Genomic DNA, 54,450 nt, shown 5'->3' with positions numbered 1-54,450 from the left:
CCTGCTGGACGCATCGACTCCGGCCGCTCGCCCGGCATCGATCGAACCCGAGGGCATCCCTCGCGTCGGTATCGGCACGGACGTCCATGCCTTCGGTGGCGACGGGAACCTCTGGCTCGCCGGCCTCGAGTGGCCGGGGGAGCAGCCGCTCTCCGGGCACTCCGACGGCGATGCGGTCGCCCATGCGATCGTGGACGCACTCCTGGGGGCGGCCGGCCTCGGCGACATCGGTGAGCATTTCGGCACGTCCCACCCCGAGTACTCCGGCGCGCATGCCGATGTGTTCCTCGCTCGCACGCGTGAACTGCTCGCCGAATCCGGGTTCGCGATCGGGAACGTCTCCGTGCAGTTGCAGGGGAACCGGCCGCGCTTCAGCCCTCGGCGTCAGGAGGCGGAGGCGGTCCTGTCGGAGATTCTGGGCGCTCCGGTGTCGGTCACGGCCACGACGACCGACGGCCTCGGATTCCCGGGACGCGGTGAAGGCATCGCCGTCACGGCCATCGCGGTGGTGATGTCCGACGTTCCGCGGAGCATGTGACGATCGCCGGAGGAATACCCCCGATACGTCGGCGGAACGTCACAACCTCGGTGAATCGTCTCCGGGGGGCGGGCGCTCAGCAGTCCCCGAGTAGGCTTGTGCGGTGACCCTCCGCCTCTACGACACCCGCGCACAGCTGCTGCGCGACTTCGTGCCTCTCGATCCCGAGAACATCACGATGTACGTCTGCGGACCCACGGTGCAGTCCGGGCCCCATATCGGCCACGTCAGGGCGGCCCTGAGCTTCGATCTCCTGCGTCGCTGGCTCGAGCATCGGTACGGTCGGGTCACGTTCGTGCGCAACGTCACCGACATCGACGACAAGGTGCTCGCCAACGCGACGGAAGCCGAGCCGTGGTGGGCGCTCGCCTACCGGATGGAGAGGGAGTTCACCGCGGCGTATGCCGGCGTCGGCATCCTCCCTCCGACCTACGAGCCGCGCGCTACGGCGTCCGTGCCGCAGATGCAGGAACTGATCGCGCTGCTGATCGAGCGCGGGCACGCCTACCCGGCTCCGGACGGCTCGGGAGATGTGTACTTCGATGTGCGTTCGTGGTCCGACTACGGATCGCTGACGCATCAGTCGCTCGACGCCATGGAGGCGGCCGAGGATGCTGATCCCCGCGGTAAGCGGAATCCGCAGGACTTCGCGCTCTGGAAGGGCACGAAGCCGGAGGAGCCGGCGGATGCGACGTGGGCCTCCCCGTGGGGCGCGGGCCGACCGGGCTGGCACATCGAATGCTCGGCGATGTCGAAGCGCTATCTCGGCGCCGAGTTCGACATCCACGGCGGCGGGCTGGACCTCCGCTTCCCGCACCATGAGAACGAGCTCGCGCAGTCGACCGCCGCGGGCGACGGCTTTGCCCGCTACTGGGTGCACAACGGGCTCGTGACCGTCGACGGACAGAAGATGTCCAAGTCGCTCGGCAACTTCACGCTGGCGGCCGACGTTCTCGGCGCGCATGACCCGCTGGTGGTGCGCTACGCCCTCGCTGCGGCGCACTACCGTTCGAGCCTCGACCTCGGCGAGTCGTCGTGGACCGAGGCCGAAGCGGCGCTGGGCCGTATCGAGTCGTTCCTCCAGCGCGCGTTCCGTGCTGCCGGTGGGGGACTGGGATGGTTCGCGTCGCACAGCCTTCCCAAGGCGTTCGCGGCCGCGATGGACGACGACCTCGGCGTGCCGCAGGCCCTCGCCGTCGTGCATGAGACGGTGCGCGCAGGGAACTCCGCACTCGATGCGGGCGAGACCGACGTGGCGCTGGACTCGGCTCGTGCCGTCCTGGCGATGACGTCCGTCCTCGGCCTGACCCCGACGTCATCGACGAAGGGCGGCGCATCGGCATCCGCTCTGGACGCACTCGTCCAGACGATGATCACCCAGCGCGCGCAGGCGCGCGCTGACAAGGACTGGGCGGCGGCGGATCGCATCCGAGATGCGATCGCCGCCGCAGGAATCACGCTGGAGGACACTCCGGCCGGAACTCATTGGAGTATCGATGGCTAAGCCAGGGCGCCCCGGCGCGAGCAAGGGAAACAAGAAGGGCCCGACCAAGGGCACCGGCGGACTCGGGCGCAAGGCGCTCGAGGGGCGGGGACCGACGCCGAAGGCGGAGGACCGCGCCTGGCACCCGGCGGGCAAGCGCAAGGCCGCGGCCGAGCGCTACGCCGCAGCGACCGGCGGCAAGGGTCGCCCCGGCGGCAGCCGCCAGGGCTCCGGTGGCGGTTCGAACCGCGCGCCGAAGGCGAAGGCAGGAGACGACACCGAGAACGTCACGGGTCGCAACTCCGTCCTCGAGGCATTGCGGGCGAAGATTCCGGCGACGGCCTTCTACATCGCGCAGCGCGTCGAGATGGACGACCGTGTGAAGGAGATGCTGGCGATCGCCACGAATCGCGGGATCCCCGTGATGGAGGTCACCCGTCCGGAACTCGATCGCATGGCCGGCTTCGACGGCGTGCACCAGGGCGTCGCGATCAAGGTCCCGCCGTACGAGTACGCGCACCCGCAGGATCTTCTCGAGCAGGTCATCGACAAGGGCGAGGTGCCACTCTTCGTGGCGCTCGACGGCATCACCGACCCGCGCAACCTGGGCGCGATCATCCGCTCCACTGCGGCGTTCGGCGGTCATGGCATCATCCTTCCCCAGCGCCGCTCGGCCGGTGTCAACTCCGCTGCCTGGAAGACCAGCGCCGGAGCCGTCGCCCGCACGCCCGTGGCGCTGGCGACCAACCTCACCACGCAGCTCAAGGAGTTCAAGAAGCAGGGTGTGTTCGTGCTCGGCCTCGACGGAGACGGCGATGTGTCGCTCCCCGAGCTGCAGCTGGCCGATCGTCCCGTCGTTATCGTGGTCGGCTCCGAGGGCAAGGGCCTGTCGCGCCTGGTCTCCGAGACCTGCGATCAGATCGTCTCGATCCCGATCTCGGCAGCCACCGAGTCGCTCAACGCAGGCATCGCGACCTCGGTCGCGCTCTACCAGGTCGCGTCTCTCCGCGCCGCGAAGAACTAGACCGTCCGAGGGAAGGCAGATCATGGCTCGCATCGTCGTGCTCGGAGGGACCGGTTACGCCGGTCGTCACATCGTCAGCGAGGCGGTGAGTCGCGGCCATGCGGTGATCGCGATCTCCCGCTCCGTGCCCACCGACCCGGTGGCGGGGGCCGCGTATCTGCAGGGCTCCGCCCTCGACCTCGGTCCTCTCGCCGAGGCGTTCGTCGGAGCGGACGCCGTCGTGTCGGCGCTCTCGCCGCGCGGCGACATGGAGGACCGGGCGCTCGAGGCGCTGTCGAACGTCGTCGACCGCCTCGCGGGCACGGAGACGCGTCTCGGCGTCGTCGGAGGCGCGGGTGGCAGCCTCGTGGCGCCTGGAGGACCGCGTCTGTTCGATCAGGACTTTCCCGAGGAGTACAAGCACGAGGCGCAGGTCGGCATCGACTCCCTCGCGCTCCTCGAGGCGACGGGTGCCGACCTCGACTGGTTCTTCATCCATCCCGCTGAGGTGTTCGGCCCGTGGGCCGAAGGCGAGCGCACCGGACGCTACCGCGACGGCGGTGATGTGATCGTCCGCGATGCGGATGGGAAGTCGTTCATCTCCGGTGCGGACTTCGCCGTCGCCGTGGTGGACGAGATCGAGCAGGGCAACCACCACCGCGAGCGGTTCACTGTCGGTTACTGACGCCACGCTCCTCGGCGACTGCACGAAGTCGTCGCCGAATGTACGGCACGTCGACGCCGGCATGCGGTGCGCTCGGTAGCACCCCGTGCACTCGGCGCACGTCCGCGCGTCAGACCAGGTCGCGCCAGTCGATGTCCTCGTCCTCGTCGGCCACCGGCGTCACACCGGTGACGACGGGCAGGCTCATCGTCTCGGTGGGCGGCCCCATGATGGTCGCCTCGTCGCGCCGGTGTCGCAGCACCTCGTTGATGTAGCTGGTCAGCACCTCAGCGAGGGGAACCGAGCGCCCCTGCGCCTGCGAGAGGTACCAGCGGTGCTCGAGCACCTGGTGGAAGACCTCGGCGGGCTCGAGCTTGGCGCGCAGCTCGTACGGGATCGCCCGCACCACCGGTTCGAAGACACGGGTGAGCCACTCGTGCGCGTACATCTCCTCGTCAGCCCACTGCTTCGTCGAGCGGGCGCGGAACTCGTCGAGGTCGTTCAGCAGGCGCCGTGCCTGGTTCTCCTCGACATCGAGGCCGGTCAGGCGGATCAGCCGGCGCTGATGGTGGCCGGCATCCACCACCTTGGGTTGGATCTCGACGACGGTGCCGTCGGCGGTCGTCGACATGGACATCTCGTCGATGTCGAAGCCCAGGGCGTTCAGGCGCTCGACCCGCTCCGTGATGCGCCAGGTCTCCGCCGCCGAGAACGACTCCTGTGCGGTGAGTTCGGCCCACAGCGACCGGTACGAGGAGACGATCCCGTCGGCGATCGCCACCGCGTCCACCCCGTGTTCGAGGCGACCGCCCGCGGCGAGGTCCATGATTTCGCCGGCGATGTTCGTGCGGGCTAGGTCGAGATCGTAGGCGCGCTGCCCGTCGGTCAGCCCCTCCTCATGCAGCTCACCCGTCTCCGCATCGACCAGATATGCGGCGAACGCGCCTGCATCGCGACGGAACAGCGTGTTCGACAGGGAGACGTCGCCCCAGTAGAAGCCGACGTTGTGCAGGCGCACCAGCAGCAGGGCGAGGGCATCCACGAGGCGGGTCGCGGTGTCGGGGCGCAGCACCCGGGTGAACAGGGCGCGGTACGGCATCGAGAAGCGCAGGTGGGAGGTGACCAAGGCGGCCGGAAGAGCCTCGCCGTCGGCATCCGTACGTCCGGCGATCACCGCGACCCGGTCGACGCAGGGCACGTCGAGGCGGGCGAGGTTGCCGAGCATGTCGTACTCGCGCTGGGCCATCTCCGCCGTGGTCTCCTTCACCGCGATCACCCGGCCCGAGAGATCGGCGAAGCGCACGAGGTGGCGGGACAGCCCCTTCGGGAGCGACACGATGTGTTCCGAGGGCCACTTCGCCAGCGTCGTGGACCAGGGGAGGGACAGCAGTCCCGGATCGATCTTGCTGGCGGTGATCCGCAGCGAATCCTGCATGATGCTCCCTGGTCGAGATGAGACGGAAAAGAGACGCGGCGCAGGTGACCGAAGTCAGCCTGCGCCGCGTCTGTGGATCCGATCAGGCGGAGACGACCGGCTTGTCGTTCAGACGCTCGCCGGACTCGATGTCGAACGCGTGCACGTGGCCCGGGTTCGCAGCGAGCGTGACCGTCTCGCCGGCGTTCGGGTGGCTGCGACCGTCGACGCGGGCGACGATGTCGCTGCGCTTGCCGTTGATCTCGGTGTGGCCGTAGAGGTAGCCGTCGGCGCCGAGCTCTTCGACGAGGTCGACGACGACCGGGAGGCCCTTGCCGTCGGCCGGTCCGACCGTGATGTCCTCGGGACGCACGCCGACCGTGACCTGGCTGCCGTTCGCGCGGCCGACGGTGTCGCGGTCGAGCGGGACGACCTCGGAGCCGAAGCGGATGCCGCCGTCGGCGAGGTCAGCGGCGAACAGGTTCATCGCGGGCGAACCGATGAAGCCGGCCACGAAGACGTTGTTCGGCTTCTCGTACAGGTCGCGCGGGGAGCCGACCTGCTGCAGCAGACCGTCCTTGAGGACCGCGATGCGGTCGCCCATGGTCAGAGCCTCGGTCTGGTCGTGCGTGACGTAGACCGTGGTGACGCCGAGGCGACGCTGCAGCGAAGCGATCTGCGTACGGGTCTGCACGCGGAGCTTGGCATCGAGGTTCGACAGCGGCTCGTCCATGAGGAACACCTGCGGCTGACGCACGATGGCGCGACCCATGGCGACACGCTGACGCTGACCACCCGAGAGGGCCTTCGGCTTGCGGGTCAGGTAGGGCTCGAGGTCGAGGAGCTTGGCAGCCTCGAGCACGCGGGATGCACGCTCTTCCTTGCCGACGCCGGCGATCTTGAGCGCGAAGCCCATGTTCTCGGCGACGGTCATGTGCGGGTACAGCGCGTAGTTCTGGAAGACCATCGCGATGTCGCGGTCCTTCGGCGGGACGTCGGTCACGTCGCGGTCGCCGATGAGGATGCGGCCGGCGTTGACCTCTTCGAGGCCGGCCAGCATGCGGAGGGACGTGGACTTGCCGCAACCGGAAGGACCGACGAGGACGAGGAATTCGCCGTCACCGACCTCGAGGTTCAGCTTGTCGACGGCCGGACGGGTTCCGCCGGGGTACAGGCGGGTGGCCTCGTCGAAAGTCACAGATGCCATTGTCTTTTCTCCTTCACCGGCAGGTACGTGCCGGACGATCCGTAGTGATGAAGCGGCGGGTGACCCCGCCGTGACCCGTCATTGGGTCGGGATCAGTATGACATGAACGGCGGTACCTGGGTATTTCTCAGCCTCACTGACTACCATCGAACTCGGCCGCGCGCAGCGGCGATCGTCGCCGAGCGGCGGTCGGGGCCAACCCGGACCCCCGTTGAGACTCACAGAGGAACGATGTCGAGCGACGAAACGCCGAACGTCCCGACGCCTCGCAATTCCCGCGAGGTCGTACGGGAGAAGGCTCAGAGAGTGCACGCCCAGCAGTCCAGGGCGCGCCTCATGCGACGGATCATCATCGGCGCGGTAGCGCTCGTCGCGGTGGGCGCGATCGGCACGGCGGTGACCCTCGCGGTGTCCTCCCAGGTCTCCAAGCCGAGGCTCACACCGACCGGCATGGAGTCGGACGGCGTCGTCGTCACCGATCTCGAGTCGTTCGCCGGAACGGGCGCCGTACCGGAGACTCCGAGTCCCGAAGCGTCCGACGCCGGCGAATCGGCCAGCCCGACGCCTGACCCGACAGCGTCCGAGAAGGTCGACATCCACGTGTACGTCGACTACCTGTCGCCCGACGCCGGGGAGTTCGAGCGTGCCAATGCTCGACAGCTCGCCGGTTGGATCAGCGAGGACGCGGTCACGGTCAGCTACCACCCGGTCGCGTTGCTCACCGCCAGCTCCAACGGCACCAAGTACTCCCTCCGTTCGGCCGCGGCTGCGGCGTGCGTCGCCACGCACTCGCCTGCACAGTTCTACGCGTTCAATCACGACCTGCTCGACGACCAGCCCGAGGTCGGCAGCGACGGCCTCTCCGATGAGGACCTCGCGAACCTCGCCGGCGCGGTCGGCGTCGACAACGCCAAGGCCGTGCGCTCGTGCATCGAGGACGGCGACTTCGTCGGCTGGGCGAAGGAGGCGACGACCAGGGCTCTGGACGGACCGCTCGCCGGCTCCGATGACCTGGTGCTCACCGCCGCGCCGATGATCGTCGCGAACGGCGAGGCCTACGTCGGGGCGCTGGACGACCCGGCCGAGTTCTCGCAGTTCGTGCTGAGCGTGGCGAGCGATGCCTCCCGCGCGACGGCGACCCCCTCGCCCACGACGACTCCGTAGGTCGAAGCCGGGTCGATGCCATCGCTAAGCTGGTGGCATCCGCCGACTTGGCGCAATTGGTAGCGCACCGTACTTGTAATACGGGGGTTACGGGTTCGAGTCCCGTAGTCGGCTCTTCAATCCCTCACGAGAGTGGGGTTCGCGGATTCACTTCTCGGCGGAGGCCTCGGGTGCGTCGATCACCTCTTCGATGAGGCTGATGCCGCCCGTGGAACTCGCAGACTGCATCAGATCCTGAATCCACTTCGGGTTCAGTTGCGGCGCCTCCGGCTCCTCGAACGTGAAGCGCAACGGTATCGACGGATGCAGCCAGATCGTCGAACGTCCCACCTGCTGGCCTTCGGGGTGCCGCCAGGAGAGGGTGAAGCTCTCGTTGCGGCGGAGCTTCGTGGCGATGACCACCTTCAGGTGCGCGAGGGCGCGGTCCTCGATGTGGATGTCATCCCCGTTGCCGTACTGGATCGTTCCCATGCCAGAACGATAGCGGCCTGGTGGTGACCACGCATTCCGATGTATCGCCTCAGTCAATGATATGTTACACATCAGGCAGGTTTCCTGGCGGGCCGACGGATCGTGCCAGGTAGAAGACGCGCAGGTGGCCGCCTCCCCGCTCCGGCCACCTGCGCTTGCCTGCTCGAATTCGGGGATCCAGAGCACCTGAGAGGGCGAGATCTTGAGCAGCGCACCCGAGACAGCGACGGTCACCCCGGAGTGGCAGCACGACTACCCCTACACGAAGAAGATCTCCACGGCCGAGTACGAACGGGAGAAGCGGCTGCTGCAGATCGAGCTCCTGAAGCTCCAGTCGCACATCAAGCATTCCTCCGAGCGGCTGCTCATCCTGTTCGAAGGCCGGGACGCGGCGGGGAAGGGTGGGGCGATCAAACGCTTCATGGAGCACCTGAATCCTCGCGGCGCTCGGGTCGTCGCTCTCGACAAGCCGACGGATGCGGAGCGGACGCAGTGGTATTTCCAGCGCTACATCGCGCATCTGCCCTCCGGCGGCGAGATCGTGATGATGGACCGCTCCTGGTACAACCGCGCCGGCGTCGAACGGGTCATGGGCTACTGCTCGTCCACCGAGTACGAAGAGTTCATGCAGACCGCTCCGCAGTTCGAGCGGATGATCGTGAGCTCGGGCATCCGCCTCATCAAGCTGTGGTTCTCGGTGGGAGAGGCCGAGCAGCGTCGTCGGTTCAGACGGCGCAGCGACGACCCCGTGAAACAGTGGAAGCTGAGCCCCACGGACCTCGCCAGCATCGACCGGTGGGCGGATTACACGGCGGCGAAGGAAGCCATGTTCTTCCACACGGACACGCCATCCGAGCCGTGGATCGTCATCAAGTCGAACGACAAGAAGCGGGCTCGACTCGAAGCGATGAGGTGCGTCCTCGCCCGTTTCGACTACCCGGGCAAAGATCCGCTGGTCGCCCACGCTCCGGACTCACGGCTCGTCGGGCGACCCTCGCAGATCTACGACGAGGGCGAGACGCCGAAGGCGAACTCTTCCCGCGCCGATGCGGAAACATGACGTCATCCGGGAATGCGTGGATCCCGATCCGCGGTTGTCTTGGTCATGACTCGTATCGGCACCAGTGATCTTGACGTCCTCCCGCTCGCGCTCGGCGGCAACGTGTTCGGCTGGACGGCCGATCGCGATACCTCGTTCGCCGTGCTCGATGCATTTGTGGACGGCGGTGGCGACTTCATCGACACGGCCGATTCGTACAGCTCCTGGGTGCCGGGGAACGAGGGGGGCGAGAGCGAGACGATCATCGGGGAGTGGCTCGCATCCCGTAAGCCGTCCGGTGTCGTCGTGGCCACGAAGGTGAGCCAACACCCGAAGTTCCGCGGCCTCTCCGGAACGAACGTGCGAAAGGCCGCCGAGGCCTCACTGCGGCGTCTCGGCGCCGACGAGATCGATCTGTACTACGCGCACTTCGACGACGAGACCGTTCCGCTGGAGGAGACAGTCGCCGCGTTCGGACGACTCGTCGAAGACGGTCTGGTTCGTCACGTGGCGGTGTCGAACTATTCGGCGGAGCGCATCAGGGAATGGATCGAGATCGCGCGGCGCACGGGCGTTGCCGTGCCGGTAGCCGTTCAGCCGCACTACAACCTCGTTCATCGCAATGAGGTCGAGGACACCATCATCCCGGTCGCCGAGGAGTTCGACCTCGGGCTGGTTCCCTATTACGCCCTGGCGAGCGGATTCCTGACGGGCAAGTATCGCTCGACCGACAGCTCGGCGCAGGATTCCCCGCGCGCGCAGGGCGCCGCGAAGTACGCGACTGAGGCCGGGTTGCGGATCATCGGTGCGCTCGAGCAGGTCGCCGATGCTCACGGGACGTCGGTCGCCGCGACGTCTCTCGCCTGGTTGCGGGCGCAGCCGACCGTCGTCGCGCCGATTGCGAGTGCTCGCACGATCGCACAGGTGCCGGACCTGCTGGCGGGTGCTCGACTCGAGCTCTCCGCTGAGGAGGTGCGGCTGCTCGACCGCGTGTCGGAATGGACCCCCGCCGGCGCCTGATGCGTCAGGTCTCGTTTCCGACGAGGCCGAGTCTGTGCGCCAGGATCACTGCGTGGATGCGGTCGCGCGCGTGGAGTTTCGCCAGCACCCGGCCGACGTGGGTCTTCACGGTCGATTCGCCGACGTAGAGGGAGCGGGCGATCTCGGCATTGGTCAGTCCGCGCCCGATCGCGAGGAACACGTCTCTCTCACGATCGGTGAGGGATTCCAACGCCGCGCTCTCCGCAGCATCCGGTGTCCGGGTGGACGAGGAGCCGAGCTGCGGGGTGACGTGCTCGAGCAGCATCCGCGTGATCCGAGGGGAGAGCGCCGCGTCTCCGCGGTGCACGGCGTGCACTGCGGAGATCATCTCGTGACGCTGTGCGTCCTTCAGGAGGAACCCGCTCGCACCTGCGCGGATGGCGCCGAAGGCGTATTCGTCGAGATCGAACGTGGTCAGCACGAGCACCTTGGTCTGAGGGTGGTCTCGCACGATGGCCTCCGTGGCGGCGATGCCGTCCAGCTCCGGCATCCGGATATCCATGAGCACCAGGTCCGGCGCGAGTGCGGCGCTCTGGGCGATCGCCGCCCGCCCGTCGCCGGCCTCGCCCACCACGACGATGTCGCCCTCTGCTTCGAGGACCATCCGGAACCCGACGCGGATCAATTCCTGGTCATCCACCAGAAGCACCCTGATCGCATCCGTCATCGGTCGTCCTCCATCGATTCGCTCGGCACGGCCGGGCCGGTCGCCTTCGTCGGCAGCACGGCGTGCAGAACCCATCGTCCTGCACCGGATGGCGCGGACTCGACGCTTCCCTGGACATGGGCGGCGCGCTCGGCGAGTCCGCGCAGACCGAAGCCCTCGGTCCCGATGCCGCCGGACACGCCGTCGTTGACGATGTCGATCGTCACGGAATCCGGTGCGTAGTCCAGTCGCACACTGATGGTCGAGGCGGTGGGGGCATGACGCATCGCGTTCGTCACGCCCTCCTGCACGATGCGTCCGATCGCATGCGCGACGGCGGGGGAGACCTCGGCGTGCCCCACGACCGTGAGCGTCGCGGGGTATCCGGCGCGCTGGGCCGCCTCGACCGTGTCGCGCGGCCGGGCCGGATTCATGGGGGCCAGGGGCAGCGGAGAAGCGTCATCATCACGCAGCACACCGAGCATGGATCGCATCTCGGTCAGGGCGGCACGAGCGGTGTCCGCCGTGTGGGTCGCCGCCTTGCGCGCCTGTTCGCGGTCGGGCGTCGCCGCGGCGCCTTCGGACAGTGCCACGATCACCGTCAGCGAGTGGGAGACGATGTCGTGCATCTCCCGAGCGATGCGCGCTCGCTCGGACGCGGCGGCGAGCTGCGCCTGCTGGTCACGCTCGACGAGCAGTTGCCGCGAGCGATCGATGACGGCCGACAGATAGCGCTTGCGGCCGCCGACGTTGACGCCGATGAGCGTGCCGATCAGGCCGAGAACGATGTAGCTGAGCGCGGTGTCGAGTCCGTTCTGCATCACGATCACGCCGGTGAGCATCAGGAGTCCGCTGAGCAGGAGGAACCACGCCGCGCCGATTCCGTAGCAGGTCCAGGCCGCGCGCGACGACCGATAGACCGCGAGACCGTAACAGGCGACGAGCAGCAGGATGATGCCGCTGGACAACCCGGTGAACAAGCCGACCGTTCCCAGGATCACCGCCGCGACGAAAGGACCGAGCGGCGCCCGTCGTCGCCATAGGAGTGTGCTGCACGCCACCACGATCATCGCCAGCGTGGCGATGTTGATCGCGATGTAGGTGGATTCCGGAACCGACTCCTCGGCGAACCGACCCGCCGGGGCGAGGGAGAGGAGCAGGCAGAGCAGCGTCAGCAGGATGTCGGCGAACAGCGGATGCCGCGCCCAGAATCGCCGGAAGAGCCCCGGCGCACGCGGAAGCCGCAGCTCCTCGTCCTCTCGGATCGAGTCGCTGCGGCTTCGCGTTCTGCTCACAGGCCGACTTTACGCGTCGCGGGTGCGCAGCACGCCCCAGGCGACGAGTGCTCCGCCGGCGACCCAGCATGCGAGGGTCAGGAACGCGACCGGTGCATCGAGTGCTGCGCCGTCGCCCGGCAGGATCGCGCTCTGCGCTGCGGCCACCGGGAGGTAGGCGGATGCCTCGATGACCCATGCCCATGCCTCACCGGCGAAGGAGAAGAAGTTCGCCACGATCGGCAGCACGAACAGGACACCGACGGTCGCCGCGATCGCTCCGGCCCCGGAACGGAGGATGAACCCGAAGGAGACTCCGATCAGGGCGAAAACCGCCATGGCGAGGGAGGAGACGACGATGGGCAGGAAGGATGCGGCAGGGTCCGACCATTCGATGCTCTGATCGCGCGGCGCCACGATGAGCGAGACCGCGACGGCCGCGAGGCCGAAGATCACCAGAGACGAGACGAACATGAAGACCGCGAGCACGGTCGACTTGGCCGCGAGCACCGAGCCGCGGATCGGGTTGGCCGTGAGCGTCGAACGGATCATGCCGGTCGAGTACTCGCCCGTCACCGAGATCGCACCGATGATGCCGGCCAGCAGCATCGTGAACTGGATCGGCATGACGACGGCCTGAATCGGCTCGAACCCCGGCATGTCGATCGCCTGCGCGATGAGCACGGCGATCCCGATGGTCAGAGCCGCGGCGATCCCGATGGACCACCATGTCGAACGCAGCGTGGCGAGCTTGATCCATTCGCCGCGGAGCGCGCGGACGAATGTCAGCCGGCGACCGGTGTCGACGCGCGGCCGCGCGGGCGCGGGTGCCTGTGTCGTGGTCATGAGATCTCCTTGGTGCGGTACTCGACGGAATCGCCGGTGAGGGCGAGGTAGGCGTCCTCGAGTGAACCGGTGGTGGGGGTGAGTTCGTGCAGCGGGATGCCGCGGTCCGCGGCGAGGTCGCCGATCCGGGCGGCGGGAAGTCCCACGATGTCGAGGAGGTCGGGAGCCGAGCTCACGATCTCCACGTCCGGGCCGCCGACGGCGGCGGCGAGCTCGGTGGGCCGCGGAGTGCGCACGCGCACCGTGTTCTGCGTCCAGGAGCGCACGAGGTCGGCGAGCGGAGCATCCGCCAGCACCCGGCCGCGACCCATCACGATGACGTGGTCGGCGGTCTGCGCCATCTCGCTCATCAGGTGGCTCGACAGGAGCACGGTTCGTCCTTCGGATGCTGCGTGCCGGACGAACTGACGCACCCAGCGGACGCCCTCGGGGTCGAGGCCGTTGACCGGCTCGTCGAGGATCAGCGTGTGCGGATCGCCGAGCAGTGCCGAGGCGATACCGAGGCGCTGTCCCATTCCGAGCGAGAACTTCCCGGCACGCTTGCGGGCGACCGACCCGATGCCCGCGAGTTCGATGACCTCATCGACGCGCGAGGAGGGAATCCCATGGGTCGCCGCCATCGCGCGAAGGTGATTGCGCGCCGTCCGACCGGTGTGCACGGCCTTGGCGTCGAGCAGGACGCCGACCTCGGTGAGGGGTGCGCGAAGCTTGCGATACTCGCGACCCGCGATCTCGGCGCGTCCGGACGTCGGCCGGTCGAGGCCCACGATCATGCGCATCGTGGTCGACTTGCCGGCACCGTTGGGGCCGAGGAAGCCGGTGACGCTGCCCGGCTTGACGGTGAACGACACGTCATCGACGGCCGTCTTGTCTCCGAACCTCTTCGTGAGGCCTTCTGCTGTGATCATGGGTACAACGCTACGGAGGGCCGCTCAGCCGCGCGTCCTCCTCAGGTACCGTCCTTCTGCTCGGGATGTCCTCCCGGTGGTGGACGGGTCGGACTCAGGAGCGGGGGCGGGCCTGGACTCGCGCGGCCATCTCATCCGACGCGAGGATCGCCTCATCGATGATCTCTTTCGACGGCGGCGCCGTCAGCCAGTCGTGGCTCAATGAGGCCGGAACGAGCAGCGGCATGCGGTCGTGCAGCTCGACGAGGTGGTCGGGGGCGGGACGCATCACGATCGAATAGCAGGTGTACCACTCGCCGTCTGCGGTGCGACCCCGTTGGGTGACCGCCGCCATGCCGAAGAGGGTGCCGTCGTCGATGATGAACTCGTTCCAGTGCCGGGAGGGCTTCTGCATCTCGTACCAGCTCGTCGCCGGGACGATCGCCCGCGACTTCGCTCCGCCTGGACGCTCCTGCAGGCGTTCCGACCGGGTGTTGATCGACGGGAACTTCGCGGGTTCCCCGTTCACGAGAAAACCCCACCACGCCGGTTCCAGAGTCGGAGCAGCGTCGGGCTGCACGATCACGGGGTTGAGGTTGCGGAGGTTCTTCCCGGTCGGACGGATGGTCTCACCCGCATTCTCCTCCGCCCAGACACGCAGGCCCTCGAGCACCGCATCGTCGGCGGCGGCGAGGACTTCCGCATCGGTGAACCGGGGATCGAGACCGTAGCTCGCGCACATGCCGCCAGCGTAGCGCCGGCCGCCGACATCCGTCTCGCCATGGCGGATCCGGGCCTCCGGTAGGGTCGACGGGTGCCAGAATCCCGTCGACTCCCCGCGCCCCTGGCGCTCGGAGGTGCTGTCGCGATCGGCGTCATGACGGCGATCCAGGCCCGGATCAACGGCGTCCTCGGGGTTCGCGTCGACGACGGGATCGTCGCGGGCCTCCTCTCGTTCTCGGTGGGCCTGCTGGCGCTGGTCGCCGTGATCTGCTGCATCCCGTCCGCCCGGCGCGGAGTGGGACGCCTCTGGAGCGGCATCCGACGTCACACCATCCCGTTCTGGATGCTGCTGGGCGGCGCCTGCGGCGCCCTCACGGTCTCCACCCAGGGGCTGACGGCCGGGATCCTCGGCGTCTCTCTGTTCAGCGTCGGTGTCGTCGCGGGGCAGACGCTGCACGGGCTCGTGCTGGATCGGATCGGGTTCGGTCCCGCCGGCGTCGTCGCGGTCACCCCCGGCCGGGTCGCCGGCGGAGTTCTCGCGCTCGCCGCTGTCGCCATCTCGCTCTCGGGCGACGTGCTCGCCACCGCTCCGCTGTGGATGCTGCTGCTGCCGTTCGCCGCCGGAGTCGGTATCGCGTGGCAGGCGGCCACGAACGGTCGCCTCTCGCAGCGGGTCCAGTCGCCGCTCGCTGCGACTCTGATGAGCTTCATCACCGGCACCGTCGTCCTGCTGCTCGCGGCCGGGACGAGCATCGCCTTCCGTGGGATGCCCGATGCCCTGCCGGCCGAACCCTGGCTGTACCTGGGCGGGTTCCTCGGAGCGGCCTACATCCTGCTCGGCGCGTTCATCGTCGCGCACACCGGAGTTCTCCTGATGGGGCTGGGCTCCGTGCTCGGACAGCTCGTGACCTCGGTCGTGATCGACCTGATCTGGCCTCCGGCGGCCGGGCCCGCGCTCTGGCAGGTCGTCGCCATGGTCGTCGTCGCGGTGGCGTCCGTGATCGTCGCCGTTCCCCGCAGACGCCGGCGCTGACGCGCTACTTCTTCTTCGCCTTCTTGGCCCCGGTCTTCGGCATCCGGGTGATCAGCTTGCGCGCATCCACGGCCTTGCGGCGGCCCGGCTTCTTGCCCGCGGGCTTGCCGCCCACGTACAGCCAGCCGAGGAGTTCCTCGTTCTTGTCGAGGCCGTGGGCCTTCGCGACGGCCTTCGCACGTGTGTAGTGGCCCGTGCGCCAGATGACGCCCCAGCCGGCTTCGTCGAGGAGCAGGCTCAGGGTGTGCGCGACTCCGGACGCCACGGCCTCCTGCTCCCACCGCGGGACCTTCTCGCTCTTGCGGTAGCTGGCGACGACCGCGATCAGCAGTGGTGCGCGCAGGGGCTTCGACGACGGGGTGGAGTCTCCCTGCGCCTTGGCGATAGCGGCGCCGAGCGCCTCGCGATCGGCGCCGCGCAGTTCGATGAGCCGCCAGGGACGGAGCGAGGAGTGATCAGCGACGCGGCCGGCCGCGGCGACGAGCGTCAGCAGCTCTTCGCGGCCGGGCGCCGAGTCTTCGACCTTCGACCAGGACTGACGCGCGCGGACCGCGTCGAGAGCAGTCACGAGGCGTCGGGGGTGAAGTTCAGTGCGATCGAGTTCATGCAGTAGCGATCTCCGGTCGGCGTGCCGAACCCGTCGGGGAATACGTGGCCGAGGTGCGAGCCGCAGTTCGCGCAGCGCACCTCCGTCCGCACCATGCCCAGGCTGTCGTCCTCGATGAGCTCGACCGCATCGGGGCGGATCGACTCGTAGAAGCTCGGCCAGCCGCATCCGGAGTCGAACTTGGTGCCGCTCTTGAACAGCTCCGCGTTGCACGCCCCACAGGTGTAGAGGCCGGCGCGCTCCTCGTCGAGCAGCTCACCCGTCCAGGCCCGCTCGGTCGCGGCCTGACGCAGCACGGCGTACTGCTCATCGCCGAGCTCGCGGCGCCATTCGTCTTCGGTCTTGTCCACGCTGTACGACATGTGTCCTCCTCAGTCGACTCCATTCTCCCTCCTGTGGCGGTGCCTCGGGTGCGTCGCGTCACAATGGACGGATGACCGATGCTGTGCAGGAGCGCTACGCGCGCTTCGCCCGTGATGAGGCGCCGGGCCGGAGCGCCCTCTACGCCGAGTGGGCCGCCGGGGTCGCCGAGGATGAAGAGGTGCGGCGCGTCCTGCTCCGGATCCCGGAGACGAGACGCCAGCCCCCGCTCGTGTTCGCCGTCACTCGGATGCTCGGCGTTCCGCTCGACGAGTACGCGCGGTGGCGTGGCTTCCTGCTCCGACATGCGGACGAGGTCGTCGCCGAGTGTGCACGGAGGTCGCTGCAGACGAACGAGCCGCTCCGTCTCGCGGCGCTCCTGCCGGTGCTCTCCGAGATCGAGGGGCCGATCGCGCTGCTCGAGATCGGGGCGTCGGCGGGACTGTGTCTCTACCCTGATCGGTACTCGTATCGCTTCACCGCTGAGGGCGGGGAGCTGCGTGCGGCGCTCGACCCGGCCGACGGCGTCTCGACGGTCGTGCTCGAGAGCCGGGTGACCGGTCCGCTTCCCGCGCTTCGGATGCCGGACGTCGTGTGGCGCGCAGGGATCGACCTGGCACCGCTCGATGCCGCCGACGAGCGTGATCGTCGGTGGCTGCGTGGTCTCGTGTGGCCGGAGGAGTCGGGGCGCGATGAGCGCATCGAAGCCGCCCTCGACATCGCCGCCGGCGACCCTCCTCTTCTGGTGGAAGGGGACGCCGGCACCCACCTCGCCGCGCTGGCGGCGGCGGCACCGCCGGGGGCGACGCTCGTCATCACCACTCCCGGGGTGCTGGTGCACATCCCCCGGGCGGAGCGGACCGCGCTGATCGCGAGGATCACGCGCACGGACGCCCGCTGGATCACGATCGATCCGCCCGCGATCACAGACGTGTGGGATCCGCCGGTCGATGCGGATCGGTGGCCGGGGTTCGTGGTCGCGCTCGACGGGCAGGTGCGCGCGGCCGCGGATCCGCTCGGGCGATGGTGGGAGTGGCGACCCGAAGTGGCGGCGGTTGCGTCCTAACCTGGAGCCATGCTCGGAGATCTCACGGAGCGCGATCGCGCGATCCTCGCCCTGGAAGTGGCGTGGCCGCGCCACAGCGGGGCGAAGGAAGAGATCATCCGCGCGCAGCTCGGGATGAGCGCGGCACGCTACTACCAGCTGCTCGGACGACTGATCGAGTCCGAGTCCGCGCTCGAGTACGATCCGATGCTGGTGCGTCGCCTCCGCCGCATCCGCGATTCGCGCGCGGCACGGCGTACCGCGCGGCTGCCCGGCTTCGTCGGCTGAGCCATCTCGAGCCGACGACGCAGCGGCCCGGAGGGTCCGCTCGTGCGGCGAACCGGATTGACAGGAAGGTGCCGCTAGCATCGAGGGGTGTCAAAGCCCCTCCGCGATCGCTTCGATGATGCGCCCCGTACGTCCGGACGAGTGGGAGCGCACCGCGCCGAAGCGCCGGGGATGAACGGCTGGGTCGTGCTGCTCTGGTCGTTCGTCGCCGCTCTCGTCCTCATCATCGCCGGCATCTTCGGATCCCTGGTGGTCATGGGGCGTGTCTCTCTGTTCCCCGAGGCGGCGCCGAGCGCTGCTCCCACCCCGCAGGAGACCGGCATCGTCGATCCCAGCATCTCGGTGATGATCCTGAACGGCACTCCCGACGAGGGCCTCGATACGCAGATGCGCGACACGCTGATCAACAACGGCTGGGCGGCTGACAACGTGTTCGCCGGCGACAGCTCCAGCCAGGACTTCGCCACCACGACGGTGTTCTACGTCGAGGAGGCAGACGAACTCGCAGCGGTCGGGCTCGCTGACGTCCTCGGCGGTGCGGCGGTGCAGCAGAGCGACTACTACTCCGGGCAGACGGAGGACGGGCAGAAGCAGTTCACCGTCGTGATCGGTCTCGATCGGTCGACCTCGGCACCCGAGACGCCCGACGAGGCGCCCGCCTCCTGACCCGGGGATGCGCCCTCCTCCAGCGGCTTGCACTCGAAGGTGTCGAGTGCCAGAATGGCGTTAGCACTCTCATACTCTGAGTGCTAAACCCAACGTCTACGTCCAGGAGGGACGAAAAAACTCATGGCAAAGATCATTGCTTTCGATGAGGAGGCCCGCCGCGGCCTCGAGCGCGGCCTCAACATCCTCGCCGACGCGGTCAAGGTGACCCTCGGCCCGCGCGGTCGCAACGTCGTCCTCGAGAAGAAGTGGGGCGCTCCCACGATCACGAACGACGGTGTCTCCATCGCCAAGGAGATCGAGCTGGACGACCCGTACGAGAAGATCGGCGCGGAGCTCGTCAAGGAGGTCGCGAAGAAGACCGACGACGTCGCGGGTGACGGCACCACCACCGCCACGGTCCTCGCACAGGCTCTGGTCCGCGAGGGTCTGCGCAACGTCGCAGCCGGCGCCGACCCCATCTCGCTCAAGCGCGGCATCGAGAAGGCCGTCGCTGCGATCACCGAGGAGCTCCTGTCGAGCGCCAAGGAGATCGACTCCAAGGAGCAGATCGCCGCCACGGCGTCCATCTCCGCTGCAGACCCGGCCATCGGCGAGCTCATCGCCGAGGCGATCGACAAGGTCGGCAAGGAAGGCGTCGTCACCGTCGAGGAGTCGCAGACGTTCGGCACCGAGCTCGAGCTCACCGAGGGCATGCGCTTCGACAAGGGCTACCTGAACCCGTACTTCGTCACGGACCCGGAGCGCCAGGAGGCGGTCTTCGAGGACCCGTACATCCTCATCGCGAACCAGAAGGTCTCCAACATCAAGGACCTGCTGCCGATCGTCGACAAGGTGATCCAGGACGGCAAGGAGCTCGTCATCATCGCCGAGGACGTCGAGGGCGAGGCTCTCGCGACGCTCGTGCTGAACAAGCTCAAGGGCATCTTCAAGTCGGTCGCCGTCAAGGCTCCCGGCTTCGGCGACCGCCGCAAGGCACAGCTGCAGGACATCGCGATCCTCACCGGTGGTCAGGTCATCACCGAAGAGGTCGGCCTCAAGCTGGAGAACGCCACGCTCGACCTTCTCGGCCGTGCGCGCAAGGTCATCGTCACGAAGGACGAGACCACGATCGTCGAGGGCGCCGGTGAGGCCGACCAGATCGAGGGTCGCGTCACGCAGATCCGTCGTGAGATCGAGAACACCGACAGCGACTACGACCGCGAGAAGCTGCAGGAGCGTCTGGCGAAGCTCGCCGGTGGCGTCGCCGTAATCAAGGCGGGCGCGGCCACCGAGGTCGAGCTCAAGGAGCGCAAGCACCGCATCGAGGACGCCGTCCGCAACGCGAAGGCAGCCGTCGAAGAGGGCATCGTCCCCGGCGGTGGCGTCGCGCTGATCCAGTCCGGCACCAAGGCCCTCGACGGCCTGACGCTGACGGGTGACGAGGCGACCGGTGCGAACATCGTCCGCGTGGCGATCGAGGCTCCGCTCAAGCAGATCGCTCTCAACGCCGGTCTCGAGCCGGGCGTCGTCGCGAACAAGGTCTCCGAGCTCCCCGCGGGCCAGGGCCTCAACGCGGCCACGGGTGAGTACGTCGACATGTTCGGTGCGGGCATCATCGACCCGGCGAAGGTGACCCGCTCGGCGCTGCAGAACGCAGCCTCGATCGCGGCGCTCTTCCTCACCACCGAGGTCGTCGTGGCGGACAAGCCCGAGAAGGCTGCTGCTCCGATGGGTGACCCGTCGGGCGGCATGGACTTCTGATCCAGCCCTCATGACAGAACGCCCCCGGCTCCGGCCGGGGGCGTTCTGCGTTGTGCCAGGCGCGATTCAGCGGAACAGGCTGGCCGAGTACTGGTCGGCGTCCGCATACTGAGAGGCTGCCGAGCCGAGCGAGGTGCCGATCGAGTCGAGCACCTGTTCGACATGGAGCTGCGCACCCTGCCACTGCTCCGCGCAGCCCTGGAACGCAGCAGAAGCACTGCCCACCCAGGAGGACTGCAGCTGGCGCAACTGGGCCATGAGGGTGGCCGACTCGCTCTGCAGCCGCTCGATGGTGGCTCTGGTCGCCCCGTGCGCGGCGTGGACGGCTTCGGTGTCGACGGTGAAGACGGACATGTGAACTCCTTCTGTTGGAGTTCCGACGCTAGGCGGCCGGTCGCGCCCGATCCGTCCCGTCGACGCCCGCTCGCCGTGGGTGTGCAGAACCCCGACCGACAGTCGATCGTGCAGAGCTGTCAGCTCAGATCGAGCCGTTCCAGGGGCTGGGTGTCCTCGAGAAGGTGCTCGGGTGTGGCGCGCGCAGGCGCGAGCGGAAGCGTGACCGTGAAGGTCGCTCCACCGCCGGGCGTCTCCGAGACCGCGACGCCGCCGTGCAGCGCCTTCATGATCGACGCGACGATCGCGAGCCCGAGGCCGGAACCGCCGGTCTCCCGTGCGCGGGAGGTGTCGGCCCGCCAGAAGCGCTCGAAGATCTGCTCCCGGATCTGTGGGGGGATGCCCTCCCCGTGATCCACGATCGAGATGCTGCCGGTGCCGCGCACCCGGTCCGAATCGACGACGATCTCGATCGGACCGTCCTCGGGGGAGAAGCGGCGGGCGTTGCCCAGCAGGTTCGTGACGACCTGGCGCACCTTGTTCTCCTCGCCGAGAACGATCGGCGGGGTGCGCACAGGGATGTCGGGGATCTCGGTGAAGTCGATCGCCGGAGCCGGCTCGGGCTGCCGCGGGCGACGACGCAGGCGCGACAGTGCGGTGCGGGACAGCCCTCGCGCGGGCGGCGCGCTCGTCGGGTCGGGTTGAGGGGAAGACGTCTCTCGCAGCGGGATGGGGGACATCGCCTCGACCGTGCGGTCGATCACGGTCACCGTCCGCCCCGGAGCCGCGGCGCGCAGATCGAGGGCGGCATCCCGTGCGATCGGTCGCAGGTCGAGAGCCACGATCTCGGGCTCGCGCTCTTCGTCCAGACGGGCGAGTGCGAGAAGATCCTCCACCAGGACGCCCATGCGGATGGCCTCCTTCTCGATCCGCTCCATGGCTCGGGCCGTATCCTCTTCGCCCTTGATGGCCCCCATGCGATACAGCTCCGCGTAGCCGCGCACGCTCACCAGCGGCGTGCGCAGCTCATGGCTCGCGTCCCCGATGAAGCGTCGCATGTGCTGGACGCTGCGGTCGCGCTGCGCGAGCGAGCCGTCCACGCGATCGAGCATGGTGTTGATCGCCGTGTTCAGTCGCCCGACCTCGGTGGTCGGCTCGAGGTCGGTCAGCCGCTGCCGGAAGTCGCCTGCCGCGATGGACATGGCCGTCGCCTCGACCTGTCCGAGCCGGCGGAAGGTGAGCGTGACGAGCCCTCGGGTCAGGAGGGCCGCGATGAGGATCGTGATCAGCGCGATGGTGATGTAGATCCCGAAGTACTGGCTGATGATGCGGTCGGCGGGCGCCAGCGGAAGGGCGACCAGCTGGATGCGCAGGGCACCGCCCTCCGATCCCACCACGGCGACCGCGCCGTGGAAGACGGTGCCGTCGGCGCCGGGGATCTCCAGCGGAATCTGATCCGTGTCAGCCGTCGCCTTGGCGAGCGAGTACTCGGAGGGGAAGAGCGGAGCCTGGCCCGACGTGCCGCGAGCAGTGGCACGGAGCACCCCTGTCGCGTCGTAGATCGCGAATGAGAAGTCCCGAGGTTGCTCCTCACGCGGGGTGTAGGTCGTGACCCCGTCTATCGTCGTCGCCTCGAAGTAGCGCTCGACCAGATCGCTGGACACCAGCGCGGGCAGTTGCGCGTCGATGTTGGCGACGAGCGCGTTGCGCAGGATCGGCACGGTTCCGAGCCCCGCGACGAGAAGACCGAGAGCGAGCACGGCCACCGTGACGCCGGTGACCTTCGCGCGCAGGCTGATTCGACGCCACCAGGCGGTGACCGCATCGGGCTTGTGCGCCATGCGGTCCTCCTCGGGCGTTCACCATGCCGCAGGGCGGCGCCGATGGTCGGGGTCGGTCGTCAGACCGACTTGCCGACCTTGAGCATGTAGCCGAACCCGCGCTTGGTCTGGATCAGCGACTCCTCGGTGTACGGGTCGATCTTGCGACGCAGGTACGAGATGTAGCTCTCGACGATCCCGGCGTCGCCGTTGAAGTCGTACTCCCACACGTGGTCGAGGATCTGCGCCTTCGACAGCACGCGATTCGGATTGAGCATCAGGTAGCGCAGCAGCTTGAACTCGGTCGGGCTCAGCTCGATCGGCTCTTTGCCCACATGGACGTCGTGGGTGTCCTGATCCATCGACAGTTCGCCTGCGCGGATGATCGACTCCTCGTCGGCCTGCATCGTGCGTCGCAGGATCGCCTGGGCCCGCGCGACGATCTCGTCGAGGCTGAAGGGCTTGGTGACGTAGTCGTCGCCGCCGGCGTTGAGGCCTTCGATCTTGTCTTCGGTGCCGTCCTTCGCCGTCAGGAAAAGGATCGGAGCGGTGAACCCGGCGCCGCGGAGACGCTTGGTGACGCTGAACCCGTTCATGTCCGGGAGCATGACGTCGAGGATGATCAGGTCCGGCTCCTCTTCGAGGACGGCCGAGATCGTGGCGGCGCCGTTGGCCACCGTCTTCACCTGGAATCCGGCGAAGCTGAGACCCGTCGAGAGCAGGTCACGGATGTTGGGTTCGTCGTCGACGACCAGGATGCGCGGAGCAGTCATGTCCCCATTATGGTGACTTCGGCCATGCAGATGCTGACTATTGTCCGGAACGGCGCGCACTCGCACACCTCTGCATCGTTGAGAGGATGGAAGCATGAGCTCGAACGAGGACGCCTCCGCCGCCCCCGCATCCGCCATCGCTCCGGCCCGGTCCTCGCGCGCCGAACAGATCCCCTACCACCGACTGGCGCACCTGCGGCCGAGGTACCGCTGGTGGCGGATGCTCGTGACCGGAGTCGTCGGAGTGGCGCTCTACGTCGCGATGCTGCTGCTCCTGATCGTGCCGCTCGTCGTCGCCTCGGTGCTGGTGCCGGGGTGGGGAGCGGAGATGCAGGTCCTCCTCACGACCGTCCAGTACTTCGACCTCGATCGCCCGTGGCTCTTCCTCGCGCTGGTGGTGCCGCTGATCCTGATGATCCCGGCGCTGCTGCTCGCCTCGCGCATCGTCGAGGGGCGCGGCGTCGGCCTGCTGTTATCGGTCACCGGACGGCTGCGGATGGGCTGGCTCGGCAGGAGCCTGCTGCTGGCACTCGCGGTGTTCGTGATCTACTTCGCCGTCGTGCTCGGCTGGGCGGCCGCCACGGGGGAGGTGATCGCCGTCGACTTCTCCCACCCCGCCTTGTGGGTCATGGTGCTGCTCGTGCTGCTGCTGATCCCGTTGCAGGCCGCCGCGGAAGAGTATGTGTTCCGGGGCTATCTGATGCAGCTCGTCGGCAGCTGGCTGCGGCATCCGGCGTTCGCCATCCTGCTTCCGGTGCCGCTGTTCGTCCTCGGCCACGGCTACGACATCTGGGGGGCGGCGAGCGTGGGCATGTTCGCGATCGTCGCCGCGTGGCTGAGCTGGCGCACGGGCGGTCTGGAAGCCGCGATCTCCCTGCACATCGTCAACAATGCGCTCATCTTCCTGCTCGGCACAGTCGGCCTGGTCGATGCCAACGCCACCACGGGAACGCCGGTCGATCTGCTCGCGTCGACGATCGCGATGGTCGTCTACGCGCTTCTCGCCGATCGTTGGGCGGGCAGGCTCGGCATCGCGCGGACCGCGAGCCGGGCCGCCGTCGCCGACGTCGGAAGCGGCACCCATCGCCTGGACCGGATGCTGCACGGCTGAGCCGTGCGACAGCCGAAGCGTGGTTCACGCAGCGATGGCGGCAGAATCCATGATCGTGTAGCTGTAGCCCTGCTCGGCCAGGAAGCGCTGACGGTTCTGCGCGTAGTCCTGGTCGATCGTGTCCCGGGCGACGAGCGTGTAGAAGCTCGCCGTGTGCCCGGACTGCTTGGGGCGCAGCAGCCGGCCGAGTCGCTGTGCCTCCTCCTGGCGCGATCCGAACGAGCCGGATACCTGGATGGCGACCGATGCCTCGGGCAGGTCGATGGAGAAGTTCGCGACCTTCGACACGACGAGAAGCGAGATGTCGCCCTCGCGGAACGCGCGATACAGCTCTTCGCGCTCGTCGATCGGAGTCGCGCCCGTGATCTGGGGAGCGTCCAGCGCCGCCGACAGGGACTCGAGCTGATCGAGGTACTGCCCGATCACGAGGATGCGCTCGCCCTCGTGCTTCGCGATCAACTCACGCACCGCCTTGACCTTGGCCGGAGCGGAAGCGGCGAGTCGGTATCGTTCGTCGTCCGTCGCCGCGGCGTACTCGAGCCGGTCGCTCGGCGGGAGGTCCACGCGCACCTCGTAGCAGGCAGCGGGGGAGATGAAGCCCTGGGCCTCGATCTGCTTCCACGGCGCGTCGAAGCGCTTGGGACCGATCAGGCTGAACACGTCGCCCTCGCGACCATCCTCACGCACGAGCGTCGCGGTGAGCCCGATGCGGCGGCGGGCCTGGAGGTCGGCGGTGAGCTTGAACACGGGCGCCGGGAGCAGGTGGACCTCGTCGTACACGATGAGGCCCCAGTCGAGCGCGTCCAGCAGCGCGAGGTGTGCGTATTCGCCTTTCCGCTTGGCGGTCAGGATCTGGTAGGTGGCGATCGTGACGGGCTTGACCTCTTTGGCCTGGCCGGAGTACTCGCCGATCTCTTCCGGCGTGAGACTCGTGCGCTTGAGCAGCTCGTCGCGCCACTGGCGGGCGGAGACGGTGTTGGTGACGAGGATCAGTGTGGTGGTCTTGGTGGCCGCCATCGCGCCGGCTCCGACGATCGTCTTGCCCGCCCCGCAGGGCAGCACCACGACGCCCGACCCGTCTTTCGAGAAGGCGTCGACGGCGTCCTGCTGGTAGGGGCGAATGTGCCAGCCGTCTTCCGCGAGATCGATCTCGTGCGGAGTGCCCGGCGTGTACCCGGCGAGGTCCTCGGCGGGCCATCCGATCTTCAGCAGCTCCTGTTTGATCTGCCCGCGTGCCCAGGCGTCCACCACGAAGGTCTCAGGAGTCGGATGCCCGATCAGGAGGGGCTGGATGCGCTTGTTGTTCGCGACCTGGGCGAGGACCGCGGGATCGGTGGAGCGCAGGATCAGCGTCCCCTCATCGTCGCGCTCGATGACCAGGCGCCCGTAGCGGTTCACCGTCTCGCGCAGATCGACGGAGACCGACGGCGGGACCGGGAAGCGCGACCACCGGTCGAGCGTCTCGAGCATGTCCTCCGCGGTGTGCCCGGCGGCGCGCGCGTTCCACAGCCCGAGGCGGGTGATCCGGTAGGTGTGGATGTGCTCGGGAGCGCGCTCCAGCTCGGCGAAGATCGCCAGTTCATGGCGGGCGCTCTCGGCGTCGGCGTGGGCGACTTCGAGCAGCACGGTGCGATCGCTCTGGACGATCAGGGGGCCATCAGACATAGCTGTCCAGTTTACCGGTCGCGGAAGGCACTCGGCCTACGGCGCGACGATCGTCGCTGCGAGGATGCTCGACACCGGGAGAGTGCGCTCGACGTCGGCCGCGCGGTCACGGCCGCGAAGACGGCCACCGCCCATCCCGGTCGCCTCGAGGAGGAGCTCTCGTTTCGAGCCGTCCGGCATGCCGACCGTGACCTGCAGGACGGATTTCGCGCGCACCGCCGCCTCCAGTTCCCGGTCGAGCCAGGCGGCGTCGGCATCCGGCCCCTGGTGGGAACGCAGACGCGCGATGAGGGGCGTCAGGTCGGCGGCGTCCGGCTCGGGTTGCGTCGCCGGGGCGGCCGGGTGTCGCTCGCGCACGAGGAGGCCGCCGTCGGCTCCGACCAGTGTCGCCGGATACCGTGCGTCGGTGAGCGCCCAGTACACGGTCTCCCGTCCGACGCGCGTGGTGAGCGAACCGACGTGCGCGGCGAGTGCGAGGGGGCGCAGAGACTGGTCGACGGCCATGGCCTGGATGAGATGCGAATCCGTGCTCTCGATCCGTGTGCGCCCGGTCTCCTCATCGGTGAACACGCGGACGAGGCCGTGCCGTTGCGCGGTCTGCGCGATCAGGTATCCGAGCGGCTGCGGGATACCCGTCAGGGAGAGGGAGCCGAGGAAATCGAGGATCGACTGCTCGGTCTCGCCGGCGACGAAGGCGTGTGCCACCGACTCCGCGGTGAAGCGGTACGAGGAGGCCTGGGCCGCCGATTCGCGGGCGGCGATCGTGCGCAGACGCACGTCGAGCGCGGGCTCGAGGGGCCCGGGGGCGATGGCCGTGAGATCGTTCTGCAGGAAGATCCGGTCCACTTCGGCCGGCAGCAGCCGTACGAGTGCGCGCGGGTCGGCCGCACCTCCGCTGCGCAGGCCGACCGCCCATTCCGGTTCGCTGCCGTCTTCGGCGATCAAGCCGAGCAGTCGCGCAGCCTCGCGCAGGACGCGGGCGCGATCGGGCCAGGTCGGATCCCAGGGATGCGCGTCGCTCCATGCCTGAGGCGCGATCCAGCCGCCGCCGGGCGAACGAACACCGCGTGGGAGGGCGTCCCGGAACGACGTCGCCAGCACGCTCCAGCGTGTGACGGCCGAGGATCGCAGCCAGTCCTCCGCGGCGCGGCTCGACCGCAGTCGGCGGTCCGCCGCGACCGCGAGCCCGGACTCGAGCGCGATCGACACGAGCGTGTCCACGATCTCGACGGGGACGCCGGCTTCGCCGAGCTGTCGTTTCTCGCCGGCGTTCACCCCGCCGCCGGTGAGCAGCGAAAAGGGATTCTCTCTCGCGACGAGAAGCAGATCCGCGAGCACGGCGACGGTCGTGAACGCGCGCTCCGCGGCGTGGGCAGATGCCGTCTCGGACGACGGATCGGCAGCCGGCTGAGCTGCGGAGACGTCCGGAACCGGACGCCCGGCGAGCGCCGCCGCCACGGGAGGATACGGTGTGCCATCCGGGCGGAGCAGGGCGAGCGCGGTCAGGTTCTCCTGCAGGATTCCGGCGCCTTCTCCCGATGCGGCATCCATCAGCGCCCTCGCTTCGGCTGCGGTCAGCGACGGGAACACCTTCGACAGGGAGGCGGGGTCGAGCAGCGACTCCGCCGCGTCGAAGAAGTCCTGCCAGTTGACGTCCGGTCGCACCCGCCGCGCCGCGAACAGCCTTCGGAGGTCGTCATCGCTCGCAGCCGACAGCCAATCAGCCAGCGGTCGCGCGTGAGTGCTCATGGCCGATGCCTCACGAACGCGAAGACGCGCGGCCCTTCCGGATGAAGCTCATCGTGAGGAGAGCGATGATCATCACGAAGGCGAGGGGCAGTCCCCAATACGGGATCGCCGCGATGATCGGCCACGCTCCCTCGCCGAAAGCGGCCTGATCCATCCCGACCCAGGTGCCGATGATGATGGCGAAGAAGCACACGACCGACGCTGCTGCGATTCCGAGCGCACCGAAGGCCAGGAAGCGATCGACCCGGCGGATGGGGACATCCGGTTCGGAATTCTGCGTGCTCATCCGTCCCAGCCTACTCGTACCGCGGCCTTCGGTTCCGCGGCCCGGGCGACCGGTAGGCTGGGGGTACGCGCACGAGCGCGCCCATCGTTCTGCATATCGATTCCAGCGAGGTTCTCCCATGCCCACCGGCAAGGTCAGGTTCTACGACGAAGACAAGGGTTTCGGCTTCATCGCCAGCGATGACGGCCAGGACGTCTTCCTGCACGCCTCAGCGATGCCGACCGGCACCGCTGTGAAGGCGGGTGCGCGCGTGGAGTTCGGCGTGGCCGACGGCAAGCGCGGTCTCCAGGCGCTGTCGGTGCGCGTGCTCGAAGCGCCGCCCAGCCTGTCGAAGGCCAAGCGGAAGCCGGCCGATGACATGGCGATCATCGTCGAAGACCTCGTGAAGCTGCTCGACGGTATCGGCGGAGACCTGCGCCGCGGGCGCTACCCCGCTTCCGGACACGGCCGCAAGATCGCTGCCGTCCTGCGCAAGGTCGCTGATGACCTCGAAGCCTGACGCCGACGCGCGTCTCGTCGGCGCCCACGATCTCGCCCTGGCAGCCCTGGGCGAGATCACGCCGGCGTCCACCGTCGGGCCCGCAGCCGGGTACCTCGTCGAGGAGGACGGCTCGGTGTCGTTGCGGTTCGAGAACCGCCTCGCCGGCTACCCCGGCTGGTACTGGACCGTGACCGTCGCGCAGGTGGACGATGAGGACCCCACAGTCCTCGAGATCGAGCTTCTGCCCGGAGACGGCGCGCTTCTGGCGCCGGAATGGGTGCCGTGGGCGGAACGCCTGGCGGAGTATCGTGCGCATCAGGTCGAGCTCGCGGAGGCAGCGGCCGCCGCGGGCGACGAGAACGCCGACACCCTCGACGATGCCGATGGCATCGATGACGACGACGCGCTCGATGACGACATCCTCGACGACGACGAGCTCGACGATGACGACGACGATGACCGTGCCGCGGACATCCTGCACGCGGGCGATCTCGACGGGGTCGACATCGACGAACTCGACGACTCGTCCGACGAAGACGACGACAACGAAGACGACGACGCCGACGCCCTGGATGCGGACGCCGGCGAGGTCGACGAAGAGGAGTGAATCCCGGGCGCTCAGGCGCCCAGGTTCTCCAGCACGAACTCGATCGACCGGGTGAGCTGACGCACGTCGTCCGGGTCGATCGACACGAAGGTCGCGACGCGCAACTGGTTGCGGCCGAGCTTGCGGTACGGCTCGGTGTCGACGATGCCGTTGGCGCGGAGGGCCTTCGCGATCGCCGCGGCGTCGATGCTGTCATCGAAATCGATCGTGGCGACCACAGGAGAGCGATGCGCGGCATCCGCTACGAAGGGTGTCGCGACCGCTGAGGCCTCGGCCCAGTCGTACAGCACCGAAGACGACTCGGATGTGCGGGACGCCGCCCAGGCGAGCCCGCCGTTCTCGAGGATCCAGCGCAGCTGGCTGTCGAGAAGGTGCAGTGTCGTGATCGCGGGGGTGTTGAGAGTCTGGTTGAGCCGGGAGTTGTCCACGGCGTTCTTCAGGCTCAGGAACTCGGGAATGTAGCGACCGGATGCCGCGATGCGCTCGATGCGCTCGATCGCGGCCGGCGAAACCGCCGCGAACCACAGTCCGCCGTCCGAGCCGAGGTTCTTCTGCGGGGCGAAGTAGTAGACGTCGGCCTGGCTTGCGTCGAAGTCGATCCCGCCGGCGGCGCTCGTGGCGTCGATGACGGTCAGTGCGCCGTCGGCCTCGATGCGCCGGACGGGCGCTGCGACACCGGTCGAGGTCTCGTTGTGGGGCCAGGCGTACACGTCGACGCCGGGCACGACCTCGGCGACGGTCAGGGATCCGGGCTCCGCCTTGCGCACGTCCGGCGCCTCGAGCCAGGGGGCTCCGGCGGATGCGGCGAACTTGCCGCCGAACTCACCGAAGACGAGGTTCTGACTGCGTCGCTCGATGAGGCCGAAGGCCGCCGCGTCCCAGAACGCGGTCGAGCCGCCGTTGCCGACGAGGATCTCGTAGCCTTCGGGGACCCGGAAGAGGGCGGCGAGCTGCTCGCGCACGCTCCCGACGAGGTTCTTCACGGGGGCCTGGCGGTGGGAGGTGCCCAGGATCGTCGCCCCGGATGAGACGAGCGCCTCGAGCTGCGCCGGGCGCACCTTCGAGGGACCGCAGCCGAAGCGGCCGTCAGCGGGCAGGAGGTCACGGGGAATCTCGATCGCCATGGGTTGATTCTAAGGGGGCGCCGGGCGAGGCCCCGACCGTCGGCGGCCGGATGTCCGTCCGGGAATGTAGGCTTGCCTAAGAACCTCGGAGGGCCTGCACATGACCGATCTGATCGACACCACGGAGATGTATCTCCGCACCATCCTCGAACTCGAGGAGGAGAACATCGTGCCGCTGCGCGCGCGCATCTCCGAACGGCTCGGCCACTCCGGTCCCACGGTCTCGCAGACGGTCGGGCGCATGGAACGAGACGGTCTCGTCATCGTCTCGGAGGACCGCACCCTCGAGCTCACCGACGCCGGCCGCCGCAAGGCCGTCGACGTGATGCGCAAGCACCGTCTCGCAGAGCGTCTGCTGTCGGACGTCATCGGACTCGACTGGGCGTACGTGCACGAAGAGGCCTGCCGCTGGGAGCACGTGATGAGCGAACAGGTCGAGCGACGACTGGTGGAGCTGCTCGGTCACCCGACCGAATCGCCGTACGGAAACCCGATTCCGGGTCTCGACCAGCTCGGCGACCTGCCGGCTCGCACTTTCGACGAGGGCGTCATCGGTCTCGTCCAACGACTCAACGCCGCGGGCGAGCCCGTCGAGGGAACCGTGCGCCGTCTCGCCGAGCCCGCACAGGTCGACCCCGAGCTGCTGGAGCAGCTGCGCGACGCCGGGGTGGTTCCCGGGGCGCACGGCGACTTCCGCTTCAGCGAGGGCTACGTCCTCATCCAGATGGACGGAAAGGAAGACGGTCTCGAGCTCCCCGTGGAGCTTGCGTCGCACATCTTCCTGGTGGGCGAACCCGCCTGATCCGAGGCGGATTCCGAGCCCGACTGCGGGCGACGGAGCGCTCCGCGACCGCCCTCTGCGACGATTGTCAGGTTCCCGGGGTGACATGATCGTTATCTTCCGGTAACCTCGGTCGAGTCGCCAGCGAAGAAGCCCGCTGGAGATGGATCGCGAAGATACGCCTTTGAGGCTCGTCGTCTTCACGGCAGGAACGCGCAAAGTGCCCGAGCTGCGTTCATGCCACGAGAGCAGAGTGCCGACGAGCCAGCGCTACCCGAAAGCGCAAGGGCCCAGGAGGACCACGTTTTGGCCGCAGACATCGAACAGCCCGCGAAGAAGACATCTGAAGACCGAGTACTCGCCCGACGCGTAGGTGCGCGGGCGACTGCTCGCAAGGCCGTCAAGCCACTCCGATCGATCGCCATCTTCGGAGCCGTCGGTGCACTGGTCGCCGGCATCGCCCTTCCTGCCTTCGCGCAGTCGAAGCCGAGCGAAGCCGCTCCGACGACCCTGCAGCAGCTCGCCGCCGTCGACGCGCAGTCCCTGGTCGTGGCCTCTCAGGCCACGGCCGCTCCGTTGAGCCGAGGCACTTTCAGCGCGACGACTCCGGAGGAGATCGCGAAGAAGAAGGCCGAAGAGGCTGCTGCCGCTCGTGCTGCCGCCGCGGCGAAGGCATCCACGGCGTCGTCGTCGGGCCAGTTCAACACCGCCGGCTACGCACTGACCTCGCCGGGCTCGGGCGAGGTGCGCTATCCGCTCCCGATGGGCTCCTGGAACGTCAGCCGCACGATCGGCGGCGGCCACAACGGTGCTGACATGCTCGCTCCCGCTGGCACCCCGATCTACGCCGCCGCTGCCGGCGTCGTCCGCGCATCAGCGGAGAGCATCGGCGGATACGGCGTCTGCGTCATGCTCGACAGCGTCGTCGGCGGTCAGCGCGTGCAGACCACCTACGGCCACATGATCTACGGTTCGCGCCAGGTGCAGGTCGGACAGACGGTGGCGGCAGGCCAGCTGATCGGCTACGTCGGCAGCACCGGGCGCTCGACCGCGAACCACCTCCACTTCGAGACCTGGATCAACGGCGGACTCGTCGAGCCCATGTCGTGGCTCTCGGTCAACGCCGGCTGATTCCCGGACACGCCTCGCTCCATTCACCCGCCGTTTCGCCTCGCATGCAGCTGGATGGGTTAGCCTGATCCCGTTGTCGTACAGGTGGGAGAGGCTGATGGAGCGAATACCGAGCATCCGAACCATGGATGCCCTCGGTCGTCACGTCCTTCTGCATAGCCCGCGGGGAAGCCACGGCGTTGCCGTGCGCGAAAGGCGCTGTCTTTAGACGGCGCCTTTTTTCGTCCCCACGATCGCTCTGCCATCTGCGCGACCTCGTGTGATTCGAGAGTGCCGGGAAGCCGTCCCGGCGGATCGAGAGGATGACGAATGCGCACACTGGTCCTGAATGCCGGATACGAGCCGCTTGCGATCGTGTCGTTCAAGCGAGCCCTGGTCCTCGTGATGAACGACAAGGCGACCGTGATCGAACGCGTGGAGGACGACCCCGTCTGGGGCACCCACGGCGTGTATGAACGCCCGGCCGTCATCATCCTCGCCCGGTACGTCCGGGTGCCGACGAGCAGACGCGTGCCGGTCACTCGCCGCGGTGTGCTGCGTCGCGACAATCACCGCTGCGGATACTGCGGCAAGGCGGCTTCGACCATCGATCATGTGCTGCCACGCTCACGCGGGGGAGCGGACTCCTGGGAGAACCTGGTGGCCTGCTGCCTTCGATGCAACAACATCAAGAGCGACCGCACCCCGCAGGAGATGCGCTGGCAGTTGCGGTTCACCCCTCGCCCTCCGCACGGCACCGCCTGGACGGTGCGCGGAACCGAGCGCAGCGACCCGCGGTGGGAGCCGTACCTGGCACTGGCGGCGTGACGGGTCCTCGAGTCCTCCGGCCTGTCTACGCGCCGCGAGAGGGTGAGGCGGCGGTGCCCTCGAGTCCTCCACCGGCCCCTCCACGCGCCGCGAGTTCGGAGGCGCGGAACGCTGGGAGCAGGGCGGCGCGCGGAGCCTCTAGCCGGCGGGGCCCGCTGACGGGGGCCTGAGACGTCGAAGAGGGGCCACCCTCCGGGCGGCCCCTCTTCGACGTCGTGCCCTCGACAGGATTCGAACCTGCGACCTGCCCTTTAGGAGAGGGCTGCTCTATCCCCTGAGCTACGAGGGCGTGCGTCCAGTCTAGGCGACCGTCCGCACGCCCCTTCGCGCATCAGTCCTTGCCGCGGCGCCACAGCTTGGACGGCCACCAGATCGCCTTGCCGATGTCGTACGTCAGCGCGGGGACGAGGAGCGAACGGACGACGAACGTGTCCAGCAGCACCCCGAACGCGACGATGAACGCCAGCTGCACGAGGAACAGGATGGGGATCACGGAGAGCGCGGCGAAGGTCGCCGCGAGCACGAGACCCGCTGACGTGATCACCCCGCCCGTGATCGACAGGCCCCGAAGGATTCCCTCGCGGGTGCCGTGCAGCTTCGACTCCTCGCGGACCCGCGTCATCAGGAAGATGTTGTAGTCGATGCCGAGCGCCACCAGGAACACGAACCCGAAGAGCGGAACAGCCGGGTCCGCACCGGGGAAGTCGAAGATTCCGTTGAACACCAGCGCGGACACGCCCATCGCAGTTCCGAACGACAGAACTGTCGTCAGGATCAGCAGCACCGGCGCGAGGATCGAACGCAGCAGCAGCATCAGGATCAACATGATCACGAGGAGGATCACGGGGATGATCAGGTTGCGGTCGTGGATGGAGGCGTCGTTCGTGTCGATCGAGGTCGCGGTGACGCCGCCCACGAGCGCCTCCGTGCCCTGGAGGTCGGTTCGCAGCTCTCGCACGGTGGCGGCAGCGGCATCCGAATCGGCCGCGTCCGTCAGCGTGCCCTGAAGCAGCACCTGCCCGTCGACCGTCGTGGGGTCGGGCGCGGGCGTGCCCGGAGGGCCGACAGCGGTGATGCCTTCCTCGGTCACGGGGGTGGTGCCGCTGGGGGAGTCCGCGGCGGTGACGGAGACCGCATCGATCCCGTCGTTCGCGAGCAGGACGTCCGCGGCATCCTGCAGCCGGTCCTCATCGACGACCACGTACACCGGGCTGCCGGATCCGCCGGGGAAGTGCTCGCCCAGCGCCACCTGACCGTCGCGAGCCTCCGAAGCTCCGAGCACCAGGTCGGACTGCGGTACGCCGTTCGCGTCGAGTTGGGTGACACCCGCCGCTCCGGCGACGAGGACGAGCGTCGTCACGATCCAGATGACCCGCGGTCGCCGCTTGATGAAACCGGCCAGCCGCGCCCACAGTCCCGTCGTGCGCATGCCGTGCTCCGCGGCGACGACGTCGGGTTCGAAGCGCGGGCGCCGGGGCCAGAACACGGCCCGACCGAAGAGCAGCAGCAGCGAGGGAAGCAGCGTGAGGGCCGAGAGCATGGCGAACACGATGCCGATCGCCGCCACGGGGCCCAGCGTGCTGTTCGACTTCAGGTCGCTGAGCAGCAGGCAGAGGAGCCCGGCGATCACGGTGCCGCCCGAGGCGACGATCGGTTCGACGGAGCCCTTCCACGCGGCAAGGAGCGCTACGCCCTTGTCCTGTGCGACCCGCAGCTCCTCGCGGAAGCGTGCGACGAGGAGCAGGGCGTAGTCGGTCGCGGCGCCGATCACGAGGATGAACAGGATGCCCTGTGTCTGGCCGCTGAGCAGCAGCACCTCGAACTTCGCCAGCCACCACACCACGAGGAGCGCCACGCAAAGGGCGAACAGGCTCGTCGAGAGCACGACCAGAGGCAGCAGGAACGAGCGGTAGACGAGAACCAGGATGACCAGCACCGCCAGGAGCGCGACACCGAGGAGCAGCCCGTCGATCCCCGCGAAGCCCGCGACCAGGTCGGCACTGAACCCCGCGGGCCCAGTGATGTACACGGTGATGCCGTCCGGTACGCCGTCGCGCAGCTCCTCGCCCAGTGCCGCCGTCGTGTCGGCCAGCTCGGCGTCACTGTCGATCGGGATGAACGCCTGAACCGCCTGCCCGTCGTCGGAGGGCAGGGCGGGGGACACGTCCTCGCCGACGCCCTCCACGGACGGCGCATCCGCCACAGCATCCGCGACCGCGTCGAGTTCGGTCTGCGTGAGCTCGTCCTCGGACGTGAACACGGCGATCGCCGGGATCGAGTCGCTGTCGTTGAACTCGCCCAGCAGCTCCTGCACCTCGGTGGCCTGCGCGGACTCGGGGAGGTACGTCGTCTGCTCGTTGGAGGAGACCTCATCGACCTTGCCGAACAGCGGGCCGCCGAGGGAGGCGCCGACCAGCCACACGAGGATCAGAGCCACGGGGATGAAGACGCGCGCCCAGGAGTGGTTTCGCGAGCGCTCCCTCAGGGGCGGAGTCGGTGGAGAATCGGGGCGGGACATCAGGTGCCTTTCGGGAGACGGTCGTTCAGAAGCGGAGTCGGCAGTCACGAGACCCAGGCGAGGATGAGGATCATCGTCGCGAGGAATCCGGCGAAGTAATTGAGGGCGATGAACCGACGCCAGGCGCGATTCGTCGACGCGGAGCCGGCGTCGTCGACGTTCCACCACGGCGCCGCGTTGACGATGTACGGCAGGGCGAGGATGGCGGCGAGCGGGCCGGGCCAGGGGGTGAACAGCACCGCGGCTCCGGCGACCGTCCAGAGGCCGAGGGAGAGCCGCACCGTCGCCCGAGCCCCGATCACGGTGGCCGTCGATGAGATGCCGCCCTCCCGATCAGGGCCGATGTCCTGCACGGCGCCGAAGGCGTGGGCGGCCATGCCCCACAGGAAGAAGGCGGCGAGAGTGATGATCGTGCTGCCGGTCACCGGGGCGCCGACCAGGGCGAGAGCGACGATCGCCGGACTCACGAAGTGCGTGCTCGAGGTGATCGAATCGAGGAACGGCCGCTCCTTGAACCGCAGCACGGGTGCCGAGTAGGCGATCACGGCGAATACGCTGACGGCGAGCCAGAACCAGGATGCCGGGTTCCCGACGATCACGAGGTAGACGAGGAACGGGATGTTCGTGGCGGCCGCCGCCCAGAGCGTGGCGCGGTGGATGCGAGGCGCCAGGAGTGCGCCCTCGATGCCGCCCTTGCGCGGGTTCGCCAGATCGGAGGCGTAGTCGAAGACGTCGTTGATCCCGTACATGGCGAGGTTGTACGGGACGAGGAAGTAGAGGGTCCCGATCACGAAGGTGATGTCGAGCTCTCGGGTGGCGAGGAGATAGGCCGCCGCGAACGGGAACGCGGTGTTGATCCAGCTGATCGGCCGCGAGGACAGCACGATCTGCGCGAGATCCCGTCCGAAGGTGCGCTCGGGTGCGGATCGGGCGTTCATCCGCGGACCTCGTCATCCTGGGGAGACGCTTCGCGCGCTCGCCGCCGTGCGCGCAGAGCCGTCCACACGGCCGGGAGGAGCAGCGCGCCCGCCAGCGGATACGCGAAGTCCTCGACGGGAGCGAGGCCGATGTGCAGACCGAGCAGCGGATCCTGCGCGTAGTGGAACAGCCCGCTCGCGATCATCACGGTGTCGAACACGGCCGTGAGGAGGAACAGCACGAGCACCGTCAGCAGGACGGCCGCGGGCACCGGGCCGCGTCGACGGGAGGCGAGAGCCAGGATCAGACCACCGCCGGCGGCGAAGAGGAGGAAGCAGGCTGCGACGTGGATGTAACTCATGCGCCGTCTCCGTTGGTCCGGAGCCGGTCGCGCCTCCGAGCGAGCAGGCGGGCCGAGCCGGTGTAGATGATCATCGTGCACACGACGAGGAAGAGCAGGAACACCGGCTCTTCCACCGGCAGTTCGGGCGCGAGCACCAGCCCCGTCGCGATCGCCGCGTCGCCGCGGAGGAAGATGCCGTTCACGATGCCCGCCACGTCCCATAGGAGGAAGAAGACCAGGCCGACCAGGGTCACGACGGCGGCCGAGACCGCGTCCCTCCAGAAGAACAGCCGGAACCGCCAGTCCAGAAGCAGCATGCAGCCCAGCGAGACCAGCAGCGCAGTCAGGTACAGCGCGCCCATCAGGAGCCCGCCGTTCCGCCCGCAGCCGGAGCCGGAGCCGGGAGTGGGCCGGGGGAGTGATCACCGCGGAGGTGCTTCAGGACGATCTCGGCGCTGATCAAGCACATCGGCACCCCGACGCCGGGGGCTGTCGTGGCCCCGGCGTAGAAGAGGCCCTGCACGCGCCGAGACGCATTCTGGGCACGGAACATCGCACTCTGGGACAGGATGTGCGCCGGCCCGAGCATCCCGCCCCGCCACGAGCGGTAGTCGTCGCGGAAGTCGGCCGGCCCCTTGGTCTCTCGTACGACGATCCGCTCCCGGAGATCGGGGATGCCCGCCCACGCCGCGACCTGGTCGATCGCGGCATCGGCTGCTCGCTCGATCTCCGCTGACCCCGATCCGTCGGATCCGCCATGCCCGAGCTCGACATCTGCCGGAACGGGAACCAGGATGAACAGGTTCTCGTGGTCGGGCGGCGCGACATCGGGGTCGGACGCGCTGGGTCTGCAGACATATGTCGATGCCGGAGCGGGGATGGACGGGGTGGGGCCGAAGATCGCGTCGAAGTTCGCATCCCAGTCGTCGGTGAAGAACAGGGAATGATGAGGGAGCTCGGGCAGCGCGCCTTTCACTCCGAGCATCACGAGCACACCGCCGGGGCCGCTGGTGCGACGAGTCCACCACGATTCGGGATAGCTCTGCAGCGATCGCGGTAGCAACCTGGTCTCGGTGTGGTGCAGGTCGGCGGCGGAGACGACGAAGTCGGCGTGCTCGACATGCGAGGCTCCCGATCCGTCCACCCAGTCGACGCCGGTCACACGTGTTCCGCCGTTCCCGTCCTGGGTGCGGATGCCGGTGACATCGGCGCCGGTCACGATCCGGGCTCCCGCATCGCGGGCCAGGGACTCGATGCGTTGGATCACCCGCCAGAAGCCGCCCTGCGGATAGCTGACGCCCTGGTCCAGGTCGAGGGCGCTCATCAGGTGATACATCGCGGGGGCGCTGCGAGGATCCGTGCCGAGGAACACGGCCGGGTAGCCGAGGATCTGGCGCACGACAGGATGCTGGAAACGCCGCGCCGCGAAGGATTGCAGTCGAGTGCCGAGCAGCGTGAACAAACGGGGGAGCGCGCGCAGCACCTCCGGCGCCAGGAGCGACCGCGTCCGGGTGAACGGGTTGTAGAGGAAGTACTTCTGCGCCATCTCGCCGGCGTGACCTGCCGACTGCAGGTAGGAGTCCAGTGCTGGCGCAGATCCCGGTTCCAGAGCCTCGAAGAGGCGGGTGACTGCCTCCCGGCCTGCGGGCACCGTCACCGCGCCGTGCGCCGCATCCTCAACCGTCGGGTCGCGGAACACGCGATAGCCGGGATCCAGTCGGGTGAGGTCGAGCTGTTCCTCGGTCGTGGTGCCCATCATCGCGAAGAAATGATCGAACACCTCGGGCATCAGATACCACGATGGTCCGGAATCGAAACGGAAGCCCTCGCGCTCGATCGTTCCGGCCCGCCCGCCGACGCGGTCGTTCTTCTCGAGGACGACGACCTCGTGCCCGTCTCGCGCGAGCAGCCCCGCCGTCGCGAGGCCGGCGACGCCCGCACCGATCACCACCACGCGGCTCATCGGTCACGTTCCATCGCGGTGACGGCGACTGCGCGGGCGGCGAGCAGGGCCTTGATCGGGTCGGGGACGCGCACGCGCCGTCGGTACAGGACCTCGGCGGGCGTCTTCGCGACGCGGCGGGTCAGTGCCGCGAACAGCGCCAGCGCACTGCGCACGGCTGCTCGGGCGTCTTTCGGGAGCAGCGGGATCGCGGCGCGGGCGTCGGCCAGCTGTCGACGGATCGTGTCGACCCAGGCGTCCCGGTCGGCGTCGTTCAGACGCGCGGTCCCGCCGAGGTAGCCGCGGTGCAGACGATCCGTGTCGTCGGCGAGGTCGCGCAGGAAGTTCACGTTCTGGAAGGCTGCGCCGAGCTGTCGCGCACCGCGTCGGAGGATCTCGAGCTCCTCGGGGGTGCGGGGCGAGTCGCGCAGGAAGACCTGGAGGCACATCAGTCCGACGACTTCGGCGGACCCGTAGACATAGGCGGCATGGGCGTCGGCGTCGTAGGCGGCGAACCCCGGCTCACGATCGATGTCGGCACTCATCGAATCGAAGAACGGCGTGGTCAGGTCTTCGCCGATGCCGCACTCGCGCGCCGTCCGAGCGAAGGCGTGCAGGATCAGGTCGCTGCTGTACCCGCTGCGCATCGAGCGGTGCGTCGCCTCCACGTAGGAGGCGAGAGCCGCCGACTGCGCCGTGCTGTCCAGCCCGGCCTCGGCCGCGACACCGTCGACGATCTCATCGGCGATACGCACCATGGCATAGATGTTGCGCACATGCTGACGGTGTCTCGGTCCGAGAAGGCGGGTCGCGAGTCCGAAGGATGTCGAGTAGGTGCGGATGACGTCGCTCGTCGCGATCTCCGCCGTGCGGTTGAACCGGCGGAGGGCGGCGTCGTGGGAGGGATCGTGCGGATTCGCGCTCATCGCTCGCGACCGTCGACACGGGAAGCCAGCGCGCGGATCGTCCGCGCGGCAGACGTCGGGAGGATGCCCGCGGATTCTGCATCGCCGAGGATGGTCGACGCGGCCTCGAGGTGCTCGCTGACGAGCCCGCGCACGAACGCCTCGGCGCCGCACTCGCGCAGTCGATCGCGGGCGCGCGAGCCGTCTGCACCGCTGAGATCGGGTCTGCCGAAGTGCTCTTCGATCCCCTCCCAATGACTCGTCATGCGGGCGTAAGAGATGATCGCGGTCTCCTTTCCTTCCCGGAGGTCGGAGAAGGGGTCCTTCCCGTGCTCATCGGGGTCGCCGAACACGGAGAGCAGGTCGTCCTGCAGCTGATACGCGAGTCCGAGGTGTCGGCCGATCGCCGTGAGTCGCTGCTCGGTCGCCGACGACGACCCGGCCAGCACAGCCGCGGCGCGCAGAGGGAGCACGAAGGAATACGTCGCCGTCTTGTAGGCGCTGGTCGCGAGGATCGTCCGCAGATCAGGAGTGATGATGCCGTCGCTGAGAGCGACATCGGCATGCTCGCCGGCGACGGTCTCGAGGATGGTCTGCTCCAACAGCGAGAGCAGACGATCGCGGGCTTGTGCCGGGACTTCCACCCTCGCGAACCCGAGCACCGCCGTGGTCAAGAGGAGATCTCCGAGGAGGATCGCGCTCGAGCGCGCCCAGTGCAGTGCGGACTCGGCCGGGGCTTCGGGGTGATCGGCGACGAGAGCGCCGATGAGGTTCGGGCCGCGCCGTCGGATGAGGTCTCCGTCGATGACGTCGTCGTGCAGGAGGAACGCGAAGTGCAGCAACTCGACCTCGGCCGCGACATCGATCGCGGCTCTGCTCGCCTCTGCGGAGAGCGGTGTCGGGGAGAGCGCCTGCACCAGTTCGACGAGCAGTCGTGGGCGGATGAGCTTGCCGCCGAGGGCGTGCTCAGCTGCCACTGCCCAGAGCTCCGTGAACTCGGGGCCGTACTTCTCCGCCGCCGCGGTGTGGGCAGAGAAACGTTGCCGCAACGCTGCTTCGATCTGCGTCCCGAGTGCTTCTTCCGTCGCCGTCGCGCTCATGGCTCAGACCTTGCCGAGCCGTTGCAGTTGCGGAAGCTGCTCGACGAGCCACGGGCTGAAGGCGAACGGTGCGTGTGTGACGGCCTCGATCAGGTCGGGAACTTCCACCCACGCCCACTCGGACACCTCATCCGGATCGGCCGTGGGCTGCCCATCGATGATCGCGACGTGCACGGGGCACATCTCGTTCTCGACGATCCCGCTCGCATCGACGGCGCGGTAGCGGTAGTCGGGCAATGCGAGGCGGATGTCGGAAAGTCGGATGCCGAGTTCATCGAGACCGCGCCGCCGAACGGCGTCGACCATCTCCTCGTCGGGGCGCGGATGGCCGCAGAAACTGTTCGTCCAGACGCCGGGCCATGTCCGCTTCGCGAGGGACCGGCGGGTCACCAGCAGACGCCCACTGGAGTCGAGGACGTAGCAGGAGAAGGCGAGATGCAGCGGGGTGTCGCTCGTGTGCACGTCGCTCTTCGGCAACGTGCCGACCGCACTTCCGTCTTCGGCCAGGAGGGTCACGTAGTCCATGGCATCTCCCTTTTCCGAGCCTCTCAAGATTGCTAACTTGGTGAGTAGTCAACTTAGCATGAAACTGTGGGTGTGTAACATGATCGCATGGACACCGAGCCCGGCACCACCCCGCACGCGGGGTCGCAGGCGACGGATCCGCCCGGAGACGGCGATATGAGCGGGGTCGACCGCACGCCGGATGGCTTGAGCCACGCCGCGATCTACGACGTGGAAGCCAGCGACCCTCGAAGCGCGCTGGTCGACCGAACGGGCGTGCCGCCGGAGGAGCTACGGCAGATCGCGCGCCTGATGGAGTCGCTCGCGGGGCTGCGAGAAGCCGAGCAGACTCTCTCTCAGGCCTCGCGGCGCTACATGCGGTTGAACGAGACGGACATGCGCGCGCTGCACTATCTGATCGTGTGCGCGAACCGGAACCTGGTCGCGACGCCCGGCGGAATCGCTCACCACCTGGACGTGTCGACGGCTGCGACCACCAAGCTGCTCGATCGGCTCGAGAAGGGCGGGCATATCACGCGCGCACCCCACCCGACCGACCGAAGGGCGCTCAGCATCAGCATCACGAAGGAGACGCGGCTCGCGGCGATGGAGACCGTCGGTCGGCAGCAGGCCAAGCGGTTCTATGCCGCCGCCCGTCTGTCCCCTTCGGAACGAGATGTCGTGATCCGATTCCTCACGGACATGACGGACGAGATCACGCTGCGCGACGAAGCCTGGTTACAGCAGACGTCCGACTGAGACAGTTCGGCCCGCGAGGGGCCGAACTCAGTGCGCTGCCTTGTACGCGTCCAGGATCGGGGCCGGGATGCGTCCTCGCTCGGAGAGCGTGTAGCCGTTCTCGTTGGCCCACGCACGGATGGCGGCGACCTCAGGGTTGCGCGCCGGTCGCTTGCGAGAAGAAGAAGAAGAAGTACGTGCGGTGCTGGAGGAGCCGGCGCGGCGGCCCGCAGCGATATACGGCTCGAGCGCCTTTCGCAATTCCTCCGCGTGCGCGGCATTCAAGTCGATCTCGTAGGAAGTGCCGTTGACCGAGAAATGCACGGTCTCGCCTTCTCCGACTTCCAGGACGCTGCCATCGATATCGTCGACCAGCTGGTGCACAATTCGTCTCGCCATGCGAGTGACTTTACCCGCATAAGCGCAATGCGACAAGAAATGAATATCGCACCGTCATGATTCACCATCGTCGATGGGCTCAGGGAAGGAGCCCCGCACGCCGCGCCCGGGTGACGGCTGCATGACGCGTGGAAGCGTCGAGTTTCGACATCGCGGTACCGAGGTATGCCTTGACCGTGCCTTCGCGCAGTCCGAGTTGTGCGGCGATCTCCGCGTTGGTCGATCCCAGTGCGGCGCACGCGAGCACGTCGGTCTCACGCGGCGAGAGGTGGACAGTCGGAACAGGAGCGGTCGTGGCGGGCGCCGCGTCCGCGGCGAGAGCGACGAGGCGACGCTCGACCTCCGCGATCCGAGCGCGTATCGCCGCGTCGTCGACGGAAGCCGCGATGCTGCGCAATTCGGCGAAGCTCTCCCGGAGCGCCTCTCGTTGCGGGGGCGCCACGACGTCACTTGCGAGCGGACTCGCCTCCAGCCGCCGTTGCACCTCGTCGCGGATCCGCAGTTCATCGGCGACGGACTGCGCCACCTGCATGGCAGGCGCCGTCGTGATGCCGCCTACCTGTTCTTCGTTCCACGCGCCGGCATAGAGCACACCACGGGACCGTCCGTGCACGACGATCGGGAGCGCGAGGAGCGTGCGCAGCCCTTCGCCGAGGACGAAGACGTCGTAGTCGTGGGTGATCTGTTGCGACGAGCCGTAGTCGCTCGTCATCCGGGGGCGGAGTTCCATCATTGCCCGCCCGCCGAGACCGCGCTCCGGTCGCACCCGCAGCCCGTCCAGCGATCGCGTTCGGGCGCCCACGATGCTGGTCACGCTCACGACGCCCTCTTCGATGAGGCCACCGAACGCGACAGGGAAACGTGTTCGCCGGGCGAGCTCTCGCACCGCCTGGGCGACGAGCTCCGACTCGGATCCGAGAGGGACTGGTGCGCTCACAACTACCTACTTCCGGGGGTGACGACTGCGTTCCCCGTTTCGTAGCGTCGACTTTAGCATCCGCGCAGTGCCACTGCGCGGGGACCGGACATGTGGCAAGGAGGCCCCATGAGTGATCAGACGCACGCCGATTCGAACGGTCGGATCGACTACATCGCCGTCGAGCAGTCTCCACGGTTCCAGAGTTTGAAACGCACCCAGAGATCTTTCATCTTTCCGCTAGCCGTGTTTTTCCTGCTGTGGTATTTCGCCTACGTACTTCTTGCCGCATTCGCTCCCGAGTTCATGGGGCAACGGGTGTGGGGCGATATCACCGTCGGGCTCCTCCTCGGTCTCGGACAGTTCGTCACGACGTTCGGCATAACGATGGCGTACGTCTCGTTCGCCAATCGAAAGCTCGATCCGCTGGCGACGGAGATCCGTGAAGAACTCGAGAAGGCGCAGGGGAACGCATGAACGCGATCCGCACGGCGGTCGATCCGGTCGCTCTCGAAATCAATCCCGTCTTCAACATCTCGATCTTCCTGGCTTTCGTCGCGGTGACGCTTTTCATCGTCATACGCGCCAGCCGCAACAACAAGACGGCTGCCGATTACTACGCGGCCGGCCGTTCTTTCACGGGACCGCAGAACGGATTCGCCATCGCCGGTGACTATCTGTCCGCGGCGTCCTTCCTCGGCATCTGCGGTGCCATCGCGATCAACGGCTACGACGGCTTCCTCTATTCGATCGGCTTCCTGGTCGCCTGGCTCGTCGCGCTGCTGCTGGTGGCGGAACTGATGCGCAACACCGGGAAGTTCACGATGGCGGATGTGCTGTCGTTCCGTCTGAAGCAGCGGCCGGTGCGCATGGCGGCCGCGATCACGACGCTCGCCGTGTGCTTCTTCTATCTGCTCGCGCAGATGGCCGGCGCAGGTGGGCTGGTGTCGTTGCTGCTCGGCATCGACGGACGGCTCGGCCAGTCGATCGTGATCGCCGTGGTCGGACTGCTGATGATCGTCTACGTCTTGATCGGCGGCATGAAGGGAACCACCTGGGTGCAGATCGTGAAGGCGGTCCTCCTGATCGGCGGTGCCGTCGGCATGACGATCTGGGTGCTCGCGATCAACGGCTTCAGCCTGAACACCCTTCTCGAGGCCGCCGTGGCGAACTCCGACAAGGGCGATGCGATCCTGGCTCCGGGGCTGCAGTACGGCGCGAACCCGTGGGACTTCCTGTCTCTCGGCATGGCGCTGGTGCTCGGGACCGCGGGCCTGCCGCACGTGCTCATGCGCTTCTACACGGTGCCGACGGCGAAGGAGGCACGTCGCTCGGTCGTCTGGGCGATCTGGCTCATCGGCGGCTTCTACCTGCTGACCCTCGTGCTCGGCTACGGTGCCGGCGCACTGGTCGGGGCGGACGTGATCGCGGCCGCTCCCGGCGGCGTCAACTCCGCGGCACCGCTGCTCGCGCTCCGGCTCGGCGGTCCGGTGCTGCTGGGCTTCATCTCCGCAGTGGCCTTCGCGACGATCCTCGCGGTGGTCGCGGGCCTGACGATCACGGCTGCGGCATCGTTCGCGCATGACATCTACGCGAACGTGATCCAGAAGGGGCGCAAGGATGCCGCCGGCAACCCGGTGGAAGCCGACCCGAACGGCGAGGTTCGGGTGGCCCGTCGCACGGTGATCGTGATCGGCATCCTGGCGATCCTCGGTGGCATCGGAGCGCAGGGGCAGAACATCGCGTTCCTCGTCGCGCTCGCTTTCGCCGTCGCCGCCTCCGCCAACCTGCCGACCATCCTCTACTCGCTCTTCTGGCGCCGCTTCACGACGCGCGGCGCGGTGTGGAGCATGTACGGCGGGCTCGGCTCGGCGATCCTGCTCATCATGCTGTCGCCGGTGTTCTCCGGAACGCCGACATCGATGATCCCCGGGATCGACATCGCCGTATGGCCCCTCAACAACCCCGGGATCGTCTCGATCCCGCTGGGCTTCCTTCTCGGCTGGCTCGGAACGGTGACGAGCTCCCGCAAGGAGTCTCCGCAGCTCGCCGCCGAGATGGAAGTGCGCTCCCTCACGGGGTTCGGCGCGGAGAAGGCAGTCGAGCACTGACCGAGGGGTCCGGAGAGTCGCACCCGAGCAAGACGCGGACCCGGCGGCCTACTCGCCGGGTCCACGTCTGCGTCCGCTCCGCTCAACCGGCCTCGAGGTCGAGCAGGTATCGCTTGCGCTCCGGGTGCGCGCCGTACTGGCCCATGCTTCCGTCCGACCGTACGACGCGATGCACCGGCACGATGATCGAGAACGGCGTGAGCCTGCACGCGGTGCCGACTGCGCGGGCCGCGCCGGGGTGGCCGGCGCGGACGGCGATCTCCCCGTAGCTCATGGTCTCGCCCCATTCGATCGTGCAGATCGTCTGCAGGGCGGCAAGAGCGAAACCATCCACCAGCCGCCAGTCGAGCCGGAGGTGCTGGTCGAAGCGCACCGGATCACCGTCGAAATAGTCGGCCAGAAGATGTGCGAGCTCGTCGGCGGCACCGGGGTCGGGGACGGGAACGGTGCCCAGCTGTCGGGTGATGCCCTCGAGAAGCCACGGCACCAGCGGGTCTTCGGACTCGGAGAGGTCGAATCGCACGATGCCCTCGTCCGAGAACACCGCGAGGGCATCGCCGAACGGAGTCGGGGCGAAGTCATAGCGGAACGTCATGCGACCATCCTGACCGGCATCGCCGTGCGGGGAGTGCCGGCCTCCCGGGCGGAGTGGAGAACATGACGCTGATCGGCTCAGGGCAGGAGAAGTGCGGATCGGCTCTCGAGGGCGGAGATTCGGCGGAAACCCGCCCGGGATACCCCAGCTCGCCCGGTCTCGCGCCTAGGGTGTCATTGTGTGGCGACGTGATGACAAGACTGCGGAGAACACAGCGGCGGACGCTGCTGTGTCCATCGGCGATCTGCACGAGACCACGACCGGCGTCGATATCGCCCATGCCGCCGAGGCTGTGCGCACCCGGTTGCGGGCGGAAGCGGCCGATCTCGGCGGCCCGTCTCCGCTGGTCAGCTTCCGCGACAGCCCGGAATCGGGCATCGACATCTCCAAGGCCCATCCCGGCAGCCTGCCGCAGTTCATCACCGGAAAATCGACGCTCCTGTCGAATCTCTTCCGCGACGAGGTGGGTCTGCGCACGGCGCGTCTCGCCGCCGAGCGCATCACGGCGAAGAACACCGAACTGCGCACGGTCCGCGGAATCGAGGCGGTGCACCTGGCGGTCGGAGTCGCCCGGTGGCGCATCGGCGGAGCAGGATTCGCCGCGCCGGTTCTGCTGCGGCCGCTGGCGATCCGCCGGCATCACTCCGACTTCGAACTCAAGCTCCAGGGGGCGTTCGAAGTCAATCCCGAACTCGTCCGCATCGCCCGGGACCATTTCGGCCTGTCGATCGATGCGGCATCGCTGGCAGCGCTCGCGTACGACGGCGGGATCTTCAAGCCGCAACCCGTGATCGACAACCTGCGGGTGTTGACCCGCTCGATCGACACCTTCTCGGTGGAGCCGCGCCTGGTGGTGTCGACCTTCGCCGACGTCTCCGGAGCCATGGCGCGTGACGCCGGCAGCCTCGATCACGTGCTCCTCAACGCGCTGGGCGGTCATGTCGGCGATCGCGAGCGTGTGACGGCGCCTCGGGCCACGCCCCACCACACCGGACCCGACGATCGGGCTCCCGCATCGGACAACCTCCTTCTCGACGCGGACGCCGAGCAGGAAGCCGTTCTCGCGCGCATCGCCGCCGGGCACTCGCTCACGGTGGCGACGCTCCCCGGCACGGGCGGAACGCAGACGGTGATCAACGCGCTCGGCGAACTCGTCCGCGGCGGAAAGCGCGTGCTCGTGGTCTCGGCTCGTCGGTCGACGCTCGACGGCGTTCGTCATCGGCTCGCGGGCATCGGGCTCGACAGCCTCGCGATCTCGCCGGCCAGCGTGCGTCGCGATCTGGTCAGGGCGATCGGCCGCAATGAGAAGGCGACGGCCCCCAAGGTCAGCGAGGTCGACGACGCGCTGGTGCGCCTCCGGACGGTCCTCCGCGACTACCGCCAGGCGCTCACGGCCCCCATCGCCGGCGTGAACGCCTCGGTCCTCGACGCGACCCGCCAGCTCACCCGGCTCGCGTCGCTGCCGGTGCCGCCGTCGACCACCGCCCGGCTCGGAACCGATGCCCTTCGCCGGCTCGCGGCAGATCGGCGCGAGGCGGCAGAAGCGCTCGCGCAAGCTGCGCGGCTCGGCGAGTTCCGCTTCGGCCCGAACGATTCGCCGTGGTACGGCGTGACCTTCGCCAGCACCGAGGCGGCGCGGGCTGCGCACGAGCTGGCCGGTCGGCTGCACTCGGACAGCGTCCCCGCTCTTCTCGAGCGCGGCTACGAACTGATCGCTCAGACGCACATGCGACCGTTCGCGACGATCGACGAGCTCGGCGAGTATCTGCGTCTGCTGCAGGGCATCCGCGATTCGCTCGATCGCTTCAGCCCCACCGTCTTCGAGCGGCCGCTGGGCGAACTCATCCAGGCGCACGGCTCCCGTCGTGACGCCCCCGGTCTCTCCGGAGCGAACCGGCGACGGCTGCGGCGGCTGGCGAAGGAGTACGTGCGTCCTGGCGTCCACGTCACCGAGATGCACGAGGCGCTGCTGCGGATCCAGACCCAGCGCACACAGTGGCAGCGTTACGTCGAGGCGGGCGTCGCGCCGGAGATCCCGCTCGGCCTCGCCGACGTGTACGTGGCATGGCAGCGGGTCGAGGCCGAGCTCGCCGAGTTGGATGCTGCCCTGGGCCGCCGCGAGCCGCTCGCATCGCTCCCTGTCGCACGGCTCGTCCGCACTCTTGCCGGTCTCGCCGCCAAATCCGACGTCTTCGAGAACCTCGTGGAACGCGCGCAGCTGCGCGATCGACTCGCGCTCCTCGGGCTCGAGCCGCTGCTCGCGGAGCTCTCGGTGCGGCACGTGGCCGAGTCGCAGGTGGGGGAGGAGCTCGAGTTCGCCTGGTGGCAGTCGCTCCTCGAGCGCGCGCTGCAGGACAACCGCGCGCTCCTCGGTGCGAACACCGCCGTCGTGGATCGCCTCGAACGCGACTTCCGGCTCGTCGACGAGGCGCACGCCGCGATGGCGGGTCCACTGCTCGCGTGGCAGCTCGCCAACCAGTGGCGGATCGCGATCGTCGATGAACCCCAGCAGTCGCAGCATCTCCGGCGTGCGCTGACTCAGCCCGCCGCGACCACGGCGCAGGTCGTCAGCGCCGCGCCGACGCTCGTCGACGTGCTCGCACCCGTCTGGATCTCCTCCCCGTACCTCGTGCCCGAGATCCCGGAGTCGGTCGAGTTCGACACCGTGCTGCTCGTCGATGCCGCAGCGATCAACCTGGCGGAGGCCGCGCCGGCGATCCGTCGAGCACGCCAGGTGGTCGCGTTCGGCGATCCGGTCACGCAGCGTCCCACGCCGTTCCACATCGCCGTCGATCCGGAGGACACGTGGGAGGCGGAGGTGCCGTTCGACGACGTCTCGGTGTTTGAGCGCCTGTCCGAGCTCCTGCCCGTGATGACTCTGACGCGCAGCTACCGCGCGGGTGGCGAGGATCTCGCCGAGCTCATCAACGACGCGTTCTACGGGGGCGAGATCGTGTCCCTGCCGTGGGCGGGCTCGTATCTGGGTCGCGGCAGCCTCACGGTCGACTACGTCGAGGGCGGCACAGGGACCCCCGACCCGGTGTCCGGTGCGGTCGAGAGCCCCGATGCCGAGGTCGCGCGCGTCGTGACCCTCGTGGTCGAGCACGCCGTGCACCGGCCGAACGAATCCCTCATGGTCGTCACCGCCAGCGCACGTCACGCCGAGCGCGTGCGCGCCGCGGTCACCTCCGCCTTCGCCGGACGTTCCGACGTGGCGGACTTCGTCGGCCGTGACACGGCGGAGCCGTTCGCCGTCCTGACCCTCGAGGAGTCCGTGGCTGAGAGCCGCGATCGGGTGATCTTCTCGCTCGGGTTCGGACTCACCAAGCACGGCCGCGTCCTGAGCGACTTCGGCGACCTCTCCACACCCGACGGCGAGCGTCTGCTCACGGTCGGGATGACCCGAGCGCGCCGCTCGATGGTCCTCGTCTCGTCGATCCGTCCGTCCTCCTTCGATGACGGACGCCTCGAGCACGGCGCAGCCACACTCATGTCGATCCTCGGCGGCCTCGCCGCCCGCGGCCGGGATGCGCGGCTCGAGGATCTTGCCGATCCGCTCACCCTCGCACTGGCCAGAGAGCTGCGGCGGCTCGGAGCCTCCGTCGACGTCGACTATCGCGGACTCCTGCCGCTGGTCGCACAGCACGGCGGCAAGGCGGTCGTGATCGAGCCCGACCCGGAGTCACGCGGCGAGTCACTGCGTGAGACGCTGCGGCTCCGGCCGCACGTGCTCCGTCGCCTCGGCTGGCACTACGTGCGCGTGCACGCGTTCGATCTCTACAGCGATCCGGCGACGGTCGCGACACGTATCGCTGCCGTGCTGGGTATCTCCGACACCGTGCCGCGGGCCGAGAACGACACCCAGCCGCTCGACATCGCCGACACCCCGAATGACTGACCAGGTCGACCCTGATGTTCCGCGTCAGCGGGTGGTGAGAGTCCCCGGATCGCGTCGGGCCCGACTGACGCCGGTTCCCGGGAGCGACCCCTCGCCGGAGACCGGGACCGATCTTCCGGCCCTGCCGCGTGCCCGGCCGAAGGGCGCGAAGGGCCCGAACGACGATCAGCTGATTCAGGACGTGCCGCCGCACTATTGATCGTTCGACGGCGAGTGCGCCACGAACGAAAGACGCACGGTCCCTCCGAAGAGGAACCGTGCGTCTCGCGTAAGAGCGGAGGTCGTCAGGCGCCGCGCTGAGCCTTGAGCAGGTCGCGGATCTCCACCAGGAGTTCGGCCTCACTCGCTGCGGCGGGCTCCTCCTCCGGCTCCTCGGCCGGCGTGCCCTTGCGGGCTTCGACGTGGGCCTTGAAGGTGTTCATCGGCAGCACGAAGACGAAGTAGACGACAGCGGCGACGGCGAGGAAGCTGATGATCGCCGAGATCAGGTCGCCGATCGGGAACGTCACCGTCTCCCCGTAGATGTTCGGAACGGGGATCCCGAACTCTCCTGCCGCGTCCGCCTTGAGGAAGAGCGAGATGAAGGGGTTGATGATGCTGTTGACCACGGCGGTCACGATCGCGGTGAACGCCGTGCCGATGACGACCGCCACGGCCAGATCGATCACGTTCCCGCGCAGCAGGAAGTCCTTGAAACCTTTGAGCATGGGATCCCCCAGTAGATCAGGGCCTCACGAGGAGGCCGGAGTCGACGCAGCTGCCGGTTTGGCGCTCGTCGTCGATTCCGTCTTCGATGATGTCGAAGCATCCGCGGATCCACCGGATTTGGCGCGCGAGTCCGTGCGATAGAAGCCGGACCCGTTGAAGGTCACGCCGATCGAGCCGTACTGCTTGCGCAGCTGGCCGCCGCACTCGGGGCACACCGTCAGGGCGTCATCCGCGAAGCTCTGCACGGCGTCGAACTTGTGTCCGCACGACGTGCAGGCATAGGCGTAGGTGGGCATGGGGGTCCTTGCGGTTCAGCGTCGCCGAGGCGACAGGGTGAGAGTCTGCGACGGTGTCACGATCCCGTTCACGGGCTGGTCGTGCACCTCTCGCGGAAGTTCGTCGAGTACCTCGGAATCATAGATGACCGCGTAGACGGGCGGGCACTGCTCCATGGAGCCGATCGTCTTGTCGAAGTAACCGCGTCCCCAGCCCATCCGCATCCCGGTGCGGTCCACGGCGGCGGCCGGGACGATCATGAGGTCGACGTCGTTGACCGCGATCGGCCCGAGGACTTCTCCGGTCGGCTCCGGCAGACCATGCAGACCCTCGGCGACCTCGTCGTCGTCGGTGGCCACCGCCCAGTCCAGCAAGCCGTCGGCGCGGGTGACCGGCAGCAGGACGCGGATGCCGCGGCGCACCGCCCTCGTCACGAAGTCACGGGTGCCCGGCTCGGTCGTGGTCGACAGGAAGCAGGAGATCGACTGCGCGCCGAGCTCGTCGACCAGGGCGTCGAGGCGCTTGCCGATCGCCAGGGCGGCGGCCTCGCGCTGCGGATCGGAGAGGAGCTGGCGTCGTTCGCGCAGTTCGGCGCGGAGTGCGCGTTTGGCGTGTTCGACGTCATTCGACATGGCTCCGAGTCTACGGCGACGCTCACCGCTAGGCTGGGAGGATGGCTGACCACAAGATCAAAGCCGTCATTCCCGCGGCAGGACTGGGCACGCGATTCCTGCCCGCGACGAAGGCGATGCCGAAAGAGATGCTTCCCGTCGTCGACAAGCCGGCGATCCAATACGTCGTCGAAGAGGCAGCGGACGCGGGTATCGACGACATCCTCGTCATCATCGGCCGCAACAAGAACGCGATCTCCAACCACTTCGACTCGGTGCCCGAGCTCGAGGTGAAGCTCATGGAGAAGGGCGACACGGGGCGCCTCGAGCGCGTGATGAAGTCCAGCGACCTCGCCGACATCCACTTCGTCCGGCAGGGCGAGCCGAAGGGTCTCGGACACGCGGTCCTGCGCGCGCGCACCCACGTCGGCGACAGCTCGTTCGCCGTGCTGCTGGGCGACGACCTCATCGACGAGCGCGATCCGCTCCTCACCGACATGATCGCCGAGCACGAACGCACCGGCGCCGCAGTGATCGCCCTGATGGAGGTCGACCCGGCCAACATCCACATGTACGGCGCGGCCGCGGTCGAGCCGATCGAGGGCTCGGATGCCGTCCGTGTGACCGGTCTGGTCGAGAAGCCGGCGCCGGAAGACGCTCCTTCGAACCTCGCCATCATCGGCCGCTACGTGCTTCCCGCGTCCGTGTTCGAGATCCTCGAGCGCACCGAGCCGGGCAAGGGCGGCGAGATCCAGCTCACGGATGCGCTGCAGGAGCTCGCGACCGCTCCCGAGGGCCCCGGCGTCGTCGGCGTCGTCTTCGGCGGACGCCGCTACGACACGGGTGACCGCGTCGACTACATCAAGGCGATCGTCCAGCTCGCCTCGGATCGGGAGGACCTCGGCCCCGAGCTGCGGCCCTGGCTCAAGGAGTTCGCAGAGCGCCTCTAGGCGATTCTGCGGAGGTCGGTGCGGCATGGATCTGGCGACGGGAATGCGACACGGACCGATCGAGCTGCGGCTCGTGCGTGCGAAGGACGCCCGTCCGCTGCAGCACGAGCTGCTCGCGAACAGATCATGGCTCCAGCCGTGGGAGGCGACCGTCCCGTACGGTTCCGTCTCGTTCGACATGCGGCTCAGCATCCGACGGCTGCTTCAGCAGTACCGTGACGGCTCGGGTTATCCCTTCGTCATGGAGTACGAAGGCGAGGTCGCCGGGCAGCTCAATGTGTGGGGAGTCTCGAGAGGCTCCCTCTGCTCGGCGACGATCGGATATTGGGTGAGCGAGCGTTTCGCGGGGCGGGGCATCACGCCCACCGCCGTGGCGCTGGCGACGGATGCCTGCTTCACCGAGTACGGACTGCATCGGATGGAGATCTGCATCCGACCGGAGAATGCCGCGAGCCTTCGCATCGTCCAGAAGCTCGGATTCCGCTATGAGGGCCTGCGCCGCCGGTACATCCATATCGACGGCGACTGGCGTGACCACTACGCGTTCGCGCTGACTCGGGAGGATGTCCCTCAGGGAGTGCTCGCCCGCTGGCTCAGCGGTCAGGTGCCGCCCGACGCCGCGACGGTGCCCCCGTCCGACCGCATCGCTCTCTGAGCCCGGTGATCACCGGGCGATCCTGACGGACTCGCCGCGACACGCGCCCTTCTGTACGGCTCTGTCACCTCCGAACCCGTACCGTTGTCGATATGGACGGGCCGGTGCTGAGCGGGGGAGTGATCGTGCTCGTCGCCGTGCTCCTCTGGATGCTCTATCTCCTCCCGTCGTGGAGAGGCCGCTTCCAGTACAACGCCGCGGAACGCAACGCCGTTCGACTGAACCAGGCGCTCCGCATCCTCGCCGAGACGAGCGAGACGCCGGGCGAGGTGCACGTCGAGCTGAACGCCCGCACGGCGCTGGCTCAGCAGAAGCTCGCCAAGCGGGTGCAGTCGGAACGTGAGGCCGCCGAACTCGAGTCGCTTCGCCAGGAGCTTGCTGCGACCCGAGCCGATCCGGTGATCCGTCGTGCTCGTGCCCGTCGCAGGGTGCGCATGGTCGCGACCATCTCCCTCCTGCTCGGTCTTGCCGTGGTCGGTTTCGGTGTCTGGCAGCTCGTGGCCGCCGGTTCGTCTTTGCTGCTGTGGCTCGGTGGGGCGTTGATCCTGCCCGCCGGGATCGCGCTGCAGAGGATGGCTGCGGTCGCGAATCGTGCGGCGCGCGCCACCCACGAGGTGAAGGCACCGATCGCGGAGCGCGCGACGCCTGTATTGCACGATCAGGGGCCGGCGACGTGGACTCCGCGTCCGCTGCCCGAGCCGCTGGTGTCCGTATCGGGGTCACGCGCGCAGGCGGCGCAGGCCCAGATCGAGGCGCAGGAGCAGCGCCGCAAGGCGGCCAGAGTCGCAGCGCTGCGTGAGCGCGCTGAGCAGATGGCGCCGGCCGCACCCGTGCAGCTTCCCGCCGCGTCGTCTCCGTACGCGAAGATGGGATTCGTCGACGATGCCGAGATCGAGGCGCATGTGCGGGAGATGCTCTCGCGACGTGCCGCCGGTTGATCGGTGCAGACGCGAGCAGCGCTTTCGTCGTGATAGCGTAGATCTCGTTCACGGGCCTATGGCGCAGTTGGTAGCGCGCCTCGTTCGCATCGAGGAGGTCAGGGGTTCGAATCCCCTTAGGTCCACAGAACATGAAAGCCCCCGGTGAGAACCGGGGGCTTTCTTCTTTTACCGGGTTCTCATTGTCCCTACGGGCTCCCTAGGCCGACGTGCTCGCTCGAGCAGGCGGCCGGAGTGACCGCGGGGAGTGAGGGACGACGCCGGTATCTCTTCCTGTCGAATGCACCCGTAGTCGGACGCACCTGTTCTCGAACGCAGTCGCGCGCGCGTGGGCGTGATCGAGGGCGTGCTCTCGTCGCCGTCGAAGACAGCGCCGTGAGGCGGGTTTCCGTGCGACACGCCCGGCGGTCCGCCCTGATTTGCCGGATCCCCGGGATCCGCGTAACTTATTACTTGTTCGCCCCAAACGGTTGAGCGGAGGTCCTCGGACCGGCTCCCGTCAAGCATCGAACACCTCCCGAATCCCAGACACTCACTGAGTGAAAAGGATGAAGGTGCTGGTCCGTTCCCACGGTCAGGCCGAAGAAACTCGGACTTGACAACGGAAACGAGATC

Annotated in this window: 56 protein-coding genes and 3 tRNA genes (1 of these 59 only partly in view); 27 read left to right on the top strand and 32 right to left on the bottom strand. The window is 68.2% G+C overall.

Going from position 1 to position 54,450, the window contains the following annotated elements:
• The 4 genes from ispD to AC6CHX_RS19025 all read left to right on the top strand — a co-directional run.
• Positions 1–538 carry the 3' portion of a 2-C-methyl-D-erythritol 4-phosphate cytidylyltransferase gene (gene ispD, locus AC6CHX_RS19040; protein WP_498274192.1) on the top strand. 686 nt of this gene lie to the left of the window's left edge, so only the last 538 of its 1,224 coding nucleotides appear in the window; the start codon falls outside the window, past its left edge; it ends in the stop codon at positions 536–538.
• A 103-nt stretch (positions 539–641) separates the two neighbouring features.
• A complete protein-coding gene (gene cysS, locus AC6CHX_RS19035) occupies positions 642–2,042 on the top strand; it encodes a cysteine--tRNA ligase (protein ID WP_498274190.1) in 1,401 nt (466 codons plus the stop codon).
• Positions 2,035–3,045 carry a 23S rRNA (guanosine(2251)-2'-O)-methyltransferase RlmB gene (gene rlmB / locus AC6CHX_RS19030; protein WP_136041165.1) on the top strand — a complete coding sequence of 337 codons (1,011 nt, stop codon included), beginning with the start codon at positions 2,035–2,037 and terminating at the stop codon, positions 3,043–3,045. The genes cysS and rlmB overlap by 8 nt, the downstream gene beginning before the upstream one ends.
• Positions 3,046–3,067: 22 nt before the next feature.
• Positions 3,068–3,709 carry an NAD(P)-dependent oxidoreductase gene (locus AC6CHX_RS19025; RefSeq protein WP_498274188.1) on the top strand — a complete coding sequence of 214 codons (642 nt, stop codon included), beginning with the start codon at positions 3,068–3,070 and terminating at the stop codon, positions 3,707–3,709.
• Between the two features lie 109 nt (positions 3,710–3,818).
• On the opposite strand, the gene AC6CHX_RS19020 is transcribed toward AC6CHX_RS19025, so the two are convergent.
• Positions 3,819–5,123, bottom strand: coding sequence for a DUF4032 domain-containing protein (locus AC6CHX_RS19020; protein WP_498274186.1), 1,305 nt, complete (start codon positions 5,121–5,123; stop codon positions 3,819–3,821).
• Positions 5,124–5,205: 82 nt separating this feature from the next.
• A complete protein-coding gene (locus AC6CHX_RS19015; protein ID WP_029262761.1) occupies positions 5,206–6,309 on the bottom strand; it encodes an ABC transporter ATP-binding protein in 1,104 nt (367 codons plus the stop codon).
• A gap of 231 nt (positions 6,310–6,540) precedes the next feature.
• Between AC6CHX_RS19015 and AC6CHX_RS19010 the strand changes: the two genes are divergently transcribed.
• Together AC6CHX_RS19010 and AC6CHX_RS19005 are read left to right on the top strand one after the other, a co-directional pair.
• The gene (locus tag AC6CHX_RS19010) at positions 6,541–7,473 is read left to right on the top strand and encodes a DsbA family protein (RefSeq protein WP_136041162.1); all 933 of its coding nucleotides are present in this window, start codon (positions 6,541–6,543) and stop codon (positions 7,471–7,473) included.
• Positions 7,474–7,514: 41 nt separating this feature from the next.
• Positions 7,515–7,587, top strand: a tRNA-Thr gene (locus AC6CHX_RS19005).
• A 33-nt stretch (positions 7,588–7,620) separates the two neighbouring features.
• On the opposite strand, the gene AC6CHX_RS19000 is transcribed toward AC6CHX_RS19005, so the two are convergent.
• Positions 7,621–7,944, bottom strand: a complete 324-nt coding sequence (locus AC6CHX_RS19000; protein WP_376100400.1) for a DUF7882 family protein — start codon at positions 7,942–7,944, stop codon at positions 7,621–7,623.
• A gap of 202 nt (positions 7,945–8,146) precedes the next feature.
• Here AC6CHX_RS19000 and ppk2 point away from each other — a divergent pair, with 202 nt between their 5' ends.
• Positions 8,147–9,004 carry a polyphosphate kinase 2 gene (gene ppk2 / locus AC6CHX_RS18995; RefSeq protein ID WP_498274184.1) on the top strand — a complete coding sequence of 286 codons (858 nt, stop codon included), beginning with the start codon at positions 8,147–8,149 and terminating at the stop codon, positions 9,002–9,004.
• 45 nt (positions 9,005–9,049) lie between these two features.
• The gene (locus AC6CHX_RS18990) at positions 9,050–10,003 is read left to right on the top strand and encodes an aldo/keto reductase (RefSeq protein ID WP_498274182.1); all 954 of its coding nucleotides are present in this window, start codon (positions 9,050–9,052) and stop codon (positions 10,001–10,003) included.
• A 4-nt stretch (positions 10,004–10,007) separates the two neighbouring features.
• Here AC6CHX_RS18990 and AC6CHX_RS18985 read toward each other — a convergent pair whose 3' ends face one another.
• The 5 genes from AC6CHX_RS18985 to AC6CHX_RS18965 all read right to left on the bottom strand — a co-directional run bounded on the left by AC6CHX_RS18985 (position 10,008) and on the right by AC6CHX_RS18965 (position 14,419).
• The gene (locus tag AC6CHX_RS18985) at positions 10,008–10,691 is read right to left on the bottom strand and encodes a response regulator (protein WP_136041158.1); all 684 of its coding nucleotides are present in this window, start codon (positions 10,689–10,691) and stop codon (positions 10,008–10,010) included.
• Positions 10,688–11,965 carry a sensor histidine kinase gene (locus tag AC6CHX_RS18980; RefSeq protein WP_498274180.1) on the bottom strand — a complete coding sequence of 426 codons (1,278 nt, stop codon included), beginning with the start codon at positions 11,963–11,965 and terminating at the stop codon, positions 10,688–10,690. The genes AC6CHX_RS18985 and AC6CHX_RS18980 overlap by 4 nt, the downstream gene beginning before the upstream one ends.
• A gap of 9 nt (positions 11,966–11,974) precedes the next feature.
• Complete coding sequence (locus AC6CHX_RS18975) at positions 11,975–12,790, bottom strand: ABC-2 transporter permease (RefSeq protein ID WP_452326549.1); 816 nt, start codon at positions 12,788–12,790, stop codon at positions 11,975–11,977.
• Positions 12,787–13,698 (bottom strand): ABC transporter ATP-binding protein, encoded by a 912-nt coding sequence (locus AC6CHX_RS18970; protein ID WP_136041155.1) that lies wholly within the window; start codon positions 13,696–13,698, stop codon positions 12,787–12,789. Before AC6CHX_RS18970 ends, AC6CHX_RS18975 begins: the two co-directional genes overlap by 4 nt.
• Before the next feature lie 94 nt (positions 13,699–13,792).
• The gene (locus tag AC6CHX_RS18965; RefSeq protein WP_498274178.1) at positions 13,793–14,419 is read right to left on the bottom strand and encodes an SOS response-associated peptidase family protein; all 627 of its coding nucleotides are present in this window, start codon (positions 14,417–14,419) and stop codon (positions 13,793–13,795) included.
• 102 nt (positions 14,420–14,521) lie between these two features.
• Between AC6CHX_RS18965 and AC6CHX_RS18960 the strand changes: the two genes are divergently transcribed.
• On the top strand, positions 14,522–15,433 hold the full coding sequence (locus tag AC6CHX_RS18960) for a DMT family transporter (RefSeq protein ID WP_498274212.1): 912 nt from the start codon (positions 14,522–14,524) through the stop codon (positions 15,431–15,433).
• A gap of 4 nt (positions 15,434–15,437) precedes the next feature.
• On the opposite strand, the gene AC6CHX_RS18955 is transcribed toward AC6CHX_RS18960, so the two are convergent.
• Entirely contained in the window at positions 15,438–16,001 is a 564-nt protein-coding gene (locus AC6CHX_RS18955) for a nitroreductase family protein (protein ID WP_498274176.1), read from the bottom strand.
• The gene (gene msrB, locus AC6CHX_RS18950) at positions 15,998–16,402 is read right to left on the bottom strand and encodes a peptide-methionine (R)-S-oxide reductase MsrB (RefSeq protein ID WP_136041152.1); all 405 of its coding nucleotides are present in this window, start codon (positions 16,400–16,402) and stop codon (positions 15,998–16,000) included. The genes AC6CHX_RS18955 and msrB overlap by 4 nt, the downstream gene beginning before the upstream one ends.
• Before the next feature lie 71 nt (positions 16,403–16,473).
• Here msrB and AC6CHX_RS18945 point away from each other — a divergent pair, with 71 nt between their 5' ends.
• The 4 genes from AC6CHX_RS18945 to groL all read left to right on the top strand — a co-directional run bounded on the left by AC6CHX_RS18945 (position 16,474) and on the right by groL (position 20,142).
• Positions 16,474–17,466, top strand: a complete 993-nt coding sequence (locus AC6CHX_RS18945) for a DUF2332 family protein (protein ID WP_498274174.1) — start codon at positions 16,474–16,476, stop codon at positions 17,464–17,466.
• Positions 17,467–17,475: 9 nt separating this feature from the next.
• Positions 17,476–17,733: a DUF3263 domain-containing protein gene (locus AC6CHX_RS18940; protein ID WP_136041150.1), complete on the top strand. Its 258-nt coding sequence runs from the start codon at positions 17,476–17,478 to the stop codon at positions 17,731–17,733.
• Between the two features lie 87 nt (positions 17,734–17,820).
• Positions 17,821–18,399, top strand: a complete 579-nt coding sequence (locus AC6CHX_RS18935) for a LytR C-terminal domain-containing protein (protein WP_342589073.1) — start codon at positions 17,821–17,823, stop codon at positions 18,397–18,399.
• Positions 18,400–18,522: 123 nt separating this feature from the next.
• Positions 18,523–20,142 carry a chaperonin GroEL gene (gene groL, locus AC6CHX_RS18930; RefSeq protein WP_376100369.1) on the top strand — a complete coding sequence of 540 codons (1,620 nt, stop codon included), beginning with the start codon at positions 18,523–18,525 and terminating at the stop codon, positions 20,140–20,142.
• Positions 20,143–20,208: 66 nt separating this feature from the next.
• On the opposite strand, the gene AC6CHX_RS18925 is transcribed toward groL, so the two are convergent.
• The 3 genes from AC6CHX_RS18925 to AC6CHX_RS18915 form a co-directional block, all read right to left on the bottom strand.
• Positions 20,209–20,496: a WXG100 family type VII secretion target gene (locus AC6CHX_RS18925; protein WP_136041148.1), complete on the bottom strand. Its 288-nt coding sequence runs from the start codon at positions 20,494–20,496 to the stop codon at positions 20,209–20,211.
• Between the two features lie 119 nt (positions 20,497–20,615).
• Complete coding sequence (locus AC6CHX_RS18920) at positions 20,616–22,316, bottom strand: sensor histidine kinase (RefSeq protein ID WP_136041147.1); 1,701 nt, start codon at positions 22,314–22,316, stop codon at positions 20,616–20,618.
• A gap of 59 nt (positions 22,317–22,375) precedes the next feature.
• Positions 22,376–23,068 carry a response regulator transcription factor gene (locus AC6CHX_RS18915; RefSeq protein WP_136041146.1) on the bottom strand — a complete coding sequence of 231 codons (693 nt, stop codon included), beginning with the start codon at positions 23,066–23,068 and terminating at the stop codon, positions 22,376–22,378.
• A 94-nt stretch (positions 23,069–23,162) separates the two neighbouring features.
• On the opposite strand from AC6CHX_RS18915, the gene AC6CHX_RS18910 reads away from it, so the two are divergent.
• The gene (locus AC6CHX_RS18910; protein WP_498274172.1) at positions 23,163–24,179 is read left to right on the top strand and encodes a CPBP family intramembrane glutamic endopeptidase; all 1,017 of its coding nucleotides are present in this window, start codon (positions 23,163–23,165) and stop codon (positions 24,177–24,179) included.
• 24 nt (positions 24,180–24,203) lie between these two features.
• Here the strand turns inward: AC6CHX_RS18910 and AC6CHX_RS18905 are convergent, their stop codons facing one another.
• From AC6CHX_RS18905 to AC6CHX_RS18895, 3 genes are read right to left on the bottom strand one after another with little or no spacing between them, the layout of a single operon-like run.
• Positions 24,204–25,844, bottom strand: coding sequence for a DNA repair helicase XPB (locus AC6CHX_RS18905; protein WP_136041144.1), 1,641 nt, complete (start codon positions 25,842–25,844; stop codon positions 24,204–24,206).
• 36 nt (positions 25,845–25,880) lie between these two features.
• A complete protein-coding gene (locus AC6CHX_RS18900) occupies positions 25,881–27,593 on the bottom strand; it encodes a helicase-associated domain-containing protein (RefSeq protein ID WP_498274170.1) in 1,713 nt (570 codons plus the stop codon).
• Positions 27,594–27,603: 10 nt separating this feature from the next.
• Complete coding sequence (locus tag AC6CHX_RS18895; protein WP_136041142.1) at positions 27,604–27,879, bottom strand: multidrug ABC transporter ATPase; 276 nt, start codon at positions 27,877–27,879, stop codon at positions 27,604–27,606.
• Between the two features lie 118 nt (positions 27,880–27,997).
• On the opposite strand from AC6CHX_RS18895, the gene AC6CHX_RS18890 reads away from it, so the two are divergent.
• Positions 27,998–28,378 (top strand): cold-shock protein, encoded by a 381-nt coding sequence (locus AC6CHX_RS18890; RefSeq protein WP_029262737.1) that lies wholly within the window; start codon positions 27,998–28,000, stop codon positions 28,376–28,378.
• Complete coding sequence (locus tag AC6CHX_RS18885) at positions 28,362–28,967, top strand: DUF3027 domain-containing protein (RefSeq protein ID WP_498274168.1); 606 nt, start codon at positions 28,362–28,364, stop codon at positions 28,965–28,967. Before AC6CHX_RS18890 ends, AC6CHX_RS18885 begins: the two co-directional genes overlap by 17 nt.
• An 11-nt stretch (positions 28,968–28,978) precedes the next feature.
• Here the strand turns inward: AC6CHX_RS18885 and serC are convergent, their stop codons facing one another.
• On the bottom strand, positions 28,979–30,091 hold the full coding sequence (serC, locus tag AC6CHX_RS18880) for a phosphoserine transaminase (RefSeq protein WP_498274166.1): 1,113 nt from the start codon (positions 30,089–30,091) through the stop codon (positions 28,979–28,981).
• 100 nt (positions 30,092–30,191) lie between these two features.
• Between serC and AC6CHX_RS18875 the strand changes: the two genes are divergently transcribed.
• The 3 genes from AC6CHX_RS18875 (at position 30,192) to AC6CHX_RS18865 (ending at position 32,810) form a co-directional block, all read left to right on the top strand.
• Positions 30,192–30,893, top strand: coding sequence for an iron-dependent transcriptional repressor DtxR (locus tag AC6CHX_RS18875; RefSeq protein WP_029262734.1), 702 nt, complete (start codon positions 30,192–30,194; stop codon positions 30,891–30,893).
• A 285-nt stretch (positions 30,894–31,178) separates the two neighbouring features.
• Positions 31,179–32,003 (top strand): M23 family metallopeptidase, encoded by an 825-nt coding sequence (locus AC6CHX_RS18870; RefSeq protein WP_498274164.1) that lies wholly within the window; start codon positions 31,179–31,181, stop codon positions 32,001–32,003.
• Between the two features lie 309 nt (positions 32,004–32,312).
• Positions 32,313–32,810: an HNH endonuclease gene (locus tag AC6CHX_RS18865; protein ID WP_136041138.1), complete on the top strand. Its 498-nt coding sequence runs from the start codon at positions 32,313–32,315 to the stop codon at positions 32,808–32,810.
• A 216-nt stretch (positions 32,811–33,026) separates the two neighbouring features.
• Here the strand turns inward: AC6CHX_RS18865 and AC6CHX_RS18860 are convergent.
• The 9 genes from AC6CHX_RS18860 to idi form a co-directional block, all read right to left on the bottom strand.
• Positions 33,027–33,099 (bottom strand) — tRNA-Arg (locus AC6CHX_RS18860).
• Between the two features lie 42 nt (positions 33,100–33,141).
• Positions 33,142–35,328, bottom strand: coding sequence for an MMPL family transporter (locus AC6CHX_RS18855; protein WP_498274162.1), 2,187 nt, complete (start codon positions 35,326–35,328; stop codon positions 33,142–33,144).
• A gap of 44 nt (positions 35,329–35,372) precedes the next feature.
• On the bottom strand, positions 35,373–36,266 hold the full coding sequence (locus AC6CHX_RS18850; RefSeq protein WP_498274160.1) for a prenyltransferase: 894 nt from the start codon (positions 36,264–36,266) through the stop codon (positions 35,373–35,375).
• The gene (locus tag AC6CHX_RS18845) at positions 36,263–36,607 is read right to left on the bottom strand and encodes a lycopene cyclase domain-containing protein (RefSeq protein WP_498274158.1); all 345 of its coding nucleotides are present in this window, start codon (positions 36,605–36,607) and stop codon (positions 36,263–36,265) included. The genes AC6CHX_RS18850 and AC6CHX_RS18845 overlap by 4 nt, the downstream gene beginning before the upstream one ends.
• Positions 36,604–36,951 (bottom strand): lycopene cyclase domain-containing protein, encoded by a 348-nt coding sequence (locus tag AC6CHX_RS18840; protein WP_136041134.1) that lies wholly within the window; start codon positions 36,949–36,951, stop codon positions 36,604–36,606. Before AC6CHX_RS18840 ends, AC6CHX_RS18845 begins: the two co-directional genes overlap by 4 nt.
• A complete protein-coding gene (gene crtI, locus AC6CHX_RS18835) occupies positions 36,951–38,552 on the bottom strand; it encodes a phytoene desaturase family protein (protein ID WP_498274156.1) in 1,602 nt (533 codons plus the stop codon). The genes AC6CHX_RS18840 and crtI overlap by 1 nt, the downstream gene beginning before the upstream one ends.
• Positions 38,549–39,457 carry a phytoene/squalene synthase family protein gene (locus AC6CHX_RS18830; RefSeq protein ID WP_136041132.1) on the bottom strand — a complete coding sequence of 303 codons (909 nt, stop codon included), beginning with the start codon at positions 39,455–39,457 and terminating at the stop codon, positions 38,549–38,551. Before AC6CHX_RS18830 ends, crtI begins: the two co-directional genes overlap by 4 nt.
• Positions 39,454–40,536 (bottom strand): polyprenyl synthetase family protein, encoded by a 1,083-nt coding sequence (locus AC6CHX_RS18825; protein ID WP_498274154.1) that lies wholly within the window; start codon positions 40,534–40,536, stop codon positions 39,454–39,456. The genes AC6CHX_RS18830 and AC6CHX_RS18825 overlap by 4 nt, the downstream gene beginning before the upstream one ends.
• A 3-nt stretch (positions 40,537–40,539) precedes the next feature.
• A complete protein-coding gene (idi, locus tag AC6CHX_RS18820; RefSeq protein ID WP_498274152.1) occupies positions 40,540–41,061 on the bottom strand; it encodes an isopentenyl-diphosphate Delta-isomerase in 522 nt (173 codons plus the stop codon).
• Positions 41,062–41,148: 87 nt separating this feature from the next.
• Between idi and AC6CHX_RS18815 the strand changes: the two genes are divergently transcribed.
• The gene (locus tag AC6CHX_RS18815) at positions 41,149–41,799 is read left to right on the top strand and encodes a MarR family winged helix-turn-helix transcriptional regulator (protein WP_498274150.1); all 651 of its coding nucleotides are present in this window, start codon (positions 41,149–41,151) and stop codon (positions 41,797–41,799) included.
• Positions 41,800–41,826: 27 nt separating this feature from the next.
• Here the strand turns inward: AC6CHX_RS18815 and AC6CHX_RS18810 are convergent, their stop codons facing one another.
• Both AC6CHX_RS18810 and AC6CHX_RS18805 read right to left on the bottom strand, forming a co-directional pair.
• Positions 41,827–42,177, bottom strand: coding sequence for a histone-like nucleoid-structuring protein Lsr2 (locus AC6CHX_RS18810; protein ID WP_498274148.1), 351 nt, complete (start codon positions 42,175–42,177; stop codon positions 41,827–41,829).
• 79 nt (positions 42,178–42,256) lie between these two features.
• The gene (locus tag AC6CHX_RS18805; protein ID WP_136041127.1) at positions 42,257–43,114 is read right to left on the bottom strand and encodes a LuxR C-terminal-related transcriptional regulator; all 858 of its coding nucleotides are present in this window, start codon (positions 43,112–43,114) and stop codon (positions 42,257–42,259) included.
• 108 nt (positions 43,115–43,222) lie between these two features.
• Here AC6CHX_RS18805 and AC6CHX_RS18800 point away from each other — a divergent pair, with 108 nt between their 5' ends.
• Together AC6CHX_RS18800 and AC6CHX_RS18795 are read left to right on the top strand one after the other, a co-directional pair.
• Positions 43,223–43,570 carry a DUF485 domain-containing protein gene (locus AC6CHX_RS18800; RefSeq protein ID WP_498274146.1) on the top strand — a complete coding sequence of 116 codons (348 nt, stop codon included), beginning with the start codon at positions 43,223–43,225 and terminating at the stop codon, positions 43,568–43,570.
• Positions 43,567–45,204: a monocarboxylic acid transporter gene (locus tag AC6CHX_RS18795; RefSeq protein WP_136041125.1), complete on the top strand. Its 1,638-nt coding sequence runs from the start codon at positions 43,567–43,569 to the stop codon at positions 45,202–45,204. Before AC6CHX_RS18800 ends, AC6CHX_RS18795 begins: the two co-directional genes overlap by 4 nt.
• 82 nt (positions 45,205–45,286) lie before the next feature.
• Here AC6CHX_RS18795 and AC6CHX_RS18790 read toward each other — a convergent pair whose 3' ends face one another.
• Complete coding sequence (locus AC6CHX_RS18790; RefSeq protein ID WP_136041124.1) at positions 45,287–45,799, bottom strand: methylated-DNA--[protein]-cysteine S-methyltransferase; 513 nt, start codon at positions 45,797–45,799, stop codon at positions 45,287–45,289.
• A gap of 229 nt (positions 45,800–46,028) precedes the next feature.
• Between AC6CHX_RS18790 and AC6CHX_RS18785 the strand changes: the two genes are divergently transcribed.
• Positions 46,029–49,697, top strand: a complete 3,669-nt coding sequence (locus tag AC6CHX_RS18785; protein WP_498274144.1) for an AAA family ATPase — start codon at positions 46,029–46,031, stop codon at positions 49,695–49,697.
• A gap of 284 nt (positions 49,698–49,981) precedes the next feature.
• On the opposite strand, the gene mscL is transcribed toward AC6CHX_RS18785, so the two are convergent.
• From mscL to AC6CHX_RS18770, 3 genes are read right to left on the bottom strand one after another with little or no spacing between them, the layout of a single operon-like run.
• The gene (gene mscL, locus AC6CHX_RS18780) at positions 49,982–50,404 is read right to left on the bottom strand and encodes a large conductance mechanosensitive channel protein MscL (protein WP_029262715.1); all 423 of its coding nucleotides are present in this window, start codon (positions 50,402–50,404) and stop codon (positions 49,982–49,984) included.
• Between the two features lie 24 nt (positions 50,405–50,428).
• Positions 50,429–50,701: an FmdB family zinc ribbon protein gene (locus tag AC6CHX_RS18775; protein ID WP_498274142.1), complete on the bottom strand. Its 273-nt coding sequence runs from the start codon at positions 50,699–50,701 to the stop codon at positions 50,429–50,431.
• Positions 50,702–50,716: 15 nt separating this feature from the next.
• Positions 50,717–51,313 (bottom strand): 5-formyltetrahydrofolate cyclo-ligase, encoded by a 597-nt coding sequence (locus AC6CHX_RS18770; protein ID WP_498274140.1) that lies wholly within the window; start codon positions 51,311–51,313, stop codon positions 50,717–50,719.
• A gap of 41 nt (positions 51,314–51,354) precedes the next feature.
• Here AC6CHX_RS18770 and galU point away from each other — a divergent pair, with 41 nt between their 5' ends.
• The 4 genes from galU to AC6CHX_RS18750 all read left to right on the top strand — a co-directional run bounded on the left by galU (position 51,355) and on the right by AC6CHX_RS18750 (position 53,960).
• Entirely contained in the window at positions 51,355–52,242 is an 888-nt protein-coding gene (gene galU / locus AC6CHX_RS18765; RefSeq protein ID WP_498274138.1) for a UTP--glucose-1-phosphate uridylyltransferase GalU, read from the top strand.
• 43 nt (positions 52,243–52,285) lie between these two features.
• On the top strand, positions 52,286–52,897 hold the full coding sequence (locus tag AC6CHX_RS18760) for a GNAT family N-acetyltransferase (RefSeq protein WP_498274210.1): 612 nt from the start codon (positions 52,286–52,288) through the stop codon (positions 52,895–52,897).
• A gap of 92 nt (positions 52,898–52,989) precedes the next feature.
• The gene (locus AC6CHX_RS18755; RefSeq protein ID WP_136041118.1) at positions 52,990–53,835 is read left to right on the top strand and encodes a hypothetical protein; all 846 of its coding nucleotides are present in this window, start codon (positions 52,990–52,992) and stop codon (positions 53,833–53,835) included.
• 52 nt (positions 53,836–53,887) lie between these two features.
• A tRNA-Ala gene (locus AC6CHX_RS18750) sits at positions 53,888–53,960 on the top strand.
• Positions 53,961–54,450 lie beyond the last annotated feature (490 nt).

The organism is Microbacterium sp. GQ128, assembly GCF_059758615.1.
The sequence above is the reverse complement of the archived record's forward strand: the minus strand, read 5'-3'. Positions and strand labels throughout refer to the sequence as shown.

Bases quoted from the DNA above. Each gene is read 5' to 3' on its own strand.
- AC6CHX_RS18910 (WP_498274172.1), top strand. From the start codon at position 23,163: ATGAGCTCGAACGAGGACGCCTCCGCCGCCCCCGCATCCGCCATCGCT.
- AC6CHX_RS18915 (WP_136041146.1), bottom strand. From the start codon at position 23,068: ATGACTGCTCCGCGCATCCTGGTCGTCGACGACGAACCCAACATCCGT.
- AC6CHX_RS18755 (WP_136041118.1), top strand. From the start codon at position 52,990: ATGGACGGGCCGGTGCTGAGCGGGGGAGTGATCGTGCTCGTCGCCGTG.
- AC6CHX_RS18775 (WP_498274142.1), bottom strand. From the start codon at position 50,701: ATGCCCACCTACGCCTATGCCTGCACGTCGTGCGGACACAAGTTCGAC.
- rlmB (WP_136041165.1), top strand. From the start codon at position 2,035: ATGGCTAAGCCAGGGCGCCCCGGCGCGAGCAAGGGAAACAAGAAGGGC.
- AC6CHX_RS18985 (WP_136041158.1), bottom strand. From the start codon at position 10,691: ATGACGGATGCGATCAGGGTGCTTCTGGTGGATGACCAGGAATTGATC.
- AC6CHX_RS18795 (WP_136041125.1), top strand. From the start codon at position 43,567: ATGAACGCGATCCGCACGGCGGTCGATCCGGTCGCTCTCGAAATCAAT.
- AC6CHX_RS18770 (WP_498274140.1), bottom strand. From the start codon at position 51,313: ATGTCGAATGACGTCGAACACGCCAAACGCGCACTCCGCGCCGAACTG.
- AC6CHX_RS19025 (WP_498274188.1), top strand. From the start codon at position 3,068: ATGGCTCGCATCGTCGTGCTCGGAGGGACCGGTTACGCCGGTCGTCAC.
- AC6CHX_RS18940 (WP_136041150.1), top strand. From the start codon at position 17,476: ATGCTCGGAGATCTCACGGAGCGCGATCGCGCGATCCTCGCCCTGGAA.
- AC6CHX_RS18890 (WP_029262737.1), top strand. From the start codon at position 27,998: ATGCCCACCGGCAAGGTCAGGTTCTACGACGAAGACAAGGGTTTCGGC.
- AC6CHX_RS18925 (WP_136041148.1), bottom strand. From the start codon at position 20,496: ATGTCCGTCTTCACCGTCGACACCGAAGCCGTCCACGCCGCGCACGGG.
- AC6CHX_RS18845 (WP_498274158.1), bottom strand. From the start codon at position 36,607: ATGAGTTACATCCACGTCGCAGCCTGCTTCCTCCTCTTCGCCGCCGGC.
- groL (WP_376100369.1), top strand. From the start codon at position 18,523: ATGGCAAAGATCATTGCTTTCGATGAGGAGGCCCGCCGCGGCCTCGAG.
- AC6CHX_RS18790 (WP_136041124.1), bottom strand. From the start codon at position 45,799: ATGACGTTCCGCTATGACTTCGCCCCGACTCCGTTCGGCGATGCCCTC.
- AC6CHX_RS18875 (WP_029262734.1), top strand. From the start codon at position 30,192: ATGACCGATCTGATCGACACCACGGAGATGTATCTCCGCACCATCCTC.
- AC6CHX_RS18975 (WP_452326549.1), bottom strand. From the start codon at position 12,790: ATGACCACGACACAGGCACCCGCGCCCGCGCGGCCGCGCGTCGACACC.
- AC6CHX_RS18825 (WP_498274154.1), bottom strand. From the start codon at position 40,536: ATGAGCGCGACGGCGACGGAAGAAGCACTCGGGACGCAGATCGAAGCA.
- AC6CHX_RS18850 (WP_498274160.1), bottom strand. From the start codon at position 36,266: ATGAACGCCCGATCCGCACCCGAGCGCACCTTCGGACGGGATCTCGCG.
- idi (WP_498274152.1), bottom strand. From the start codon at position 41,061: ATGGACTACGTGACCCTCCTGGCCGAAGACGGAAGTGCGGTCGGCACG.
- AC6CHX_RS18830 (WP_136041132.1), bottom strand. From the start codon at position 39,457: ATGAGCGCGAATCCGCACGATCCCTCCCACGACGCCGCCCTCCGCCGG.
- AC6CHX_RS19020 (WP_498274186.1), bottom strand. From the start codon at position 5,123: ATGCAGGATTCGCTGCGGATCACCGCCAGCAAGATCGATCCGGGACTG.
- AC6CHX_RS18885 (WP_498274168.1), top strand. From the start codon at position 28,362: ATGACCTCGAAGCCTGACGCCGACGCGCGTCTCGTCGGCGCCCACGAT.
- serC (WP_498274166.1), bottom strand. From the start codon at position 30,091: ATGGCGATCGAGATTCCCCGTGACCTCCTGCCCGCTGACGGCCGCTTC.
- AC6CHX_RS18970 (WP_136041155.1), bottom strand. From the start codon at position 13,698: ATGATCACAGCAGAAGGCCTCACGAAGAGGTTCGGAGACAAGACGGCC.
- AC6CHX_RS18800 (WP_498274146.1), top strand. From the start codon at position 43,223: ATGAGTGATCAGACGCACGCCGATTCGAACGGTCGGATCGACTACATC.
- AC6CHX_RS18810 (WP_498274148.1), bottom strand. From the start codon at position 42,177: ATGGCGAGACGAATTGTGCACCAGCTGGTCGACGATATCGATGGCAGC.
- AC6CHX_RS18945 (WP_498274174.1), top strand. From the start codon at position 16,474: ATGACCGATGCTGTGCAGGAGCGCTACGCGCGCTTCGCCCGTGATGAG.
- mscL (WP_029262715.1), bottom strand. From the start codon at position 50,404: ATGCTCAAAGGTTTCAAGGACTTCCTGCTGCGCGGGAACGTGATCGAT.
- crtI (WP_498274156.1), bottom strand. From the start codon at position 38,552: ATGAGCCGCGTGGTGGTGATCGGTGCGGGCGTCGCCGGCCTCGCGACG.
- galU (WP_498274138.1), top strand. From the start codon at position 51,355: ATGGCTGACCACAAGATCAAAGCCGTCATTCCCGCGGCAGGACTGGGC.
- AC6CHX_RS19015 (WP_029262761.1), bottom strand. From the start codon at position 6,309: ATGGCATCTGTGACTTTCGACGAGGCCACCCGCCTGTACCCCGGCGGA.
- AC6CHX_RS18840 (WP_136041134.1), bottom strand. From the start codon at position 36,951: ATGGGCGCGCTGTACCTGACTGCGCTGCTGGTCTCGCTGGGCTGCATG.
- AC6CHX_RS18900 (WP_498274170.1), bottom strand. From the start codon at position 27,593: ATGAGCACTCACGCGCGACCGCTGGCTGATTGGCTGTCGGCTGCGAGC.
- AC6CHX_RS18855 (WP_498274162.1), bottom strand. From the start codon at position 35,328: ATGTCCCGCCCCGATTCTCCACCGACTCCGCCCCTGAGGGAGCGCTCG.
- AC6CHX_RS19010 (WP_136041162.1), top strand. From the start codon at position 6,541: ATGTCGAGCGACGAAACGCCGAACGTCCCGACGCCTCGCAATTCCCGC.
- AC6CHX_RS18895 (WP_136041142.1), bottom strand. From the start codon at position 27,879: ATGAGCACGCAGAATTCCGAACCGGATGTCCCCATCCGCCGGGTCGAT.
- AC6CHX_RS18965 (WP_498274178.1), bottom strand. From the start codon at position 14,419: ATGTGCGCGAGCTACGGTCTCGATCCCCGGTTCACCGATGCGGAAGTC.
- AC6CHX_RS19000 (WP_376100400.1), bottom strand. From the start codon at position 7,944: ATGGGAACGATCCAGTACGGCAACGGGGATGACATCCACATCGAGGAC.
- msrB (WP_136041152.1), bottom strand. From the start codon at position 16,402: ATGTCGTACAGCGTGGACAAGACCGAAGACGAATGGCGCCGCGAGCTC.
- AC6CHX_RS18865 (WP_136041138.1), top strand. From the start codon at position 32,313: ATGCGCACACTGGTCCTGAATGCCGGATACGAGCCGCTTGCGATCGTG.
- AC6CHX_RS18920 (WP_136041147.1), bottom strand. From the start codon at position 22,316: ATGGCGCACAAGCCCGATGCGGTCACCGCCTGGTGGCGTCGAATCAGC.
- AC6CHX_RS18905 (WP_136041144.1), bottom strand. From the start codon at position 25,844: ATGTCTGATGGCCCCCTGATCGTCCAGAGCGATCGCACCGTGCTGCTC.
- AC6CHX_RS18760 (WP_498274210.1), top strand. From the start codon at position 52,286: ATGCGACACGGACCGATCGAGCTGCGGCTCGTGCGTGCGAAGGACGCC.
- AC6CHX_RS18815 (WP_498274150.1), top strand. From the start codon at position 41,149: ATGGACACCGAGCCCGGCACCACCCCGCACGCGGGGTCGCAGGCGACG.
- AC6CHX_RS18990 (WP_498274182.1), top strand. From the start codon at position 9,050: ATGACTCGTATCGGCACCAGTGATCTTGACGTCCTCCCGCTCGCGCTC.